At 69.9% G+C, this 54726-nt stretch carries 66 protein-coding genes and 3 pseudogenes (1 of these 69 only partly in view); 40 read left to right on the forward strand and 29 right to left on the reverse strand.

All coding sequences use genetic code 11. From position 1 onward, the window contains the following. Positions 1-752 precede the first annotated feature (752 nt). The 4 genes from ACXKR8_RS00005 to ACXKR8_RS00020 all read left to right on the forward strand — a co-directional run bounded on the left by ACXKR8_RS00005 (position 753) and on the right by ACXKR8_RS00020 (position 3971). Positions 753-1427: a helicase-related protein gene (locus ACXKR8_RS00005; RefSeq protein WP_462100744.1), complete on the forward strand. Its 675-nt coding sequence runs from the start codon at positions 753-755 to the stop codon at positions 1425-1427. A 108-nt stretch (positions 1428-1535) separates the two neighbouring features. Beyond that, positions 1536-2249 carry a helicase associated domain-containing protein gene (locus tag ACXKR8_RS00010; RefSeq protein ID WP_462100190.1) on the forward strand — a complete coding sequence of 238 codons (714 nt, stop codon included), beginning with the start codon at positions 1536-1538 and terminating at the stop codon, positions 2247-2249. Beyond that, entirely contained in the window at positions 2246-2509 is a 264-nt protein-coding gene (locus tag ACXKR8_RS00015; RefSeq protein ID WP_462100191.1) for a helicase associated domain-containing protein, read from the forward strand. Before ACXKR8_RS00010 ends, ACXKR8_RS00015 begins: the two co-directional genes overlap by 4 nt. An 817-nt stretch (positions 2510-3326) precedes the next feature. Next, positions 3327-3971: a hypothetical protein gene (locus tag ACXKR8_RS00020; protein ID WP_462100192.1), complete on the forward strand. Its 645-nt coding sequence runs from the start codon at positions 3327-3329 to the stop codon at positions 3969-3971. Between the two features lie 885 nt (positions 3972-4856). Here ACXKR8_RS00020 and ACXKR8_RS00025 read toward each other — a convergent pair. Then, positions 4857-5400, reverse strand: a pseudogene (locus ACXKR8_RS00025) (HAD domain-containing protein). A gap of 478 nt (positions 5401-5878) precedes the next feature. Between ACXKR8_RS00025 and ACXKR8_RS00030 the strand changes: the two are divergent. From ACXKR8_RS00030 to ACXKR8_RS00100, 15 genes are all read left to right on the forward strand, one after another. Beyond that, complete coding sequence (locus tag ACXKR8_RS00030; RefSeq protein WP_462100193.1) at positions 5879-6862, forward strand: hypothetical protein; 984 nt, start codon at positions 5879-5881, stop codon at positions 6860-6862. A gap of 17 nt (positions 6863-6879) precedes the next feature. After that, on the forward strand, positions 6880-7320 hold the full coding sequence (locus ACXKR8_RS00035) for a restriction endonuclease (protein WP_462100745.1): 441 nt from the start codon (positions 6880-6882) through the stop codon (positions 7318-7320). A 426-nt stretch (positions 7321-7746) separates the two neighbouring features. Then, positions 7747-8523 carry a hypothetical protein gene (locus ACXKR8_RS00040; protein WP_462100194.1) on the forward strand — a complete coding sequence of 259 codons (777 nt, stop codon included), beginning with the start codon at positions 7747-7749 and terminating at the stop codon, positions 8521-8523. Beyond that, on the forward strand, positions 8508-8681 hold the full coding sequence (locus tag ACXKR8_RS00045; protein WP_462100195.1) for a hypothetical protein: 174 nt from the start codon (positions 8508-8510) through the stop codon (positions 8679-8681). The genes ACXKR8_RS00040 and ACXKR8_RS00045 overlap by 16 nt, the downstream gene beginning before the upstream one ends. A gap of 161 nt (positions 8682-8842) precedes the next feature. Next, positions 8843-9469, forward strand: a complete 627-nt coding sequence (locus ACXKR8_RS00050) for a hypothetical protein (protein WP_458270869.1) — start codon at positions 8843-8845, stop codon at positions 9467-9469. Between the two features lie 160 nt (positions 9470-9629). Continuing rightward, positions 9630-10535, forward strand: a complete 906-nt coding sequence (locus ACXKR8_RS00055; RefSeq protein WP_458275264.1) for a TnsA-like heteromeric transposase endonuclease subunit — start codon at positions 9630-9632, stop codon at positions 10533-10535. Positions 10536-10599: 64 nt separating this feature from the next. After that, positions 10600-12246, forward strand: coding sequence for a transposase family protein (locus tag ACXKR8_RS00060; RefSeq protein WP_462100196.1), 1647 nt, complete (start codon positions 10600-10602; stop codon positions 12244-12246). A 62-nt stretch (positions 12247-12308) separates the two neighbouring features. After that, entirely contained in the window at positions 12309-12599 is a 291-nt protein-coding gene (locus ACXKR8_RS00065; RefSeq protein ID WP_458266877.1) for a transposase, read from the forward strand. Further along, positions 12575-13507: an IS3 family transposase gene (locus ACXKR8_RS00070; protein WP_458266876.1), complete on the forward strand. Its 933-nt coding sequence runs from the start codon at positions 12575-12577 to the stop codon at positions 13505-13507. The genes ACXKR8_RS00065 and ACXKR8_RS00070 overlap by 25 nt, the downstream gene beginning before the upstream one ends. A gap of 50 nt (positions 13508-13557) precedes the next feature. Further along, complete coding sequence (locus ACXKR8_RS00075; RefSeq protein WP_462100197.1) at positions 13558-14283, forward strand: hypothetical protein; 726 nt, start codon at positions 13558-13560, stop codon at positions 14281-14283. After that, entirely contained in the window at positions 14280-15191 is a 912-nt protein-coding gene (locus ACXKR8_RS00080; RefSeq protein ID WP_458270873.1) for a TniB family NTP-binding protein, read from the forward strand. Before ACXKR8_RS00075 ends, ACXKR8_RS00080 begins: the two co-directional genes overlap by 4 nt. 62 nt (positions 15192-15253) lie before the next feature. Continuing rightward, positions 15254-15544 (forward strand): transposase, encoded by a 291-nt coding sequence (locus tag ACXKR8_RS00085; protein ID WP_458266877.1) that lies wholly within the window; start codon positions 15254-15256, stop codon positions 15542-15544. Next, positions 15520-16452, forward strand: coding sequence for an IS3 family transposase (locus tag ACXKR8_RS00090; RefSeq protein WP_458266876.1), 933 nt, complete (start codon positions 15520-15522; stop codon positions 16450-16452). The genes ACXKR8_RS00085 and ACXKR8_RS00090 overlap by 25 nt, the downstream gene beginning before the upstream one ends. 241 nt (positions 16453-16693) lie before the next feature. After that, positions 16694-17236 carry a hypothetical protein gene (locus ACXKR8_RS00095; protein ID WP_458270874.1) on the forward strand — a complete coding sequence of 181 codons (543 nt, stop codon included), beginning with the start codon at positions 16694-16696 and terminating at the stop codon, positions 17234-17236. A 19-nt stretch (positions 17237-17255) separates the two neighbouring features. Further along, the gene (locus ACXKR8_RS00100) at positions 17256-17564 is read left to right on the forward strand and encodes a replication initiation protein, RepL2 (protein ID WP_458270875.1); all 309 of its coding nucleotides are present in this window, start codon (positions 17256-17258) and stop codon (positions 17562-17564) included. Positions 17565-18397: 833 nt separating this feature from the next. Here ACXKR8_RS00100 and ACXKR8_RS00105 read toward each other — a convergent pair. Then, entirely contained in the window at positions 18398-18682 is a 285-nt protein-coding gene (locus ACXKR8_RS00105) for a hypothetical protein (protein ID WP_458275265.1), read from the reverse strand. On the opposite strand from ACXKR8_RS00105, the gene ACXKR8_RS00110 reads away from it, so the two are divergent. The 4 genes from ACXKR8_RS00110 (at position 18638) to ACXKR8_RS00125 (ending at position 21087) form a co-directional block, all read left to right on the forward strand. After that, complete coding sequence (locus tag ACXKR8_RS00110) at positions 18638-18772, forward strand: hypothetical protein (protein ID WP_458275298.1); 135 nt, start codon at positions 18638-18640, stop codon at positions 18770-18772. The genes ACXKR8_RS00105 and ACXKR8_RS00110 overlap by 45 nt on opposite strands. Before the next feature lie 623 nt (positions 18773-19395). Next, a complete protein-coding gene (locus tag ACXKR8_RS00115) occupies positions 19396-20130 on the forward strand; it encodes a hypothetical protein (protein WP_458270876.1) in 735 nt (244 codons plus the stop codon). After that, on the forward strand, positions 20127-20633 hold the full coding sequence (locus ACXKR8_RS00120) for a MarR family transcriptional regulator (RefSeq protein WP_458270877.1): 507 nt from the start codon (positions 20127-20129) through the stop codon (positions 20631-20633). Before ACXKR8_RS00115 ends, ACXKR8_RS00120 begins: the two co-directional genes overlap by 4 nt. 229 nt (positions 20634-20862) lie before the next feature. Next, a complete protein-coding gene (locus ACXKR8_RS00125) occupies positions 20863-21087 on the forward strand; it encodes a hypothetical protein (protein ID WP_458270878.1) in 225 nt (74 codons plus the stop codon). A 146-nt stretch (positions 21088-21233) separates the two neighbouring features. Here ACXKR8_RS00125 and ACXKR8_RS00130 read toward each other — a convergent pair whose 3' ends face one another. Then, positions 21234-21395 carry a hypothetical protein gene (locus tag ACXKR8_RS00130; RefSeq protein WP_458270879.1) on the reverse strand — a complete coding sequence of 54 codons (162 nt, stop codon included), beginning with the start codon at positions 21393-21395 and terminating at the stop codon, positions 21234-21236. A gap of 212 nt (positions 21396-21607) precedes the next feature. On the opposite strand from ACXKR8_RS00130, the gene ACXKR8_RS00135 reads away from it, so the two are divergent. Continuing rightward, complete coding sequence (locus tag ACXKR8_RS00135) at positions 21608-21937, forward strand: hypothetical protein (protein ID WP_458270880.1); 330 nt, start codon at positions 21608-21610, stop codon at positions 21935-21937. 80 nt (positions 21938-22017) lie between these two features. Here the strand turns inward: ACXKR8_RS00135 and ACXKR8_RS00140 are convergent, their stop codons facing one another. Next, a complete protein-coding gene (locus ACXKR8_RS00140; RefSeq protein WP_458270881.1) occupies positions 22018-22185 on the reverse strand; it encodes a hypothetical protein in 168 nt (55 codons plus the stop codon). A 25-nt stretch (positions 22186-22210) separates the two neighbouring features. Continuing rightward, complete coding sequence (gene fdx / locus ACXKR8_RS00145; RefSeq protein ID WP_462100198.1) at positions 22211-22639, reverse strand: ISC system 2Fe-2S type ferredoxin; 429 nt, start codon at positions 22637-22639, stop codon at positions 22211-22213. A 168-nt stretch (positions 22640-22807) separates the two neighbouring features. Here fdx and ACXKR8_RS00150 point away from each other — a divergent pair, with 168 nt between their 5' ends. From ACXKR8_RS00150 to ACXKR8_RS00160, 3 genes are all read left to right on the forward strand, one after another. Beyond that, complete coding sequence (locus tag ACXKR8_RS00150) at positions 22808-23518, forward strand: hypothetical protein (protein ID WP_458270883.1); 711 nt, start codon at positions 22808-22810, stop codon at positions 23516-23518. After that, the gene (locus ACXKR8_RS00155) at positions 23515-24021 is read left to right on the forward strand and encodes a MarR family transcriptional regulator (protein WP_458270884.1); all 507 of its coding nucleotides are present in this window, start codon (positions 23515-23517) and stop codon (positions 24019-24021) included. The genes ACXKR8_RS00150 and ACXKR8_RS00155 overlap by 4 nt, the downstream gene beginning before the upstream one ends. Positions 24022-24188: 167 nt before the next feature. Further along, positions 24189-24665 (forward strand): hypothetical protein, encoded by a 477-nt coding sequence (locus tag ACXKR8_RS00160; RefSeq protein WP_458270885.1) that lies wholly within the window; start codon positions 24189-24191, stop codon positions 24663-24665. Between the two features lie 572 nt (positions 24666-25237). Here the strand turns inward: ACXKR8_RS00160 and ACXKR8_RS00165 are convergent. After that, on the reverse strand, positions 25238-25399 hold the full coding sequence (locus ACXKR8_RS00165; RefSeq protein WP_458270886.1) for a hypothetical protein: 162 nt from the start codon (positions 25397-25399) through the stop codon (positions 25238-25240). Positions 25400-25596: 197 nt separating this feature from the next. On the opposite strand from ACXKR8_RS00165, the gene ACXKR8_RS00170 reads away from it, so the two are divergent. Then, on the forward strand, positions 25597-25926 hold the full coding sequence (locus ACXKR8_RS00170; RefSeq protein ID WP_458270887.1) for a hypothetical protein: 330 nt from the start codon (positions 25597-25599) through the stop codon (positions 25924-25926). A gap of 53 nt (positions 25927-25979) precedes the next feature. Here ACXKR8_RS00170 and ACXKR8_RS00175 read toward each other — a convergent pair whose 3' ends face one another. The 3 genes from ACXKR8_RS00175 to ACXKR8_RS00185 all read right to left on the reverse strand — a co-directional run bounded on the left by ACXKR8_RS00175 (position 25980) and on the right by ACXKR8_RS00185 (position 29059). Next, entirely contained in the window at positions 25980-26477 is a 498-nt protein-coding gene (locus ACXKR8_RS00175) for a hypothetical protein (RefSeq protein WP_458270888.1), read from the reverse strand. A gap of 726 nt (positions 26478-27203) precedes the next feature. Next, positions 27204-28604, reverse strand: a complete 1401-nt coding sequence (locus tag ACXKR8_RS00180; protein WP_458266600.1) for an IS1380 family transposase — start codon at positions 28602-28604, stop codon at positions 27204-27206. Between the two features lie 104 nt (positions 28605-28708). Continuing rightward, positions 28709-29059, reverse strand: coding sequence for a hypothetical protein (locus ACXKR8_RS00185; protein WP_458270889.1), 351 nt, complete (start codon positions 29057-29059; stop codon positions 28709-28711). Between the two features lie 159 nt (positions 29060-29218). Here ACXKR8_RS00185 and ACXKR8_RS00190 point away from each other — a divergent pair, with 159 nt between their 5' ends. The 8 genes and pseudogenes from ACXKR8_RS00190 to ACXKR8_RS00225 all read left to right on the forward strand — a co-directional run bounded on the left by ACXKR8_RS00190 (position 29219) and on the right by ACXKR8_RS00225 (position 36913). Next, a complete protein-coding gene (locus tag ACXKR8_RS00190) occupies positions 29219-29617 on the forward strand; it encodes a transposase (protein ID WP_458266979.1) in 399 nt (132 codons plus the stop codon). Between the two features lie 377 nt (positions 29618-29994). Next, positions 29995-30729, forward strand: coding sequence for a transposase (locus tag ACXKR8_RS00195; RefSeq protein ID WP_462100199.1), 735 nt, complete (start codon positions 29995-29997; stop codon positions 30727-30729). A 397-nt stretch (positions 30730-31126) separates the two neighbouring features. Further along, positions 31127-31681, forward strand: a pseudogene (locus tag ACXKR8_RS00200) (TnsA-like heteromeric transposase endonuclease subunit); the annotation flags it as partial. Between the two features lie 59 nt (positions 31682-31740). Next, positions 31741-31878: a hypothetical protein gene (locus ACXKR8_RS00205; protein WP_462100772.1), complete on the forward strand. Its 138-nt coding sequence runs from the start codon at positions 31741-31743 to the stop codon at positions 31876-31878. Between the two features lie 68 nt (positions 31879-31946). After that, entirely contained in the window at positions 31947-33935 is a 1989-nt protein-coding gene (locus ACXKR8_RS00210; RefSeq protein ID WP_458275111.1) for a Mu transposase C-terminal domain-containing protein, read from the forward strand. After that, positions 33929-34960 carry an AAA family ATPase gene (locus tag ACXKR8_RS00215; protein ID WP_458267693.1) on the forward strand — a complete coding sequence of 344 codons (1032 nt, stop codon included), beginning with the start codon at positions 33929-33931 and terminating at the stop codon, positions 34958-34960. Before ACXKR8_RS00210 ends, ACXKR8_RS00215 begins: the two co-directional genes overlap by 7 nt. A gap of 9 nt (positions 34961-34969) precedes the next feature. Next, a complete protein-coding gene (locus tag ACXKR8_RS00220) occupies positions 34970-36199 on the forward strand; it encodes a hypothetical protein (protein WP_458267692.1) in 1230 nt (409 codons plus the stop codon). Between the two features lie 195 nt (positions 36200-36394). Further along, positions 36395-36913, forward strand: a complete 519-nt coding sequence (locus ACXKR8_RS00225) for a hypothetical protein (RefSeq protein WP_458267691.1) — start codon at positions 36395-36397, stop codon at positions 36911-36913. Between the two features lie 365 nt (positions 36914-37278). Here ACXKR8_RS00225 and ACXKR8_RS00230 read toward each other — a convergent pair whose 3' ends face one another. Further along, positions 37279-37941 carry a hypothetical protein gene (locus tag ACXKR8_RS00230; RefSeq protein WP_458270890.1) on the reverse strand — a complete coding sequence of 221 codons (663 nt, stop codon included), beginning with the start codon at positions 37939-37941 and terminating at the stop codon, positions 37279-37281. 76 nt (positions 37942-38017) lie between these two features. Then, positions 38018-38281, reverse strand: coding sequence for a hypothetical protein (locus ACXKR8_RS00235; protein ID WP_458270891.1), 264 nt, complete (start codon positions 38279-38281; stop codon positions 38018-38020). Between the two features lie 232 nt (positions 38282-38513). On the opposite strand from ACXKR8_RS00235, the gene ACXKR8_RS00240 reads away from it, so the two are divergent. Next, entirely contained in the window at positions 38514-38933 is a 420-nt protein-coding gene (locus ACXKR8_RS00240) for a hypothetical protein (protein ID WP_462100200.1), read from the forward strand. 5 nt (positions 38934-38938) lie between these two features. Here the strand turns inward: ACXKR8_RS00240 and tpg (ACXKR8_RS00245) are convergent, their stop codons facing one another. The 13 genes and pseudogenes from tpg (ACXKR8_RS00245) to ACXKR8_RS00305 form a co-directional block, all read right to left on the reverse strand. Continuing rightward, positions 38939-39517, reverse strand: coding sequence for a telomere-protecting terminal protein Tpg (gene tpg, locus ACXKR8_RS00245; RefSeq protein WP_458270893.1), 579 nt, complete (start codon positions 39515-39517; stop codon positions 38939-38941). A gap of 355 nt (positions 39518-39872) precedes the next feature. After that, entirely contained in the window at positions 39873-40085 is a 213-nt protein-coding gene (locus tag ACXKR8_RS00250) for a hypothetical protein (RefSeq protein WP_458270894.1), read from the reverse strand. 373 nt (positions 40086-40458) lie between these two features. Next, complete coding sequence (locus ACXKR8_RS00255) at positions 40459-40617, reverse strand: hypothetical protein (protein ID WP_458270895.1); 159 nt, start codon at positions 40615-40617, stop codon at positions 40459-40461. 39 nt (positions 40618-40656) lie between these two features. After that, positions 40657-40929, reverse strand: a complete 273-nt coding sequence (locus ACXKR8_RS00260) for a hypothetical protein (RefSeq protein WP_458270896.1) — start codon at positions 40927-40929, stop codon at positions 40657-40659. After that, positions 40929-41165 (reverse strand): hypothetical protein, encoded by a 237-nt coding sequence (locus ACXKR8_RS00265; protein WP_458270897.1) that lies wholly within the window; start codon positions 41163-41165, stop codon positions 40929-40931. The genes ACXKR8_RS00260 and ACXKR8_RS00265 overlap by 1 nt, the downstream gene beginning before the upstream one ends. Positions 41166-41234: 69 nt before the next feature. Continuing rightward, positions 41235-41531 (reverse strand): hypothetical protein, encoded by a 297-nt coding sequence (locus tag ACXKR8_RS00270; RefSeq protein ID WP_458270898.1) that lies wholly within the window; start codon positions 41529-41531, stop codon positions 41235-41237. 92 nt (positions 41532-41623) lie between these two features. Next, complete coding sequence (locus ACXKR8_RS00275) at positions 41624-41812, reverse strand: ClpX C4-type zinc finger protein (protein ID WP_458275266.1); 189 nt, start codon at positions 41810-41812, stop codon at positions 41624-41626. 123 nt (positions 41813-41935) lie between these two features. Further along, a complete protein-coding gene (locus tag ACXKR8_RS00280) occupies positions 41936-42259 on the reverse strand; it encodes an STAS domain-containing protein (protein WP_458270899.1) in 324 nt (107 codons plus the stop codon). After that, complete coding sequence (locus tag ACXKR8_RS00285; RefSeq protein ID WP_458270900.1) at positions 42256-43566, reverse strand: PP2C family protein-serine/threonine phosphatase; 1311 nt, start codon at positions 43564-43566, stop codon at positions 42256-42258. The genes ACXKR8_RS00280 and ACXKR8_RS00285 overlap by 4 nt, the downstream gene beginning before the upstream one ends. Next, the gene (locus tag ACXKR8_RS00290; RefSeq protein WP_458270901.1) at positions 43566-44375 is read right to left on the reverse strand and encodes an alpha/beta fold hydrolase; all 810 of its coding nucleotides are present in this window, start codon (positions 44373-44375) and stop codon (positions 43566-43568) included. Before ACXKR8_RS00290 ends, ACXKR8_RS00285 begins: the two co-directional genes overlap by 1 nt. A gap of 216 nt (positions 44376-44591) precedes the next feature. Next, on the reverse strand, positions 44592-44936 hold the full coding sequence (locus ACXKR8_RS00295; protein ID WP_458270902.1) for a hypothetical protein: 345 nt from the start codon (positions 44934-44936) through the stop codon (positions 44592-44594). A 228-nt stretch (positions 44937-45164) separates the two neighbouring features. Next, complete coding sequence (tpg, locus tag ACXKR8_RS00300) at positions 45165-45719, reverse strand: telomere-protecting terminal protein Tpg (RefSeq protein ID WP_458270904.1); 555 nt, start codon at positions 45717-45719, stop codon at positions 45165-45167. Positions 45720-45721: 2 nt separating this feature from the next. Beyond that, positions 45722-46611: pseudogene (locus tag ACXKR8_RS00305) on the reverse strand (hypothetical protein); the annotation flags it as partial. Between the two features lie 139 nt (positions 46612-46750). Here ACXKR8_RS00305 and ACXKR8_RS00310 point away from each other — a divergent pair. Further along, the gene (locus tag ACXKR8_RS00310) at positions 46751-47197 is read left to right on the forward strand and encodes a hypothetical protein (protein WP_462100773.1); all 447 of its coding nucleotides are present in this window, start codon (positions 46751-46753) and stop codon (positions 47195-47197) included. Between the two features lie 441 nt (positions 47198-47638). Here ACXKR8_RS00310 and ACXKR8_RS00315 read toward each other — a convergent pair whose 3' ends face one another. From ACXKR8_RS00315 to ACXKR8_RS00325, 3 genes are all read right to left on the reverse strand, one after another. After that, the gene (locus tag ACXKR8_RS00315; protein WP_462100774.1) at positions 47639-48016 is read right to left on the reverse strand and encodes a hypothetical protein; all 378 of its coding nucleotides are present in this window, start codon (positions 48014-48016) and stop codon (positions 47639-47641) included. 352 nt (positions 48017-48368) lie between these two features. Further along, complete coding sequence (locus tag ACXKR8_RS00320; protein WP_458270905.1) at positions 48369-49136, reverse strand: GAF and ANTAR domain-containing protein; 768 nt, start codon at positions 49134-49136, stop codon at positions 48369-48371. Between the two features lie 173 nt (positions 49137-49309). After that, positions 49310-49603, reverse strand: a complete 294-nt coding sequence (locus ACXKR8_RS00325; protein WP_458270906.1) for a hypothetical protein — start codon at positions 49601-49603, stop codon at positions 49310-49312. Positions 49604-50113: 510 nt separating this feature from the next. Between ACXKR8_RS00325 and ACXKR8_RS00330 the strand changes: the two genes are divergently transcribed. After that, positions 50114-51679: a chitinase gene (locus tag ACXKR8_RS00330; protein WP_458270907.1), complete on the forward strand. Its 1566-nt coding sequence runs from the start codon at positions 50114-50116 to the stop codon at positions 51677-51679. Positions 51680-52181: 502 nt separating this feature from the next. On the opposite strand, the gene ACXKR8_RS00335 is transcribed toward ACXKR8_RS00330, so the two are convergent. Beyond that, positions 52182-53582, reverse strand: a complete 1401-nt coding sequence (locus tag ACXKR8_RS00335) for an IS1380 family transposase (protein WP_458266600.1) — start codon at positions 53580-53582, stop codon at positions 52182-52184. Positions 53583-54105: 523 nt separating this feature from the next. Here ACXKR8_RS00335 and ACXKR8_RS00340 point away from each other — a divergent pair. Beyond that, on the forward strand, positions 54106-54489 hold the full coding sequence (locus tag ACXKR8_RS00340; protein WP_458275267.1) for a three-helix bundle dimerization domain-containing protein: 384 nt from the start codon (positions 54106-54108) through the stop codon (positions 54487-54489). Here the strand turns inward: ACXKR8_RS00340 and ACXKR8_RS00345 are convergent. Beyond that, on the reverse strand, positions 54459-54726 hold the final stretch of the coding sequence (locus ACXKR8_RS00345) for a GAF domain-containing protein (protein WP_458270908.1). 458 nt of this gene lie beyond the right edge of the window; only the last 268 of its 726 coding nucleotides appear in the window; its start codon lies off the right edge, out of view; the stop codon is at positions 54459-54461. The two genes, ACXKR8_RS00340 and ACXKR8_RS00345, sit on opposite strands and share 31 nt — an antisense overlap.

Consider the following 54726-nt stretch of genomic DNA (forward strand, 5'->3'; position numbering starts at 1 on the left):
CTCGGTGTCCAAGCTTCGCGATTTCCAGGTCGAACCGGTTGACGATGTCGTCAGGGCGCTGACGCTCCACCCTGGGCAGTCCATTCCTACGGATGGGTTGCGGGCTCAGCTTATCGCTGCCCCGGGTACGGGAAAGACGTTCATGTCGGCGCACGCGGGGATGAGGATCGCCCCGAAGGGGCCCATTCTCGTACTCGTTCCCACCCTCGACCTGCTGGGCCAGACGATCGAGACCTGGCGGGCCGCCGGGCGGGCGGGCCACATGTACGCGGTCTGCTCCATGGCAGACCACGAGCCTGCCGCCGGGGTGCTGTGCACCACCAGCTCGGAACGACTGGCGTTCTGGCTCTCGAAGGCCGGCGAAGGCGTTCCGGTGACCGTCTTCGGCACCTACGCGAGCCTTCCGACCGTCATCGGAGCACACAGCCGAGACTTCAACCAGTACGGCATCAGTCCTGTTCAACGCTGGTCCGCCATGATCATCGACGAAGCCCACAGAACCAGTGGCGCAGCATCGAAGCCATGGGCGGCCGTGCACGACAACCAGGCCCTGCCCGCCGCCGCGAGACTGTACATGACCGGCCACCCCCAGAGTGTGGAACGTCCCGGAGAGCTTGGACGCCAGCACCACCGAGGGAGCAGAGGCAGACGCAGGCCGGCCCCGCGTACCAGTCGCTGCCGAGGGAACTGGCGATGTCCATGGACGACGAGAACTGTATTCGGCACCGTCCGCCAATAACTCCTTGACGCTCATGCGCAGCCAGGACATCGGGGTGCTGGCAAGGTTTCAGCTCGTCGCCCTCGAAAATCGTTTGATCCAGTGCTCCACGCGATGCTGGAGACGAAGAGGGATCGGCCGCCGGGCGCGGCTTGCGGCGATCCAGGTCGCTGTTCTCAAAGCCATTGAGGATAAGGGTCTCAAGAAGGTCATCAGCTTCCACAACCGCATTGATGACGCCGAGGTATTCGCTTCAACTCTTCCACGCCGGATCGAGGCCGAAGACGATCTCCGTGCGGCGTTCCCCAACGGCGTCTGGGCACGCTGGCTCTCCGGCGAGCACACAGGGCGTCACCGCAAGCAGGTCCTGGCGGAGTTCGACGACGAGGAACCCGGCGGCCTGCAGCGGCCCGCCCTGCTGGCCAACAGCAAAGTGCTCGCCGAAGGGCTGGACACGAAAAGCGACGCCGTCCTGTTCACCAGTGCCAAGGGCAGCCTGGTGGACCTCATCCAGGCGATCGGCAGGGCCCTGCGCCAGCAACCCGGCGCGGGGAAGGTCGCCACCATCATGGTGCCCACCATCGTGGCCAAGGGCCGCCCACGACACGATCGAAGACGCCACCACCCAGCAGCGACCTCGTCGCCGACCCCGGCTTCGCCCCACTCTTCTCCATCCTCGAAGGCCTCCGCGCCTACGACAGCAACCTGATCGAAGGCCTCGCAGTCCCCCAGCGCCGCTCACGCACCGAACAACCCGCCCCACGGCTGCAGGACGACGAACAGGACCAGGAGCAGCCACCGGGATCCGGACAGGCCGGTGCGCAGGCGCTGCGGATGGTGCTGGAGTTCGCCGGCGGCCTCCACACCGCAGCCGAGATCGCAGCCGCCGTACGACTACGCGTACTCAGCCCCGAGGCACAGAACTGGCTGCGCGGCTTACGCCGCCGCCAGACGCTGGCACGAGACCCACTCCAACGTGGCGATCCCTGTCGATGCCACAGAACCCGGCTCGGACTTCCCCCTGGGCCGCTGGGCGGCCTCGCAGCGGGCCGCCTACGCGGCCGACGAGCTACTACCCTCACGCGTACAGCGCCTGGAAGAGCTCGGCATGGTCTGGAACGCCCACGAAGCCGCCTGGGACGCCAACCTCGCCATCGCCCGCACCTACGCCGCCACCCACGTCGAACGCCTCGCCTGCAGCGCCACCACAGTCGCCGGCTCGACCAAGATCGGCCGATGGCTCGTCGAACAGAGATCCGCCGCCAACGCCGGCAAACTGACCCAGGCCCGCATCGCCCAGCTGGCGGGCATCGACCTGTGGTGGAACCCCACCTGGCCACTCCCCTGGCAACGCTCCTACCGCATCGCCCTCGCCCACACCGACAACGGCGGGACGCTCACGGACCTGCTGGACCTGCCCAAAGGCATCCGCATGTCCGGCGAGGACATCAGCAAGTGGGCCAGGGCGCAGCAGGCCCGGTGGCACGAGCTCCAACCCGGCAGCAGGAACTGCTCGGACGGCTGGGCATGACCGCCCCCACGCAGTCTGCAGTCCCCGCGGCAGCACCCGCGCGCAGTCAGACCGACCGGTTCAACACCGGACTCGCCGCAGCAACAGCCTGGGCCGCGCAGCACGGCGGCACCATCACCGCGGTCAAGCGGAGCGATGTACAGCCCATGCCCGACGGGCCGTTCAAGTTGGGGCTGTGGGTGGGCAACGTCCGACAACGAGCCGTCAAACTCACCAAGGAGCAGCGCGCCGCACTCGACACCCTCGGCATGCGCTGGTGAGGCGGAGGCCGGCCTGGGAGGAGGTGACGCTGTGCTGCTGACGCAGGGGGTCTTCCGGATCGCGCCGATGGCCGAGGAGACGGTGTGGTCACTGCTGGACGCACCGCCGCCCGGTATGCCATGACGTCCACCGATCTGCGGGCCGCGTGGGAGTGGCGCAACAATCCGCCCCGCTCCCCTGGTGCCAGCGGTGTACGCGCTGACGCCGAGATCCTCCTCGACCCCGCCGGGCAAGCCCTTCTCGCTGCCCTGTGCCGCATCGACCTCCACACCCTCCAGCGCGCCCTGCCCGCCTGGGCCAAAGGACCCGCCGCGTTCACCAGCACCTCCTCCAAGGGACGACCGCAGGCCCGCTGGCAGTCCGGCGCAGCAGCCCACGGACCCGTCGCCTACGCCTGCCGGCCCTGCACCGCACAGCGCACCGGACAGGCAGTGACCGCCATGCGGTACCGCGACGGATGGCAACGTGTATGCCGCCGCCACCAGCGGTGGACCCTGGGCGCAGGCGACGGACACGACCTGGAATATCTCGACCTGCGGGCCTGCCCCGAGATCGCGGCGGCGCAGCAGCAGTGGCCGACCGTAGCCCGACGGGCCGAGGCGGCCGGGGTGACACCCGGGGCGGTGTTCGCGGTCGCCCGCGCCGTGGTGTGCCAATGGTGGGAACCTCGCACTCGAATGGAGCGAAGAGCGGATCTGGCCCACCCGCCTGCACGCCCTGGCCGGCGGCGACGCCAGCGCCAACCTGTGGTGGTGGCGCGCCGTCACTCGCGAAGCCACCACCTTCCCCGAGACCGTCGCCCTCGCCGGGGCACTTTTGGACCCCGCCGTCGCCGACAAGGTCCGGCACGACAGCGGCGGTCCCGGGACCTTCAGGATCTCCCCGCGCGACGGACAGTTCGAGCAGGAACTCGCGCGCAGGCTCGGGCGGCCCTGGCTCGCCCGGGTCGGCGCCACCACCGACAGTACCGCCCTGACCGCATGGCGCGGAGCAGTCGTGCGCAGGCGCCACGGCATCGGACAGCCCGGCGACTGGGGACAAGACCCCTGGTGGATCCCCCGCGACCACCAACCCGCCTCCGTCACCGCGCTCCTGCGGACCCTGACCCAGCGCACCGACGGCACCATCACCTGGCGCGCCACCATCCCCCGCCCCGAACGCGGCTGGATCAACGAAAAAGTCCGCGAGGCCACGGAGCTCCTGGCCGCCCTGGACCCCCATGACACCGCGCCCCTGTCCACCGCCACCCAACAGCTGATCGACACCCTCAACCAGGCCATCGCCACCCTCGACCAAGCCGTCACCGGCATCGCCAGCTCCGCCCACACCGCAGGCATCCCCCTCCACCACCTCGCCGAATGGACCCGCCTTCCTGCCGCCGACCTCCAGCAGGACATCGACGACCACCAAGCCCACATCGAAGACCACTACGGATACCGCCACCACCCACCACAGACATGAGGGAAGGAGCGGCGGCCAGCACAGCTGCGCGGCGGCCACGCTCAGGCTGGCGAACTGTCTGCTTCCGGGGTCACGGCTTTCGCCGGGGCCTCCGCAGCGGGGTCGACGAGGAGGGCCAGGTACCGGAACTCTCCCCCGGTTCCGGGCCGCTGCGAGTACGGCCGCCAGCGCAAGGGATAGGTGCCTCGCAGGACCCGGGTGTTGGGGGCGAAAGTCGCCCCCGCCCCACAGCAGCGTCCCGCTCAGCTCACCGCCCTCGTGCAGACGGAACTCGCGGTCGCGGGACTGCGTCCCCGACGGCTTCGGCTGCTGCCACAGCGCCGACTCGTTCGTGATCAGCAGCGCCAGGCCGTTCTGGTCGGGGCGGACGCAGAACTTCTCCAGCCGGGCGACGTCGAAGACGAAGTCCCGCCGGGCCAGATCAGGGGCGCCGTGCGACTTCAACGCGTACCGCTCCTCCAACGGGCCACTGCCCACCGTGCCGCTCCAGGCACGCTTGACGTACTTGAACTCCACCGCCGTGCGGCCCAGCGGACCAAGACACAGCAGGTCCAAGTGCTCGACACCCTCCGAGGCGGTCTGGCGCACCTCCAGGCGACACTCCACCTGCGGCGCCAGCCCCCACAGCACCCGCGCGAACGCATGCTGCAGATCCGCCTCCGAATGAAACACCGGCCGCACCCCAGCCAACACCGCCAACACCTCCGCCAACCCCACCTGACCAGCTATCAGGTCAGCGGCAGAACGGGATGGGCAGACGCCGACCGATTCCTCAGGAGTGTTCTCAGTAGCCATGGAAGCCTCCAGCACAGCGATAGGGGTTCAAGACCATAAGGCCACCGGGCCCAGCCGCGCTCCGGGACGGGGCACGGTACTACCGGGTCCTCATCGCGTCGGCGGCGCGGGACGGGCCGCACGTAGCCAGTGCTCGACAGCGGTGGAGTCCGCGCCGGTCAGGCCTGCGGCGGGGTCGACACGGTGCAGCATGGCCGGCCCCGGATGGTGCGCAGCCATCCAGCGCCGGTCAGTACCGGTGATCTCGTCGTCCAGCCAGACGAACGGGCGCCCGCCCGCCCAGGCGAGCAGGCCGCGCGTCTTCCAGTGCAGCCCGGAGCGCCCCTCCTCCTGGTCCTGCTCCGGCCACAGCACGACCGGCAGGCGCGGCAATCCCAGACGCGGCGCCACGCACTCGTTCGCCTCCTCCATCCAGGTCGTGGCCCACACCAGCTCGCACCCCAGCGCGGCCAACCGGGGCCCCAGGCTCGGATCAAGCCTGGACAGCAGAGGATTTCGCCCCGACCACCCGCAGCCCTGACGCATCCGGGAAAGTCGGGTAGCCGCCCGGCAGCTGACGGGGCGTCGCACCGAACGGGATCAACGGCCCGTCCACATCGAGGAAGAGCAGCGGGCGCCACACAGAACCAGTCACCGCCGCACCCTAGCCCAGAGCCGGCGGGCGTCCGACTCCGGCAACTGGCCTGTGGAAGGCCAGGCAGCCAGGCGCAGTGCCCTCCATCGAGTCACTCACCAACTGGCGAAGCGGGACGAACAGCAAGGGATTGTCGATCTTCGCGGTTGGGCATCGCTTCACAGCGGTAGTGCCGCTGACGGCCCACATGATGAAGGGGCGCTGTCGCGGGCAGGCAGGTTCGGCCAGGGGAGGGCCAGATGGCACGGCAGAAGTCGATAGCGCAGCAGTTACTCGACGCCCTACCAGGCGAAGCAGAAGGCGAAGGCCGCCGCTGTGAAGAAGGAGGCGGCGGAAACGAGATCGGCTGGCCAAGAAGGCCGAGCAGGACCGGCTCCAGCGCGAGCGCCAGGAAGCCGCCCGGCTGGACAAGGAGCAGGCCCGGCTGCTGTCGGTCGGAGAGCGGGAGCTGACCAAGCAGGAGCGTGAAGCCGCGCGGGTGGAGCGGGAGCTGGCGCAGCGGCTCGCGGCGCGCAAGCGCACAGCGGAGCAGCAGCAGCGTGAGCGGGCGCGGGCCGAGCAGGAGCAGGAACGCCAGCGGCAAGCGGCCGAGGTGCAGAGCTTGAAGGACGAGGCGGCCCAACGGTCTGAAGCCGTCCAGGCCCTCGTGCAGGAGTTGGAGTCTGTTCTCCTGGACCGGCCCGGCGACCTGGGCGACTACCGGCGCAAGGCCGAGCAGCGCTTACTGCAGGAGGGCCCGCAGGCCTTCGCCGATGCGGTCGGCAAGCTGCTGCTCCACTCGCCGCTCCCCCCGGGGTGCCGGCCCGCGGTGCGGGCCGCCTACGCGCCCGAGGCCAAGCAGCTCCTCCTGGAGGTCGACCTGCCCGGCCAGGGCATCATCCCGCAGGCGGCCGGATACCGGTTCATCGCCCAGCGCCGCGAGGTCGTACCCCAGCCCCGCAAGGACACCGAGGCCCGGGACCTCTACCGGCGCCTGGTCGCGCGCCTGGCGCTGCACGCCATCGAGGAGGGCTTCGCGGTCACCAGCCCCGACCTGGTGGACACCGTGCTCTTCAACGGGCACGCGGACGCCAAGGACCGCGCCACCGGACGCCCGGTGCGCCCGTGCCTGGCCAGCGTCGTGGCCGAACGCGAGGCCTTTTGCGAACTCGACCTCGGCGAAAGCGAACTGGACCCCGCCCTGTGCCTGCGCCACCTGAACGCCATCGTCTCCCCCCACCCCTACGACCTCCCAGGCCGTAGCCCCCGTCGCGGAATTCGACCTCAGCAAGTACCGCTTCGTGGAGGAGGTCGACATCGTCTCCGGCCTCGACAGCCGCCCCGACCTGCTGAAGATGGCCCCCACCGCGTTCGAGCACCTGGTCCGCCAACTCTTCGAAGCCATCGGACTGGAAGCCTGGACCACCCAGGCCAGCCGCGACGACGGCGTCCGACGCCGTCGCCATCAACCGCGACCCCCTGACCGGAGGCCTGTGCGTCATCCAGGCCAAACGCTACAAAGACACCGTGCCCCCCGACGCCGTCCGCGCCCTGGCCGGCGTCATGAACGACAAAGCCGCAGCCAAAGGCATCCTGGTCACCACCGCCTGGTACGGCAAATCCAGCCTCGACTTCGCCCCAACGCACCGGACGCATGCAACTCATCGACGGACGCGGCCTCAAAGCCCTCCTCCAAGAACACCTCGGCATCGACGCCCTCATCGGCCTCCCCAAACTCCCCCGCGGCTGGCACCCCCAAGACATCCAGTAACACCGACAGAAACCCCACTGGTCGACAACGGTCAGACCAGGATCGGAAAGGCACGGCCACGGCGAACAGTCCCGACCAGAACCCGGCACACCGCCCTCCCACATCCGGCCCGCCCGCAGAAAGCCTCTTCCGGCTCGTACCCCTGTCCGGTGAGACGACGTGGTCGCTGATGTCACGGCTGGCGGCCCGCTACAGCCTGGATACCCAGGCTCTGCTGGGGCACTGGCAGTGGCGCAACCAGCAGCCCCGCCACAACGACGGCAGGTACCGGGCCGACGTGGACGTGCTGCTCGACCAAACCGGGCGTGAGGTACTGGCTGCGCTGTGCGGGGTCGGCGAGGAGGTACTGGCACACGCGCTGCCGGCGTGGGGTCACGAGGATGATAGGCCGACCGCGAGCGTCGGCGCACCGGACCGGCCGCAGGGACAGTGGCGGGCTGGCGGCGCGGCGGTCGCCCCCGTGGCGTTCGGGTGCCGCTCCTGCACTGCCACACGCACCGGTGAGCCGGTGCGTGTGGTGCGGTACGCCGCACGGTGGGAGCGGGTCTGCGGGCGTCACCGCAGGTGGGCACTGGAACGCCGACGCCGACCAACCGATGGAGCACCTGGACCTGCGCGGCTGCCCGCAGGTCCTCGCGGCGCAGCGGCGGTGGGACGGTGTGGTGCGGCGCGCACGGCGGGCGGGGGTGAAGCCCTGGGAGGTGTTCGGGCTGGCGTCGGCAGTGGTGTGCCGGTGGTGGGAGGAGTCCCCGCACTGGGGGCATGAGCAGATCTGGCCGGCCCGGCTGCGCCAGGTCGCCGGTGCCGCTGCCCGTGCCGGAACGGGTACCGCTGCGGGGCTCGGGTGGTGGCGGGCGGTGGTGCGCGACGCGCTCGTCTTACCCGAAGTGGTCACGGTCGCCAGCGCTCTGCTGGATCCCGCGATGGCGCAGCTGGTGTGGCGCGACAGCGGAGGTGAGCGGGCGCGGCCGCTGCCGGCTGACGGGGCGTTCTGCCGCGAGCTGGGAGTACGGGTGCACCGGCCCTGGCTCGGACCGCTGGCCGCGGTCGACCACGGCGGGCCGCTGCTCTCCTGGATGGGCACCGTCATCCGCCACCGCCGCGGCACCGGCAGCGGCTCGGCCGTTGCCGCGGAGGACCTCTGGTGGGTAAGGCCCGAGCACCAGCCGCCCACCACCGCAGCACAATTGCGTGTCCTCGGCAAATTGAAGACCGCGTCCAGACCCGCCACCACGTGGCACTCCGCGGTGTCCAGTCCGCAACGGCACCTGATCCGCGGCCTGGTCGCCTCCGCCGAGGAGCAGCTGACCCAACTGCGCGGGCGCAGCGCGGCACCGTCGGCGAGGCCGCCCAGCGGTTGCTGCAGAACCTGAGCCACAGCGCCGGCCTGGTCGACCGGGCACTGTGGGAGAGCGCGACCGCCGCCTTGGAGGCGGGCGAGTCCCTGGAGGACCTGGCCCGCTGGGCCCGGCGGCCGGTGGAGGTCCTGGCGGCCGAGCTCGCCGCCTACCGGGACCGGGACGAGGACTGAGCGCGGGGCCTGGTTGCTGACGGGCTGTCCGCGAGCGGTCCGGTCGCCCTGTTCCATGCATCTGCAGCCGGGGTTCGGTTGCACGAGGCGCCGTCCACAATCGGTCGGGGCCTGGATATTGGCGCGCGCGTGCCGGAGAGGGGGCGGTAGCGTCGCACGCCATGGGCACGGAGATCTACGGGAGCATCGAGTTCCGCCACCCCGGTGTGGGCACCGACTACTACGAGGGCGAGCCGTGGGTGGCGGCCATGGACCTGTGGCCCCTGTACGACCAGACCGACTACACCGCCTTCGGGCTCCTGTTCGGGGTACGCAACGACGCCGGCTTCCACCCGCTGGCAGCAGACCGCGGGCTGCCCCACGACCTGTCGAACGCCGTGCGCGCGCAGTTGGAGGCCCCGGTCACCGTCGGCGAGATGAGCGGCGCGACATGGGTCAGCTGGGCGCAGCTCGCCGCCTTGGAGCTCACGGGCCTGCCCGGAGGGTTCGTCGGACGACTGACCTGGTCGAAGCCCACGCTGCCCGCGCTGAGGCACCGCCGGCTCGTCCCGGCCCAGTGGCCGCCCGACGTTCTCGCCACCACCGGGGCACCCCCACCCGGCTGGCACCCGGTCTGCGGGCCCCTGGACTGGACCGCGGGCAACGGCCTGCAGTGCCGGTACGAACCGCTGCGCGCCAGCACCGTCCTGGGACCTGGCACCGGCTGGTCGCACGTCTTCGCCGTGATGAAAGCCCTCGCCGACCGCTTCGGCGACGACGCCGTCCGCCTGGTCGTCGCCTTCGACTGAATCCCCCGGCGCAAGCGGACGGGTAGCGCATCGCGCGGTGCTGCGTCTGCGGAACACGGGAACCGGCCCGCGCCGGGCGGGCACCGGTTTGACTGAATGGGTGAGCGGCGAGGACGCAGCGGGCAGGTCCGGGGGCGGAGTAGGGGCCCGGCCGGAGCAGATGCTGGACGGGCGGTCGCTGGCCGGCGTCGAGGCGGTGTTCCGCGACGTGGTCGGGCAGATCGTGCAGCAGCGGTGGGCGGACGCGGCCCTGGCCGTTCCCTTTGAGGACCTGGCACCGGTCGCGGGGTTCCCCGTCGTGCCCGGACGGCGCTGGGGTCCGGGGCTGTGGTGGTCCGCCACCACCGGCCGCCACGTCCACAACGGGTCCGCCACGATGCGCGCCCAGCTGATGGTCCTGGACCGCGACCCGCGCGTGACCGGACTCGCCGGACGCCCCGTGCGGCTGCTGTGGCGCACCGGGCGCGGCGAAATCCGGGCCTGGGTACCGCAGCTGTTCGCCCGCTACACCGACGGCACCGCGCTCCTGGCCGACTGCCCCAGCCACCCCGACGCCGGCGGCCCGCGCGCGGTCGCGGCCGCGGCCGCGGTGTCCGCCGCGTGCGCCAACGTCGGCTGGACCTACCGGCGCCTTGAACCCCTGGACCCGGTCCTCGAGGCGAACCTGCGCTGGCTGGCCGGCTACCGCCACCCCCGCAACCAGGGAACCCCCGCCCTGAACGCAGCAGTCCTGGACGCCTTCGCCCGACCAAAGCCGATGATCGAAGGCGTCCAAGCCGCCGGCAACCCCCTCGCCGTCCTGCCCGCGATCTTCCACGCCCTGTGGCACGGACACCTCCACGCCCCACTCCACCGACCCCTGCACCAGAGCGTCCAGGTCTCCCCCGGCACCCCCACCACCGCCAACCAGCCAACCCCCCACCAGGACCACCACGACAGCGACGACGAGGACGACGTCGAAGGCCTCTGGGCGGACGACAGCCGCAGGAAGGGAGCGGCCCACGGCGGGCGCCCGGGCGCAGCAGGGGGCGCGTCCCGCGACCGGGGCGACAGGGGCCGGGTGTGAGCGGGGCGCGAAGCCGGCGGCCGGTACTGGAGGTCGGCGCCCAGATCCGCCACCAGGGCCGCCGGTGGCAGGTAGTCGCCATCGCCGGACAGCGCATCCACCTGACCGCCCCGACGACCAGGACCAGGACCAGCGACAGGAGTCGGACGGGCGGGGACACCAGGACCAGCGCAGCAGCGGCGGGGAGCCGCCGGACGGGTACGAGGGTCAGGGGTGGGAAGACCGGGTGGTGCTGGCCGGGTACCTGTTCGCCGACCCCGGCTTCACGGTCCTCGGAGCGCCCCCGCCGGAGCCGGTGCCCAAGTGGGGGCTGCTGGAAGGCGTCCCGGAGCAGGCCTTGGAGCGGGCACTGGCGTGGCAGCGGCACGTGCGCGAGGTCGAGACCGGGCTGCCCGGGCCACCGGGCAGCGCCGGCACCCCTCGCCCGCCCTACGAACCCGGCCGGTGGACCCTGGCGCAGCGCGAACAGGCCAAGGCGCAGGAACTGACCGCCTCGGGGTTCGGGCGGGTCTCGCGCACCACGGTGCAGCGCATGCGCCTGGACTACCGCGCCCACGGGCTGTGGGGCCTGGTCGACCACCGCTCCACCCGCACCTCGCGCCCCACCGGCCGCACCGACGAGCGCGTGCTCGCCGCCATCCGCGAAGCACTCGAGCGCCAGCGGGTGCGCTCGAAGGGAACCGTCAAGGGCCTGCGGCCGCTGGTGCGGCAGATCCTGGAGGACCAGCACGGGCACCAGGCGGTGGCCATGCCCGCGCAGGCCACGTTCTACCGCCTGGTCAACACCCTGGCCACCCCCGACCAGCACCCCCGCCAGCCCGTCCGGAGCCCCTCACCCGCGGGACCGTTCACCCCGACCACCGCGCTGCGGCCCGGCGAGCAGGTCCAGATCGACACCACCCGCCTGGACATCTTCGCGCTCCACCCCGACGGCACCACCAGCCGCCCCGAACTCACCATCGGCGTCGACATCGCGACCAGAGCGGTCCTGGCGGCGGTGCTGCGGCCCGGCGGCACCAAGGCCGTGGACGCCGCCCTGCTGCTGGCCGCCATGGCCGTCCCCCACCCCATGCGGCCGGGCTGGCCACCCGCCCTGCGCCTGGACCGCGCACCCCTGCCCCTACGCGACCTCCTGGACCTGGACGAACAGCTGCGCGACGCGGCAGCGCGCCCGGTCGTGGTGCCCGAGACCATCGTCGTAGACCGCGGGAAGGTCTACCTGTCCGGCGCCTTCACCGCCGCCTGCGAAACCCTGGGCATCAGCATCCAACCCACACCTCCCCGCGCACCAACCGCAAAAGGCATCGTCGAACGCACATTCGGGACCATCAACGACCTCTTCTGCCAGCACGTCGCCGGCCACACCGGCTCCGACCCCACCCGCCGCGGACCCCACGCCCAGACCGAGGCCCGCTGGAGCGTCGCGCAGCTGCAGGACCTCCTGGACCAGTGGCTCGTCCACTACCACCACCGCCCCCACGAAGGCCTGCGCCACCCCGCCGTCCCCGCAAGGGCCCTGACGCCCAACCAGATGTGGGCCGCCCTCGTCGCCGCCACCGGATACGTCCCGGTGCCCCTGACCGGCGCCGACTACCTCGAACTGCTTCCCGTGCGCTGGCACACCATCGGCCCCTACGGCATCCGCATCGACCACCGCACCTACGACCACCACACCCTCAACTCCCACCGCCGCCAGCCCTCACCCAACTGAACCCCGACCACTTTCGTGGACACTGGAAGTAGTTCACTCAAGTGTCAAGTGGGAAGTGCACGATGGTTTCAAAGCGGAAGAAGTACACCCAGGAGTACAAGGCAGAGGCCGTAGAGCTAGTGGTGAGCTCCGGCCGGCCCGTGGCTGAGATTGCCCGGGACCTCGGTCTGAACGAGGGAACCCTAGGAAACTGGGTAAATGCCGCGAAGAGGAGCGGAAGCATCAAAGACAAGCCGCTGACCATCGACGAGCGCGTCCATATGAAGGAACTCGAAGACGAAGTACGGAAGCTCCGCATGGAGCGGGACTTCCTAAAAAAAGCAGCGGCGTGGTTTGCGAGCCAGAACCAATAAAGTTCGCCTTCATCCTGCAAGTCCACGACGAGCAGGTCGGCAAGCCACGCCGCTTCATATATCCCATCAACTTCATGTGCAAGATGCTGGACGTATCGCGTACCGGATTCTACTCGTGGATCCGCCGTGAGGAGTCCGCACACGCACGACGCGATGTCGAACTTACCCGACTCATCATCGCTATCGACAAAGTCAACAGGGGTCGCTACGGGATCGACCGGATACACGCGCAGCTGGCCCGCCAGGGCGAGCGCGTGTCACCCAAGCGCGTCCGACGCCTGGCCAGGGCCGCTGGGCTGGCGTGCATCCATCCACGGCCCTACAAGGCCACCACCGTCCAGGATCCGGCGAACAGGCGCGGCCTGGTGGACCTCGTCGAGCGGAATTTCGTCCCGGAAAAGAAAGACCAGATATGGTACGGTGACATCACTTACATTCACACCGCAGAAGGCTGGGCCTATATGGCGACAGTCATCGACGGGTATTCGCGGAAGCTCATCGGCTGGTCGGTCGCTGACCACATGCGCGAAGACATGGTGATCCAGGCGCTAGACATGGCGATCCGAAATCGCCAGCCGGCACAGGGTGAAGTCGTCATGCATACAGACCGTGGCAGTCAGTACACCGGTAGTAAATTTCGCGACCAATGTCTTGACAGCGGAATCCTGCCTTCGGTAGGAAAGACGGGGATCTGCTTCGACAACGCCGCAGCAGAGTCGTTCAACGCAACCCTGAAAAAGGAATTGATCCACCTGCACGTGTGGACAACAATAAAGCAGGTCGGGAGTGCAATATTTGAATACACCGAGTCTTACTACAATCGACACAGGATTCAACGTGAGCTCGGCTACCTATCTCCCTATGAATACGAGAGTGGGTCCACACTAAGCGCAGCACTAGCAGCATAAAAGACTGTCTTCGAAATCGGTCGGCCTCCAAACCCCGCCAGGGGCGGCAAATGGGAAATCCACCACGACCCCCACGACGCCCGCCAGATCTGGATCCGCCTACCCGACGGCCACCTCACAGAGATCCCCTGGATCCACCGCGACCACGCCCACCGCCCTTCAACGACCACACCTGGCACCACATCAAAAACACCCTCACCCACCACAACCCCGACCGCCACCAACACGAAGCCGACCTCGCCGACGCCCTGGACCAACTCCAACGCCGCACCCGAAACGGCACCGCCACCCCCACCGAACACACCCTGGACAACCACACCGCCTCCACCCGCACACCCCCAGACACCGACCACGACCGGCCGGCCCACGGCGACGAGCGGGAACAGCAGCACGAACAGGCGCAGTCCGAGCCGCACCAGCGCGAGGAACGGCCGCAGGCAGTCGAGCAAGGACACGGCGAGCCCGAGCAGCACGGCTGCAAGGACACTCCCCGGCACGGGGACAGCACGGGACGAGCCGGAGCCGGCACCGCAAAAGGCCCCGGCGCGGATACGGGCCAGCACCTACAGCCGGCCGCGCACCAGGGCCTTGCCGCGCGGAAAGACGACGGCCGGTCCGCGGACCCGGCCGTGTTCGAGGACGAAGGCCAGCCGGTACGGGACCCGGACCAGGACGACCACCAAGACCGCGAAGACCTGGACGACGGCAACGGGGCGCAGGTCCCGTACACCGGCCTCGGACTCTACGACGCCGAGAAAGAAGCAGAACTGTGGTGAACCCTCACCCTCAACCTGACCCTTACCAAGGCCCTGCGGCAGCGGCCACCGAACGCGTACGGGCGCGCACCGCGGAGCAGCCGGACAGCGGACCCGCCGCCCCGAACCTCAGCGCCGACGACGCCGTGGCCAGCGCAGTCGGCCGGCCCTGGCCCGTGACCACCTGGAGCGGCTTCCAGCACTTCGCCACCACCACACCACCGGCCCCACCACCGCCGGGTGCGCCCCCGCGCAGCACCGAGGAACGCCTGGCGTACCACTCCGCGTTCGTCACCGTGCGCACCCAGGCCATCGACACCCTCGCCCACCAGGTCCGCACCCTGATGATCCTGGGCGCCCACCAGCACACCACCGCCCGCCCCGCCCTGATCCTGACCGGCCCCGCCGGCACCGGGAAGACCACCGCGCTCCTGCACGTCGCACGCACGTGCCACCTCGCCCACACCAAACGCCACGGCACCGCCGCCAGCCCCGCCCCCGTCGCCTACCTCCTGGTCCCGCCCGGCGCCACCGCGAAAACACTCGCGACCTGCTTCGCCCGCTACCTGGGCATCCCCGTCACCGCACGGATGACCACCGCCCAGATCACCCAATCCGTCATCCACACCTACAACCAGGCCGGCGTGCGCCTGGTCGTCATCGACGAGATCCACCGCCTCAACCCGCGCACCACCACCGGCGCGGAGACTGCCGACCTCATCAAAGACCTCACCGAACACCTCGGCGCGACGTTCCTCTACGCCGGCATCGACGTCGCTTCGACCGCACTGTTCACCGGCACACGCGGGGCTCAACTCGCCGCCCGCGCCTCACTCATCCACGCCGGCCCCGTCCCCGCCCGCCACGGCAACCGGCACCCCTTCACCGACCTGATCACCGACCTCGAAAACGCCCTCGACCTGCACTGAACCCCGACCACTTTCGTGGACACTGGAAGTAGTTCACTCAAGTGTCAAGTGGGAAGTGCACGATGGTTTCAAAGCGGAAGAAGTACACCCAGGAGTACAAGGCAGAGGCCGTAGAGCTAGTGGTGAGCTCCGGCCGGCCCGTGGCTGAGATTGCCCGGGACCTCGGTCTGAACGAGGGAACCCTAGGAAACTGGGTAAATGCCGCGAAGAGGAGCGGAAGCATCAAAGACAAGCCGCTGACCATCGACGAGCGCGTCCATATGAAGGAACTCGAAGACGAAGTACGGAAGCTCCGCATGGAGCGGGACTTCCTAAAAAAAGCAGCGGCGTGGTTTGCGAGCCAGAACCAATAAAGTTCGCCTTCATCCTGCAAGTCCACGACGAGCAGGTCGGCAAGCCACGCCGCTTCATATATCCCATCAACTTCATGTGCAAGATGCTGGACGTATCGCGTACCGGATTCTACTCGTGGATCCGCCGTGAGGAGTCCGCACACGCACGACGCGATGTCGAACTTACCCGACTCATCATCGCTATCGACAAAGTCAACAGGGGTCGCTACGGGATCGACCGGATACACGCGCAGCTGGCCCGCCAGGGCGAGCGCGTGTCACCCAAGCGCGTCCGACGCCTGGCCAGGGCCGCTGGGCTGGCGTGCATCCATCCACGGCCCTACAAGGCCACCACCGTCCAGGATCCGGCGAACAGGCGCGGCCTGGTGGACCTCGTCGAGCGGAATTTCGTCCCGGAAAAGAAAGACCAGATATGGTACGGTGACATCACTTACATTCACACCGCAGAAGGCTGGGCCTATATGGCGACAGTCATCGACGGGTATTCGCGGAAGCTCATCGGCTGGTCGGTCGCTGACCACATGCGCGAAGACATGGTGATCCAGGCGCTAGACATGGCGATCCGAAATCGCCAGCCGGCACAGGGTGAAGTCGTCATGCATACAGACCGTGGCAGTCAGTACACCGGTAGTAAATTTCGCGACCAATGTCTTGACAGCGGAATCCTGCCTTCGGTAGGAAAGACGGGGATCTGCTTCGACAACGCCGCAGCAGAGTCGTTCAACGCAACCCTGAAAAAGGAATTGATCCACCTGCACGTGTGGACAACAATAAAGCAGGTCGGGAGTGCAATATTTGAATACACCGAGTCTTACTACAATCGACACAGGATTCAACGTGAGCTCGGCTACCTATCTCCCTATGAATACGAGAGTGGGTCCACACTAAGCGCAGCACTAGCAGCATAAAAGACTGTCTTCGAAATCGGTCGGCCTCCACCCCCACCCAGGCCACCCAAGCACCCCCCGACCGCCCAACCCACATGGCCGCCACAACACCAACACCCCAGGTCACAACCCCACCAGCACACCAACTACAAATCCCTCAGAGACAGCCTACGAGTACATGTATGGTCAGCACACGCGACCCGATCCTGGGATCGGATCGCGTGTACCGAGCGTCAATCTGCACGGGGAACGGGGCACAGCAATGGCAGACCGCCGGATCATCAGGGTCTACGAGGACAACGGCCAGCCCGCTCCCGTGGCCTCCTTCGGCTACGGCGGTCCCTGGGGCACCTTCAGCCTGGTGCGGTACGTGGCCCTCCACAAGAGCGACTCGGGGCGCACCCACGCTGAGCTGCGGGTGATCGGCTGGTACTGCGGCGCCACGCTGCTGGACTCCAAGCTCGTCAACCGCACGGTGGCCGACATCGGCCGGGACCTGGGCCTGGCGCCGGACTCCCTCACCCGCATGATCCGCAAGCTCACCAAGGACAGGCTGCTGCGCAAGAGCGGCAGCATCGGGCGCAGCCCCTTCTACGAGATCACGCCCTACCTGGTCTTCAACGGCAGCGGCTACGAGCACCGCGAGGCGCTCAAGGGCTGGAACCCCCCGCACATCAAGGGCCTGACCGAGGAGCCCGAGGGGTACATGCTCATCACCGACGCGGCCCAGGACGCCGCCGCGGTGAAGCCGGAGAACTTCCTCTCCCACATCCACTCCGCAGCCCTGGCTACCCGCAGCGCCTGACCCGGAGGAGAATGGCACCGTGAGCGACACTCTGCAGGACGTGCGGGCCCTGATGGGCCGAGCCAAGGACCTGCCACCGAACCAGCGCCTACTGCTCGCCTTCTACGCCACCCTGCCCTCGGGCAAGGAAGGCACCGAGCAGACCGGGGCAGCCCTGGCCAAGGAGATGGGCTGGCAGCCCACCGTCTTCTCCCGCGTCCGCACCGAGCTGGTCGAGGCCGGCTGGCTGGACGAGTACGGACGCTTCAACAACGTCCGCTACTACCAGCCCAGCGACATGGCCATGGGCCGCCGCTCCAAGGTCGTCCAGATGCGCCGCGCCGGCTGACCCCCTACCTGATACGCGAAGGCCCGCACCCCGGACGGGATGCGGGCCTTCGCGTTAGACAGCTGTGGCAGCCAGTCAGCCGGGCCCCGGCAGGAATCGCCGACGCCCGGTCAGCTTCTGACCGGGCCACCCACGGTGCCTGACCAATGGGGTCCGGTCAGACCGCGGTGCTGCCCCAGACCTCGGGTTCGGCCGGGATGATCCGCCCGGCAGCCGAACCGGACCGCGTGTCCTACCTGACCGCTGTCCGGATCATCCAACGCACCGTCCTCGCCCAGGCCGCCACCACCCTCGCTGGCCTGGAATGCGCCTTCGGTGAGGCCTGCGCCGAACTGAGCCACCGACTCCTCCCCGCCCGGCGGCGACGCCCGCAGCCAGGCATGGTCAAAAAGCCGCCCAGCCGCTTGCCCCAGACACGCAGCCGCTCGGGCATGGACAAGGCCGCCGTCGGCCGCTGGCCCGTCCCCAACAAGAACCCGGGCGACGAGGTAGGTCGTTGCGTGCGAGGAAGGACCTGTCGTTGGATAAGGCATGGACGTTCCCCCCTACGACCCGTTCACCACCGCCACAGCTCAGCTCGGGGCCTACTGGCTGGACTCAGCGGTCCACAGCCGGGCCTCCTGCACATGGTGCCGACCCGGCTGGGCTGCTGCCCAACCCAGCGCACCCGAGCCTGAGAACGCAGTCCCGCCCGGCGCCCTGGCGCTCGGCTGGAGTCCGGCCTCGCGCAGCGATGTGCCCGCAGACATCCGACCGCCGGCCCGCCTCGATCACCCAGAGGACCCGTTCGGGTGGTCCGGCTGAGGCAGCCCTCGTCGACAACTCACCCTGGATCACAGAGACCAGTGCTCGCGCCACCCGGGCTGGAACTCCCAGCGCTGGGCCAGCATCCGCAAAGCAGGTCCAGCGAACACCGGGTCCAACGGCCAGCACGGATCAGCGCTGGCCTCGCCACTGATCAGGGCCTCGCAGTGGTGAAGGATCCGGCGCAGGGACCGGGCAGTGATGATCAGATCCGCCGGCACCCGACAACGGCAGCGCCACCGGCGCCCGCACCGCCCACACCCGTCCTGATGAAGCAGCCGATCAGGAACAGTGCAGCTCAGCTCGTGGAACAGGTGAGCCTGCCGCTCGTCCTGGTCCAGGCGGCCACGGATAAAAGCGATCAGCTCCGCGGTATCGCTCCCGCGATCGGGGCGGAAGCCTGAATGTCGGGTCACCTCACTGCACCCCCTAGCGCTCAACAGCGCCTTCAATCCTGACACCGACCTCCTTCCCCTGGAGCCAGAACCCACCTACGAACCACACCATCGAGCTAAAGCAACGGCATTGCGCGGCAAGCGGCCCTGGTACCCGGGGGATTGGCCGGAACGGGGAACCACGCAGGTGGTGGGCCTTCGGCCCGGGATGCGGGAGCGGTTGGTGCAGGCCTGTCCAGCGCCCTGTCGGCGGGTGCCGGCGTCGTGTCGGCGCAGCACCGTCCGTAGTCGGTACGTGGGCCCCCGTCTGACGACACCGCCCCCTTAAGATAGGGAGAGGCCCCGTTTGTGCTGGTCAGAGGCTTGCGGCGATCGAGTTATGTCCCCCTACGACGGACATATCTCCGGAGATGTGTCCGTCCTGGCTAGACACATCCGGTCGCAAATGTCCAAAATCCTTGACATTTTGGTGCGGCCGTTTTTGGGCTCCCGAGGGGGCGGAGGGGGTGAGATCTGTCCCCCCTGGGGGGACACAACTCGCGAAAAGTTCTAAGTTCCTTGACATCCGTGTCCAGAGACGTTGACATTAGGTTGATCCACTCCGCAGTCACCCTGGCAAGGAGCACCGGCCCGTGGCAGCAGTACCCGAACGGCAGCAGCCCGGCCCCGCTGTTCCCAGGCGTCGGCGCCGCGCGCTGCCCGAGCAGCCCCCGCTGCCGCTGCCGGACCCCGGCACAGCGTTCGAGAAGCCCAAGAAGCTGCGGCCGGTCCGCCCGGCGGAGAGCCTGGACGAGCTCGCCCGCCGCTTCCCGGACCGTGGGATCGCGCTGAGCCCCGAGCGCGGCACGCTGGTGTTCTTCGCCAGCGATGAGCAGCCCGGCGCGTTCTCGATGGACAGCCTGGAGTTCTTCTTCGTCATCGCGCAGTACTTCCGCGAGGCGCTGCCGCTGCGGCTGATCCTGCTGATGATCTCCTGCCAGAAGGCCGGCGGGACGATCGAGCTGACCCAGGAGGAGATGGGACGGGTCCTGGACGTGCCCAGGGTCGGGATCAACGAGATCCTGGCCGAGGTGATGAGCCACGGCATCGTCTTCAAGGTCGGCCGCGGCCGCTACCAGTTCAACCCGCCCTACAGCTACCGCGCCGGAGAGTTCATCCCCGGCACGGAGACCACCAAGGCCGAGTACCGGCGTGTGGAGCAGAGCGACACCCTCCGTAAGATCCGTGACGACCTGACCCTGCCGGAGCTGGTCAGGTACCCGAACCTCAACGCGATGCGAACCGAGATCGAGCGGGTACGAGAAGAGCGAGCAGCAACGCGTGCCGCCCGCCGGCGCAGCCGTGAGTCGAAGGAGACCGAGTCGTGAGCACCAAGCCCGCACCCAGGCGCTACTCCTGTGTCAACGCCGAAAGCGCCCTGGCCGACCTGGACCTGGTCCCCGTGGCCTACCGCGTGCTGCTCAAGGTCCGCGCCTTCAGTGAGCCCGGCGGGCTGCTGCACCTGGACCAGGCCGCCATCGCCACGATGTGCGGCCTCAGCCGCGCCACCGTCAACGGCGCACTACGGGACCTGGACCTGGCCCAGATCCTGACCAGGGTCCGCAACGGCACCTACCAGCTCAACCCCATGCTCGCCTCCTACCTCACCGCCGAGGACTGCGACGCCGCCATCGAGGCGATGCCGGAAGAGCTGCAGGTGACCCACAAGGACTTCATCAAGCAGTACCGCAGCAACACCGCGAAGTACGAGGACCAGCTCGCCGAGCAGCGCCGCAAGCGCCAGCTCAAGGCCGAGATGGAGGTGGCCGCGATCAACGAGCGGCGTAACACCATGCGGGCCCGCAACACCCAGCACGCCGCCGGCAGCTGACACAGCCGATCCACCAGGGCCGCCCCCCGGAGACCGCGTCCGGGGGGCGGCCCTGTCCGTTGGACCGCCGTGAACAGCTTCCCCACGGCGAGGCCTGGGACCGGACCCCGGCGTGGGGCCCGCGGCCGCCCCCGGCACCGAGCGCCCCGCCCCCGGCCGCCCTGTCGCTGAGACAGCGGGCCGCTCCAGGATTACCGTCCGAAAATCCTTTCGTGGCAACATCCTTGGCATGACTGAGAACGCCGCCCTCGAGGCTGCAACCACCGAGTACGTGGCCGCAAACAAGGCGTGGATGACCCACGTCAATGCCGCCACCGCCGTCCCTTACGTGGAGCCCATCGGACTCAGCGACGCGGAAGAACTGCTCAAGCGCGAGCGCACCGCCCGTGAGAACTACGCGAAGGAGCTGACGGCCGCCGGACACGCCGTGCCAGCCGGGCTGCTCGCCTACTGACACCCCACCGACCGGACCGGCCCGCAGCCTCGCCCACGGTGGCCGACACAGGCATGGCGGCGTCGGCCACCGTGGGCGCGTGAGTGCCAGCGGCGGCAGCGAACTGCAGGGAACGGCTTCTGCCGAGGTGTCAGCGCTGCAGGACCCTATGCGGCGGGGCCGACCAGCGCGCGGTGGACCAGGGCGCGGGCCTGGGCGACGTAGGCGTCGGTGACCTCGGGATCATCCTCAAGGTCGGCCAGCCAGTCCTGGAGCTCCCGAGGATCCATGGAAGCGGCTTCGCTGTCACTGAGCATGGAGAGCGGCATGGAACGAGCGTAAGGGCCGCCTGGGCGGCCCGGGGCGCTACGGGGGATCGGCCACCCCGGCGAGGGGCCGTACGCGGGGCGCAGGGGGCGTGAGGGGGCCCGTACGCGCTTCCGTCGGGGCCGTCCGGTGCTGGTGATTTCCCTGGTCCTGCGGCTGCTGATGGGCCATCATCGACGGTCCCACCGCGCGCCGCTCCAAGGGGCCCACTTCGTTGACCGTTCCACCGCTCCGCCACACCCGGCAGCTGGCCCGGGTCGTCCGCGTCCAGAACACCCACGCCTTCATCACGCTCGATACCTGGTGCCGCGCCCAGGTCCTGGTCCCGGTCCCGGTGACCGTGCTGCGGCGCAGCACCGGACTCCACGACCGGGCGCTGCAAGGGGCGCTGCTCAGCGTCGAAGTGCGCCTGGACGCGTTGCTCGACACCGACCTGAAGCCTCGGAACTGGCAACTGGTGCGCCGGGCCGGACAGGCCGACCCGGCCCGGCCGGGGATGCCGACCGCCGCGCAGCTGCTGACCTCGCTGCCCCGGGGCGCCTGACCCGTACCGGCGCGGAACGGCGGCAGCGACCCGCGGGTCCGCGCCGGGAGTCCGGCCCGCCGGCCTGCGCGGCGGTGGGGCTACGCGGCGGCCAGGTCGGCCATGACGGCCATGACGGCCACCGTGTCGGCGATGGACAGCGACAGCACGGCCTCGCGGCGGTGCTCCCCGCCCTCGCAGGCCCGGCAGCCGTCGCGCTCATGGACCGAGCCCGTGCACTCCTTCGGGCACTTGAAGCGCCGGGGCACGTCTGGCTGAACGCTCGCGCCGGCGTCAGGAGTTCTCGGAGGCGTGGTTGATGGTGTACTTCGGGATCTCGACGACGAGGTCCTCTTCGCGGATGAGCGCCTGGCAGGACAGGCGGGAGGTCGCCTCAAGTCCCCAGGCCATGCCCAACAGGTCCTCTTCCTTGTCGTCGAGCTCACCGAGCGAGGCGAATCCCTCGCGCACGACGACGTGACACGTCGTGCACGCGAACGACATCTCACACGCATGCTCAATCTCGATGTCGTGCTGCAACAGCGCGGCACATACGGACTGCCCGCGGGTGGCCTCGATCACGGCACCGTCAGGGCAGCGGGTCGGGTGGGGAGAACGACGATCTGCGGCATGACAGGAAACCTTCCGGAAGGAGACAGTGGCCCGAAGATGAGAGCTCGGCGCCGCGCAGAGAGCCTCTAAGCCCCGCGTACAAAGGATCATCCCGGACGGACCCCGTCGTCGGGGTCAGTTCCCCCTGATTCGCCCGGCATCCCTTCGGCGCGACAGGGCAGCGGCGACAGCCGACGTGGCCGGGCGACAGACACCGCGTTGTGCCGGGACACGGTAGGTGTCACAGGCACTGCCGCTGGATCTGGTGCGATCCGCCTGTTGGGACGCAGTTGTTGTCACCGGCGTCGACGCCGCGCCATCCCGGAGCAGCCCCCGCTGCTGCTGCCGGACCCCGGTACGGCATTCGAGACGCCCAAGAAGCTGCGGACGCTGAAGCCGGCGGAGAACCTGGACGAGGTCGCCCGCCGCTTCCCGGACCGCGCTCTCTCGCTGGGCCCCGAGCGCGGCAACCTCGTGTTCTTCGCGAGTGAGGAGCGGCCGGGCGCGTTCTGCATGGACAGCCAGGAGTTCTTCTTCGTCATCGCGCAGTACTTCCGCGAGGCCCTGCCGCTGCGGCTGATCCTGCTGATGATCTCCTGCCAGCGGGCGGGCGGGACGATCGAGCTGACGCAGGAGGAGATGGGGCGGGTCCTGGACGTGCCCAGGGTGGGGGTGAACGAGATCCTGGCCGAGGTGATGAGCCACGGCATCGTCTTCAAGGTCGGCCGCGGGCTCTACCAGTTCAACCCGCCCTACAGCTACCGTGCCGGGGAGTTCATCCCGGGCACCGAGACGGTCAAGGCCGAGTACCGGCGTGTGGAGCAGGCCGACACGATCCGTAGGATCCGTGACGACCTGACCCTGCCGGAACTGGTCAGGTACCCGAACCTGAACGCGATGCGTGCCGAGATCCAGCGGGTACGAGAGAAGCGAGTAGAAGCTCGTGCCGCCCGCCGGCGCAGCCGTGAGTCGAAGGAGAGCCAGTCGTGAGCACCACTCCAGCGCCCCGGCGCTACGCCTGTGTCAATGCCGAGGGTGTCCTGGCCGACCTGGACCTGGTGCCCGTGGCCTACCGCGTGCTGTTGAAGATCCGCGCGTTCAGCAGCGACGGCGGGCTGCTGCACCTGGACCAGGCCGCCATCGCGAAGATGTGCGGACTCAGCCGGGCCACCGTCAACGGCGCGCTGCGGGACCTGGACCTGGCGCAGATCCTGACCCGGGTCCGCAACGGCAGCTACCAGCTGAACCCGATGCTCGCCTCCTACCGCACGGTGGAGGAGTGCGAGGCCGCCATCGAGGCGATGCCGGCGACGCAGAAGCTGACCCACAAGGACTTCGTCCAGCAGTACCGCCTCAACCTGGAGCGCTACCAGGACCAGCTGGCCGAGCAGCGCCTCAAGCGCCAGCTCAAGGCCGAACGCGAAGCGGCCGCGATCTCAGAGCGCCGCAACACCATGCGGACCATGAACACCCAGCGCGCCGCGGGCAGCTGACGGGCGGTCGATACGTGCCGCCCTCGCCAGCACAGACACCTGCCCCAGGGCGGCCACGGGCACCGCACAGCCACTGGGAGCAGCCCGGCCGGCTGGTCGAGTCGATGTGATCCACCAGGCTGCCACCGGGAACCGTGTCCGGGGGCAGCCTCACGCGTTGGACCGCCGTGAGCAGCACTTCCCCACGGCAAGGACTGGGACCGGGCCCCGGTGCTCCACCTGCCTCCCGCCGCCCTCCCCCATGGGCCGCACCCGCCCACGCGCCCGCCCCGGGCCCCGTTCCCGGCTCCGGCACCCTCGGCGGCGACGGCAGTGCCGAGCGGGCCCGTGAGGCGGTGGGCAGGCTCCGGGTCGTGCCGGTCCAGGCCGCCGTCGTGGAAACCGCTCTGGCCCTGGCCAGGGCAGTTCTGGCGGGTCAGACCGGCCACCCGGACGTCCAGGAGTCCGCACGGGCCCTGGCGGTCATCCTGGACCGCGCCCTGAACCAGGCAGCCGCCCCCGTACGGTCGCCGGTTCCCGCGCAGCAGTCGACCGCGCCCACCGGCACCGGCACCGGCAACGCGGCGCAGCGCCCGTCCGGCGGGGTGCCGGCGGGCGCTGCGGACGTACAGGGTGTCGCGGCTGGTGCGGGGACTCGGGACTGAAATCAAAATGAGGACTCCAGCCGACGCCACTGGAAGTTGCCGGAGGTGTCGGAACTCGCTCGCTGCCTACCTCGTCGGCGTGCCTGTGGTCTTCAAGGGGTGCGAACGGATTGGGTCTGATCAGGCCGCTGGGACGTGCACCGCGATGCTCCGGTGAAGACAGCGAGAGCGACTGTCGCTCCCACCGCTGTCGCCAACGGGTCCGCAGCGACACCGCCCAGATGCGGCCGCATCAGGTCCACCAGGACACCCACCACAACGAAGCCGACACAGGTCGCCAACGCTCCTGCGCCCCAGTACCGGTGCCGGTGGTAGAACCAATTCCCCAGTACCGGTGACACGGCGGCCGCGACAACTACTGGCTCAATGTCGAGGAGACTGAAAGCGGCGTACGCCATCGCGCAGAGGACCCAGCACAGGGCCGCCATCCGGACCGCCTCCCGCCAAGGGACACCTCGCACTCCGCCCATCGCTCCCCGCCTCCCACTCCCTTGGTTCCATGGAGTGGAGCACGTGGCACCGGGGCCCTGTCAAACTCCTCACCCTCGGCTGCGCAATTCTGATTCCAGTCCTTAGGCGTCGGTCCCGACCAGCGTGCGGTGGACCAGGGCGCGGACCGCGTAGACGTCGGCGTCGGTCACCGAGGTGTCGCCTTCCAGGTCCGTCAGCCAGTCCTGGAACTCGGTGGGGTGCATTGCAGCGGCATCGCTGTCGCTGAGGAGGGAGAACATCATGAGGAGCAGCGTAGAACCCGCCCAGGCGGCCCGTGGTGCCGTCAGGCGAAGGGGGTCGCAGCGGCCCCCAGGGGGCGTGCGCGGCCTTCGCGCGCTTCCGCACGGGCCGCCCCGGGCTGGTGAATTCCCTGGTCCGGCACCCTGCTGATGGGCCATCATCGACGGTCCCACCCGCCGTTCCAAGGGGGCCCACTGCCTTGACCGCACCACCGCTCCCCCACACCCGCCAGCTGGCCCGGGTGGTCCGCGTCCAGTCGACCACCGCGTTCGTCACCCTCGATACGTGGCGCCGCGCCCAAGTCCTGGTCCCGGTGTCGCTGACCGTGCTGCGGCGCAGCACCGGACTGCCGGACCGGGCGCTGCAAGGGGCGCTGCTCAGTGTCGAGGTGCGCCTGGGCGCCCTGCTCGACACGGAGCTGGAAGCCAGGGACTGGCAGCTGGTGCGCCCGGCCGGACAGGCCGACCCGGCCCGGCCGGGGATGCCGACCGCCGCGCAGCTGCTGACCGGGCTGGCCCGGGGTGCCTGACCGGTACCGGGCCGGAGCAGGCACCCCGGCGCGGGCCGCCCTGCAGCCGTCCCTCAGGCCCGCGGGATGTGCACGCCTGTGGCATCGCGCTCCAGCACGACCCGCATGGTGATGCCGTCCACGAGCTCCGCGATCCGACGGCGGAAGTCTTCACCCTCGCCGCCGGCCTCCGTGCCGACGGGGTCGGCGGCGGTGACCGGGCTGCGGCGGGCAAGCGCGGACCGCCTGCGGATGGCCGGGTCGGCGTACGGGCCGGTCCCGGCCGTGTAGGGGTCCAGGAGCCAGGCCTCGATCGCACGGCGCTGGCGCTCGAACGGTCCGAACGCGAGGAAGTCGAGCACCACCTCGTCCCGGGCCAGGCGCTCCACGCTCTCGTCCAGGCCGCCGTGGAACTCCAGGTGGTGGACCAGGAACCGGGCGCGCCTCTGCCCGTCCCCGCCGCGGCGGTTCGGGCGGAAGCTGTGGACCTTGCGGCACCCGCGGGGCCGGCTGCCCGGCTCCAGGGGGCGGGTGGATACGTCTGCTGCTTCGAAACCGCTGGTGTCGTTCATGGGCTCCACCCTGCTGGCGCGCCCCTGTGGACAGTGGTTGCGCGTTCGCGGCGGTAGACGGGCAGACCAGGGCCCGGGTCCGGGCCCGACAACACCGGCCTGGCACTGATCGCGGACGCCAGGGCGTCACCGTGGATGACCTGTCTCAGCGAAGGTGAGCTGATTCTCGGCGAAGATGGGCAAACAGCCGTTAGTCTCACCGGAGTTGGACCAGTTGCTGTCTGATCCGGTGTGGGGGCGTCGTGGTGGCACTGCTCCGTGAGCTGGTTGAACCTAGCCCGATGGGCTTTGAATCCGATCCACGCTATGAGACACGCCCCGGCCCGGCGTTCCCTGCAGGCGATCTATCCGTCCATCGCCTACGGGCCCTGCGCACCACTGTCAGCGCGCCCGCGACAGTGACAGCCGACCCCACGACGGTGAACCCCAGACCCGGCAAGACCCTTCCCCACCCCAGCTGGCTGGGGAAGATCGCATCCCCAGGACGAGCAGGGTCGAACAACACGGTCACACGGTCACCAGTTGAGCCCGAATCCACCGGCTGATCATTTCGGGGTTGCTCTCCTGCCCGTGGACGGTCGGCCGCTGGGGGCAACAGGTTGAGGGTGTGCGGTAGCCGCCGTGCGCGGGTCGCGGCCTGTCCGAGGGGTTGTGCGGGGTCGGGAGCGGTTGGTGGCGCTGTCGCCGGTGGCCGTCGGGCCGTCGCGGTGCGGGATCTTGTGGCGGTCAGGCCGCCGGGCGCGGCGGTGGGGAGTGGACGGCCTCGAACAGGGCGGTGAAGGCGTCGCGCCAGGGCCAGTGCTCGGGCAGATGCACCGTCAATTTGGTGCGCGCGGTGCGCGCGAGCCGGGCCGGGACGTGGACCAGGTGGGCGCGCAGGGTCGCTGTGGTGGCCTTGGCGTGGAAGACCGAGGTCAGCGCACCGGCGGCCCGCAGCAGGTTGTGCGACATCGCCCACAGGGTCAGCCACGCGGCGTTGGCCTGGAAGTTCCCGGACGGCAGGTGGGCCAGAGGCCCGGACTTCCCGTCCGCGATCACCTGCTCCACCACGGCGTGCTGCCGGTGGTGCAGTTCCGCCTGCAGCACCGCGAAGGAGCTGTCGGTGAAGACGGGGTGGTAACGCCAGGCGGTGAACAACTCGCCCTGACCCTGGGCCACTTCGGCGTTCAATCGGCGGACCCGGCGCACGATCAGCCGGGCGGTGACGTGCTCGGACTTCCTTCGGCCGGTGAAGGCGGTGTAGGGGATCTCGGCGACCTCGGCGTCGGAGACCATCTCGCCGGTGTCGGGGTCGACGAAGGCGTCCGGGTAGCGGATCGCCGTCCAGGACTCCTGCGGGATGCGGGAGATCGCGCCCGCGATGGAGGGGTTCATGCCGGTGGTCAGGGAGAATCGGGCGCCGGCCCGGCGGCAGGCGGCGACCACGTCGGCGGTGTAGAACTTGCTGTCCGCGCGGACCAGGCGGATCCCGGTGCCGCCGGTCTCCTTCGCTATGGCCAGGGCCTCGCTCACGAAGCTCTCGGCTCCGCGGACGTCGGCGGCCTTGCCGCGGCGCAGGCGGACCGCGCCGATCACGGGCCGGGCGATCGGGGTGGACAGGGTGGCCAGGATCGGGTGCAGGGTGCGCTGGCCCTTGAGGCGGCCGACCTGCGCGCCCTGCTTGGCGTGGCCGTACACGCGGCGGTGGGTGGGGTCGATGTCGATGAACATCAGTGTGTCGGCGCCGGGCAGCAGTGGGGTGCTGCGGGCCAGTCGGGCCAGGAAGTCGCGGTGAACGCGGTGGAGCTGGCGGTTGTGGCCGTGGGTGAAGGAGCGCAGGAAGGTGCCCAGGGTGGAGGGCGCGCGGACCGAGGTGAAGGCGCGGTCCATCGCGCCGTGCCGCAGCCGCGCCGCGTCGTCGATGCTGTCCGCGCCCGCGCACATCGCGCTGATCAGCGACATCACTTTGGCGGCCGGGTTGGCTCCGCCGCTGTTGTCGGCGCCCTCGATGCGGAGCGCGGACGCGGCCAGTTGCCGCAGGCCGGCCCGCTCGGCCAGCCGGACCAGCGACAGCAGCCCGGCATCGGCGATCAGGTTCGGCTCGTCGAAGACGGCGGAAACCGCTGTGGCGGCATGGCAGGATTGCATCTCGCGGATGTTCTCTCGTTCTGGCGACTTGGTTCTGTAGGAAGTCCCATCGTCCCAGGTCAGAGGGCATCCGCGTCGTTATGTCCAGGCCTCGGACAGGTCATTCATCGGTGGATTCGGGTTGAGAGCCCGTCCGGCGCATTCACCGGATGGTCGATAGCAACGGACGCCAGACCCGACGCCGTCCGGACGTCCACCACGATCGCCGAGGCGTCTTCCTTGAGCGTCGGCTTCACATACTCAGCGCTGACCACGACAGCCGCAGCCCGAGGCGCACCGTCGAAATGGATCCGGACCGCTATGTCGCCCCAGGCGAACCAAACGCCCACCGCCACGAAGAACGGGCCGAGCAACAGCCCGAGAACCAGCCGGACCTCGTCGAGCGAGAAGCCGGCCGGGTGCGGACTACCTACCTCGGTCCAGCCCTCAGCGACCTCGACATCATCTGGTCCCACCACTACCCCCCCAATTCAACTGGTGCCCACAAGCCAGGCCCAGGGCACTCGCCAGCGACCGTACTGCTGCCCCGCGACCTGTTCCCTCTCTGACAGTCTCGACTGAGACGTCCGGTTCGTCCGGGTTAGTCTGGATGGGCGAGACAGGAGATTCCCGGCATGGCTTCCAATACCACCACCTCACGCACAGCCCCCGAGCCCGACCCGGCCCCGCGGCCGAAGCGGCGCACGTTCACGGCGGAATACAAGCTGCGGATCGTCGCTGAGTACGATGCCGCCCCCAGCGGGGAGAAGGGCGCGGTCCTGCGCCGCGAGCGGTTGTACCACTCGCACATCATCGAGTGGCGGGCCGCGCGAGACGCCGGAGCGATGGCCACGCTCGCCGACCGGCGGACCTCGCCCGCACGCCCCAAGAGGCCCGCCGAAGCAGCCGAGGCCGAGCGGCTGCGCAAGAGGCTGGCCGTCGTGGAACGGGAGCTGGCGCAGAAGGACGCCGCCCTGGAGCTGCTGGGAAAAGCTTCCGCACTCTTGGAACTGCTCTCCAAGAGTGCGGGCTGAAAGCCGAGGCCGAGCAGGTCGCCGACGAGCTCTTCCAGTCGCTGGAGCGGGAGTTGAACACCACTGCGGCCTGCCGGCTGACCGGTCGCTCACGGGCCACGCACTACCGTCGGCTCAAACCCGCCCCCGCCGCGCGAGCGCGCTCCGCGCCCCTCGCCGCCCTCAGCTCTGGCTCCGGCGGAGCGCGCGCGGATCCTGGCACTGATGAACAGCCCGGCCTATGCCGAACTGGCACCTGCCCAGATCTGGGCGCGCGAACTGGACGAGGGCCGCTACTACTGCTCAGTGCGCACGATGTACCGGATCCTGGAGGCCCAGGGCCAGACCGGCGAGCGCCGCCGCCAGGCCACCCACGCCGCCAAGTCCATCCCGAACTCGTGGCCACCGCCCCCTCGCAGGTCTTCAGTTGGGACATCACCAAACTGGCCGGACCAGACAAGGGCATCTGGTACCACGCCTACGTCATCATCGACATCTTCAGCCGCTACGTCGTCGGCTACACCGTGGAGATGGCCGAATCGGCCGAGCGCGCCGAGGAGTTGATCAGCGAGACCGTCGAACGCAACGGCATCGCCCCCGAGCACCTGCACGCGGACCGCGGCACCTCGATGACCAGCAAGAAAGTCTCGCAGTTGCTCATCGATCTGGGCGTGACGCGCTCGCACTCGCGCCCCAAGGTCTCGAATGACAACCCGTACAGCGAAAGCCAGTTCAAAACCACGAAGTACATGGCCGACTACCCGGCGCGGTTCGACTCCCTGAACCACGCACGCGAGTGGTTCGACTCATTCATTGCCTATTACAACCATGAGCATCGCCATTCGGGCATCGGGCTGCACACGCCTGCGTCCGTGCACTTCGGCACCGCCGGCCAAGTCCAGGACCAGCGCGCCGTCACGCTCAACGAGGCATACGCCCGCCACCCCGAACGCTTCGCCCACCGCCCCGCCCGCCCAAGATCCCCGATCAGGCGTGGATCAACGACCCCGCCAAACGCAGAGAACCCGAATCAGCACAACAGAGCGCATAACCGTACGAACGTCTCATTTGACTTGACACGTTCCGTCGAGGGCTGCCTCACCGAGACCGGACTGATCATCGAACCCCGGTGACACCAGCGCAGGCCACCACACTTTCAACCTCAGCAGTTGGCCTCGGGTCAAATCCCCCGGCGGAGCGAGTGGAACGGCGTACTCTCGCACTAGCGCGAACGGTACTTCTCAATAGGACAGTTGATGACTTTTCACTTGCCCGTAGCCCGGCCGGACGGAATGCCAAGCCCCTCTGGACCCCGAGGATTCCGCCTGCTCAACGCCATCTGGTCGTGGTTCACGAAGAACAACGCTTGGCCAACTTTCGATGAGATTGATCGGGAGCTTTACAGGAGCGAGGGAGATGGGTCCTTCGTTGATGTCCTGTCCCTCTTGAAGTGCCCCGGTTCCACTCGTTCTGCCCCTACTGACTGTTCTGTCTCACTACAGTTGCCCCTGGGGAGATCCGGAGGGGCCGATGAGCGCGGTGCTTGCCGTTGCGGACGCCGAGGGGTTTGAGCTGGGGTTTTTCGACGCCGAGGGTGTTGAGCGGCGTGAGGGGCTGTCGCGTTGCTGGAGTGTGGCGTTCGAGGACGTTGGGCCGGTGCGAGCGTTCTTCTCGCGCAAGGGGCAGCGGCACTTCCCCGGGTGGTATTACGCGGTGACGACGGGGCGTCATGTGGGCTTCGAGTCGTGGCTTGAGCGTGATCACGCGATGCTTCTCGACTTCGATCCGCAGGTGGTGGGGTTGGCCTCGCAGCCGTTTTGGCTGCACTGGACGGTGGAGGCCGAGCGCCGACGCCATGCCCCTGACTACTTCGTCCGCAAGGCGGACGGTACCGGGGTGGTGCTCGACGTGCGGGCGGACGATCGCATCGAGCCCCGCGATGCGCAGGCGTTCGAGGCGACACGGCGGGCGTGCGGGCTGGTCGGCTGGGAGTTTCGTCGGTTGGGGACGATGACACCGGTATTCGTGCGCAATCTGCGCTGGATCTCACGCTACCGGCATCCGCGATGCCGGGGCCCGGCGGGCGTCGCCGAGCGGCTGCTTGAGGTCTTTGCGCAGGCCCAGCCCCTGTTCGAGGGGCGGGGATGGTCGGGGAACGGCTGCTGGTCCTCCCGGTGCTCTATCACCTGCTGTGGTGCGGGCATCTGTCCGCGGACCTGCACGCGCGGGTCCTCGACGCATCGACGCCGGTGGGCGTCGGGGCCCGGGGGCAGGCGCGGTGAGCGCGCCGCGCAGGCCGGGGGTGTTGCACCGCGGCGACCGGATCAGCTACCGGGGTGCTTCCTATACGGTGCTGGGTTTGTCGGGCACGCTGGTGCGGTTGGCCGAGGAGTTCCGGCGCGGTCCCGACCTGGCCGTGCACCTGAGCGACCTGCAGGCCGACGCCAGCTTCTCGATCGTCGGGGCGCGCGGGCGCGCGAAGCTTCCGGCGTCGGGGCTGCTGGATGAGCTGCCGACGCACCTGGTCGAGGAGGCGCTGTGGTGGGAGCGTCACGTCCTGGAGGTCATCTACGGGGTGGGCCCCGACGCGCTGCCGGGGGCGTCGGCGCGACCCGGCTACGATCCGCTTGGCACCACGCTGACCCAGCGTGAGGCAGCCAAGGCCCGTGAGCTGGCGGACGCCGGACACCAGGTGAGCGTCAGCCGGGTCAAGCGTCAGCGGCAGCGCTACGAGGCCGGCGGGGTGCGCGCGCTGGTGGACCGCCGTTTGACCAAGCCGGCGTCGCCGGCCGGTCGGGTCGATGAGCGGGTGGTGGCGGCGATGCGCGAGGCGATCGCGGAGACTGCCGAGGCGTCCTCGCGCACCGCCGGTCACGCGTTGTGGCGCACTGAGCAGATCCTCGCGTCCTGGCACGGGCCCGGTGCGGTGGCGATGCCCTCGCGCACGACGTCCTACCGCCTGTTCGCCAGGTTGTCCGACACGCACACCACCGGCTCGGCGCGCACCCGGCGCTCTTTGGCTGGCCGTCCCGAAGCCCCGTTCGGGGCACTTGCGGTGGACGCGCCGGGGGAGATCGTGCAGATCGACTCCACGCCGCTGGACGTGCTGGTGCTGCTGGACAGCGGGGTGATCGGTCGTCTGGAACTGACCGGCATGATCGACGTCGCGACGCGGACGGTGACCGCGGCGGTGCTCTCCCCGACCACCAAGTCGGTGGACGCCTCGGTGCTGCTGGCCCGCACCGTGACTCCCGAGCCGATGCGCCCGGGCTGGATCGAGGCGCTGTCGATGGCGCACTCGGTACTGCCGCACCGGCGGCTGATGGCCATCGACGAGCGTTTGGAGCACGCGGCGGCCAAACCGGTGATCGTCCCGGACACGATCGTCTGCGACCTGGGCAAGGTGTTCATCTCCCACAACTTCCGGGCGTCTTGCCGGTTCCTGGGGATCACTTTCCAACCCGTGCACCCCGCTTCGGGCGCGGAGAAGCCCCATATCGAGCGGATGTTCTCCTCCGTGGGCACGCTGTTCAGCCAGTTCGTCGCCGGCTACACCGGCTCCAGCGTCGAGCGCCGCGGCTACCAGGTGGAGGACCAGCCCTTGTGGTCGCAGCTGGAACTGCAGGCGCTGCTGGACGAGTGGCTGATCCTGTGGCAGAACCGGCCCCACGACGGGCTGCGCGATCCGCTGGCACCAGGGCGCGCGTTCACCCCCAACGAGAAGTACGCCGCGCTGGTGGAGGCCGCCGGCTACGTGCCGATCGCGCTGGGTCCCGAGGACTACATCGAGCTACTGCCCGCGACCTGGCGGGCGATCAACGCCTACGGAGTACGTATCGGACGGCGGACCTACGACGCGGCAGCGCTCAACCCCTGGCGCGGGCAGCCCTCGGGCGTGACACACAAGAGGAACCTGTGGGAGGTCCACCACGACCCCTACGACGTCTCGCGCGTCTGGGTGCGCGAGCCGCGCGGCGGCTGGATCAACGTGCCCTGGCGCCACCTGCAGCGAGCCCCGATCCCGTTCGGCGACCTGGCCTGGGACCACGCGCGCGCCAACACGCCGCCCGGTGCCACCGAGGAGCAGATCGCCGACGCGGTGCAAGACCTGCTGCGGCGCGCCGCCGCCGGCCCCGGTCAGACCCCGCAGGAGGGACCGGCTGCCTCCAAGCGCGAGCGGCGCGTCGCGGCCCGCACCAAGGCCACCGCCCGCCCCCAGGCATCTCCCGATCCGTCCCCGGACCGCGCGGACCAGGACGAACAGGATCCGCAGCCCCTCGCCGAGGTCATCCCGATGCCGATCTTCGATCCGTTCGCCGAAGCGGACAAACGATGGTGACCGGCCGCGCCCCGCAGCGACCGGGAACCGGTGGCCCCGGCGAGTTCGAACATCTGCAGCTGACCACGCTGGCCGGATGGCGCGGGTTCATGGACGAGACGCTGTCAGCGCCGGACCTGCTGCCCGAGGTGTTGTGGCTGGGCTTGGAGGACGACAAGCGCACTGGCTACGACGACGACCGTATCGATCACCACTCCCGCCTGCTGGTGGTCCAGACCCCGACCGTCCACCAGGTCGTCACCAGCGGCCGCCGCCTGATCCAGATGAACAAGAACGCCCACTACGGGCGGTGCGGACTCATCGTCTCCGGACCACCCAGAACCGGGAAGACCACCGCGCTGACCCAGTTGGGAAAGACAGTCGAGCTGATCCACCGCCGTCGCCACCCGCGCTCCACCGGTGACGCCCCGGTGGTCTACATCACCGTCCCCCCGGCGGCCACGCCGAAGATGATGGCCATGGAGTTCGCGCGGTTCTTCGACCTGCCGATCTCGGGCCGGTCCAACATCACCGACATCGCCGACGTGGTCCTCGCAGTGAGCCTGGACACCCGTGTCACCCTCGTGGCCATCGACGAACTCCACAATCTGGACACCCGCACCCGGGCCGGCGCCGAAGCCTCCGACACGCTGAAATACTTCTCCGAGCGGATCCCGGCGACCTTCGCCTACGCCGGAATCAGCCTGGAGCGCACCGGACTGCTCTCGGGAACCCGCGGCGAACAGATCGCTGGCCGGTTCGGCATGGTCCGCACCGGCCCGTTCGCCCCAGACCAGCAGTGGACAGCCCTGATCGCCGCCCTGGAGGACAGCCTGCGCCTGCACTACCACCAGCCCGGGACCCTGCCCGGCCTGGACCGCTACCTCCATCAACGCACCCACGGCATGATCGGAAGCCTGCTCTGGCTGATCCGCGGCGCCGCGATCAACGCCGTCCTCGACGGCACCGAGCGCATCACCAAGAAGGCCCTGGCCGCCATCGACGCCGACATCGCCTCCCAATCCCCGCGCCCTCCGGCCACCTGAGCGCGGCCCATGCTGCCCCAAGAACGCGTCGAGCAGATCCTCGCCCTGGACCGGGCCGGCTGGTCGGCTCGCGCCATCGCCGACCAGCTCGGCCACGCCCCGCAGACCATCCGCGACTACCTGAGCGGACGCACGACACCCGGAGTCCGAGCCCCGCGGCCCAGCCTGCTCACCGGCCCTCTCGCCCGCTACTGCCGGCAGCGCTTCGCCGCGGACGCGCACCTGCCCGCCAACACCCTGTTCGCCGAAGTCGTCGGCCTTGGCTTCGAGGGCAGCCGGGCGACTTTCTACCGCGCGCTGACCCGCCACCGGATCACCCCCGGCCGCCAGGAGCCGGTGCCGCCGCGACTCTCAGAGCCGAGCCCCTCAGGCCCGCCCCCTCCGGCCCGGAACACACCGGTCCTGCCGCGGCCCATCGCCCCCATCGCCGGCGAGACCCTCGACTCCTACCTGACCCGCACCGCTGACGCCAGCCACCTCACCCTCGCCGAAGTCCTCGCCGTCCTGCCCCCCTGGTTCACCACAAAGATCAGCAATCCTGACGACCGCTCCCAGCACCACATGCTCGCCCCCGCGAGCGCCCGGGCACTGAACGCTCTCGCCCGGCTCACCAGCACGACCCCGGCCGCCCTCAGTCGAGCGCTGCCCGCCTTCAGGGCCGCCGACGCGCACCTCCTGATCCGAGCCACCACCGCCTGCCGCCGATGCACCGCCCGCCGCGGCATCGCGCAGCGCGTCCACGTCCACCTGCCCGCGCACCACGCGATCTGCACCCGGCACGGCATCTGGCTCAGCGACGGCGACCAGCCGCAGATCGACCTCGCCATCTGCCCGGAGATCATCAGAGCCCAGTACCGGGCCCGCCGGCTCCTACGCCGGTGCTCGCCGCAACAGCTGATGCTCGCCCAACAGGCCTCAGCCGAAGTGATTCCTGCCTGGCCGTCCTCGCCGAGAGCCATCGCGGAGCATTGGAAGTACCGACTCCTCGCGCTGCAGACCGCCAGCAACCACCACGGCGTCCCCACCGACCACGACGCCTACGCTGACGCGGCGAAATACCCCGACGTCATCGCACTCGCCGCGGCCATCCTCACGCGCAGCGCCCAAGGCGGATCCGAGCAAGATCCGAATGCGCCCGGGGCTCCGCAGATAGCCGCAGGTGACACGGTAGTTGGCCACCGTGTCGAGGAACTGCTGATTCAGAGTCCCTGGATGGCTTCGCCCAGGTCAGAGCAGTAGGAGGCCCAGCAGATCACGGAACCGTGGGTATCAAACTGTCCCACCTGCCAGCCCTCGTCGCCCTCGACTTTGACCAGGCACAGGTCGTGGAAGCCGAGGACGAACGACCTTGACCCACGACGAAGGACGGCCACAATCACGGCACCGAGGAAGGTACTGCGCATTCACCCGATCAAGTTGAGTAGTCTCCCGGATGTGACCCTGGATGACGGCCGCCCGCAGATGCCAGAAGCCTTGCTCGCTCTGGCAAACGTGCCGCTTGACCTCGACGGAGTTGGCCTGCGGTTTCTCCCGGACTTCCTGCCGACCAAGCAGATGGAGACGTGGTTCCGTGACTTGGCCGTCCCAGGCGGGGCCCCCGCGAACGACTTCCTGATCTTCGCCGTGGATCGCGAGGAGGGCCTCGATTCCATGGCATTCTGGCTCGCCCGACCCGGGGCCGCTCTCGAGGAACAGCCCGTCGTAGCCATCGGGCCATACACACGGCCGCAACTCATCGCTCGCGATCTGGCCAGCTGCCTCTGGTTCCTGGCAGACGCATTCACCGTGATGGGCATCGATGCGTCCCCAGAGGGTTCGCTCAACTACGGGTTGGTGGAAGTCGCGGAACGATTTGCCCCAGGGAGCCGCCAGACAGTAGCTGGGGCAGAGACTCGGGCCGCTGAGGAGTTCCCCGACTTCCAAGCTCTCCTCGTTGACCCAACCGATCCCTGAAGCAGACTGGTCGCCGCAGGTCGCAGGCATGCTCGCAGACCAGATCGCTGCCGGAGTACAGCCGCGCCAGAACACCTCCGATCCGGGACAGATCGAGTGGGACTGCAGGCCCTCGACGCACATCGGGGGCAGATTGAGTGGGACAACGGGCCATCAACCATCCCACTCAATCTGCCCCGCGCAGGTCAGCGATGTGATCGCGGAGCGCTTCAACTGGGACAGGACACGTGCGCACCGTCCCAGGCGGGTGACATGCTGCGGTGATATCGAATATGTCGCTGTTCGCGCAGGTCAGGGCTGGTATTGGTCTCCATGTCACCCGGTCATGTCACCGACCATGTCACTGGGCCATGTCGGTCTTCCGGTCAGTCCAGGTCAGCGCTGGCCAGGGTGACCGCGAGCGCGATGTGAGAGACGGCGCTCAGGCAGTGCTCCGCTGCCATGGTCGGATCGGAGGTGGCGCGCACCTCCTGCAGCGCCAGCAGACCGATCAGCACCGCGGCGTTGACCGCCTGGTCGAGGACCTCGTCCGCGGCGAGCTCGCCGCTGGCCACCATCTCGACCACCAGGGCGACGGCGTCCTGCGGATCGTGCCGCCACCGGGCGACGACTTCGTCCCCAGCACCCACCAGGTCCATCGCGGCGGACTGCTCCACCGTCGGCAGCGGCACGCCGTACTTACCGGGCGGCCCGTCCTGGTCCGCGAGCTCCTGGGCCCGCGCTACGGCGCACCGGGCGGCGTAGGTACGCCGGGCCTCCCGCTGTTCCCTTGCCATGGCGGTCGGCCACCGGGCGTCGTCCTCGGCGCGGGCCCGGTCCAGCAGAGGGGCAGCGGCGAGGCTGACCTGGATACACGGCAACAGGGCCACCTCCACGGCCTCCTGGCCGGGCGGAGCTGCGGCGAGCGGCTCGTACACCGCGGCCGCCGCATCGGCACAGGCCCCGATCAGTGCGGTCAGGGCAGCGATCAGCCGTGCGTGGCGGCGTCGGCGGGCGGGCAGTTCCAGGCGGTCCGGTGTCACAGTCACCCTCGGCACTATGCCGCGCGGCACCCGCCCGCCGGGCCTGTTTCGGCCCTGCGGCCCGCCCCGCGCCGTCCTTGCGTCACCGCCAGAAAGGCCGTCGCTTCCACCAGTGCTTGGCCGGCTCTGGGGTGACCTCCAATTTGGGCTCCGGCTCGGCGGCCGGAAGCACCTCGGTCAGCCGCTGCTGCGCGTCGAGCTCCCACGGCACCCCGTCGTCGTCGGTGAACGTCACCCGGAAGCGGTACTCGTCCGCTTTGACTGGCAGCCGCTCGAACACGAAATCCAGTGGCTGATCATCCCGGCGCAGCATTGGCCGGGGCATCGCGCCGAGCACCCCGATCATGGGCCCAGTCATGTTCGCATCGTAGGGCAGCGGGAGCGTACGGACCCTGCGCACACCGGTTCCCGGGCCCGGATCAGCATTCGCTGGACCGCGGCGCCGACGCTCGCCACAGTGGTCCCATGAGGAGTTCCAGGCGCACCGCCGCCTACGAGCCGGGTCCGCTGGTGCCGACCCGCTTCGGGCCCGTGCCGACGATGCCCGCCGTCGCCAATCGCACCCCCGTGAGCAGCGCGTGCTCCAGGCCGCTTCCCAGCGCGGGGTGGAGGCGGCCGGCTGGCTCATGGACCTCGCGCAGTTCCAGCCGGACCCGGAGCACGCCCGCGCGCTGATGGGCATGTCCGAGGCCGTCGCGGTCGCGCTGATGGCGTTCAACACCACCGTCTTCGAGCTGACGCAGGAGCAGCGCAGGGAGCTGCTGGAGCTGCTGGACCTCCACACCAGCCCGGACGGCTCGCTGGTGACCACGGACCGGGGCAGCCGGTTCGATGTGGGCGACCTGCTGCTGGTCGCCTCGCTGACCGCGGCCGTGCGCACGGTGGTGGAGCTGGCGCCGATGGACTGGGCCCGCGACCTGCCTACAGTGCTGGAGCTGATCGACCACATCCTCGCCGCCGCCTCGGCCAGCCGCGCCGACCCGCCCTTCGCCGGCTGACGCGGTCAGTGGAAGTTGAAGTCGAGTTCTTCGACGTCGACCAGCTCGCACGTGACCACGTTGTTGAAGTAGGCGCTGGTGAGGATGTCCGCGACGATCTCCAGCAGGTCGTCCTCGTCCGCCCCGGCGTCCTGGGCGTCGATGAGCTCCCGGGCCTCCATCGGGGAGACGTTGACGCTGATGTCGCGCAGCCGGCCGTCGTCGGTGCTGCCGGTGCCGGTGAAGCCGATGAAGCCGCGGACGTGGATCCTCATCCCGCCCACGCTGACCGCGTGCTCCCTGGCCTGGGCACGGACCCGGGGCTGCCACTGGCTCTTGACCTCCTTCTCCATCCGCTCCCGCACGTCGCTGCGCGGGGCCTTCACGGTGCCGGCGCGGTAGCGCTGGACGGTGCGCTGCGAGACGCTCAGGCGCTCGGCAACGGCCCGGGTGGAGCCCTTGGCGCGGCCCAGCAGGAACGAGATCCTGGCGCCGACGCCCTTGGGCACGGGCTTGGTGAACGCCTTCTCCTCCGCCTGCTCCAGGCCCAGGGCGACGTGCTGCTTGCCCGCGGCTGCTGCGCGCTGGCGCTTTCGGTTGCTCATCACAGCAGCGTGCCGCCGCAGGCCTGTGGACAGGCTCCGCCGCCGTGCAGCAACGGGGTATCCGAGCGGTGCAGCAGCGGAGTAACCGCGCAGCAGCACCGGCGCAGCAGCAACGGGGTAACCGCGCAGCAGGAGCGGGGTAACCAGGAGCTGCTACGTGCAGCATCGCAGGTCAGAGCGTGCAGCAGCAGCAGCAGCAGCGGTTGCGCGGGCGGTGCAGCAGGCGGGGTAACCGGTGCGGCACCACAGCGCAGCGCGGACTCCAGCCGCAGGGCAACCGCTGCTAGCAGCACCGCAGGCAGGCCGTGCAGCAGCAGCGGTTACCCCGTTACCCGGTTGCCTCCGGGCAGGCTCTTCACAGCAGCCGGTAGGACGCGAACCCTCCGAACCACAGGGTCAGGGCCGCGGGGAACACGCCGCCACCGAAGACGGCGACCGTGACTCCGGTCGCGTGCAGCGCCAGGAGCGCCAGGGCGGTAGTGAGCGCTGCGACCAGCGAGGACAGAGCGGCCACCGCGATCCACAGCACTTTGACGATGGCGGGCTGCGGCGGCGTCGGGGTGCTCAACGTTCGATCTCCTTTACGGGAAAGGGTGATCGAACCGAAGCCGGGGCAGCTTCAACCCGACCACCCGGGCGGTGGTCAAGGATTGAAGTGCGCCTGACGAGGGCGGACAAATCAATCGAACTACACGACACTGTGCGGGCACTGGTCTCCGGCGAGAAGACCGTGGGAGGCCGTCATAGTGGCGCTCTCCCAGAACCCAGACGGGGGGCAACGTCAAAAGCCCCAACTGACCGTCGGCCAGGACAGTAGCGCGGTGGCTCGGCAGTCCGCCACTCGGTCAAGATGGGTCGGATTCCGCGCATCGGATGACCGCAAAAGTAACCCGGCGGATATGGGCACCGGGGCCGGCTCCGCGAGGGGCGGCGGCTCGCCGCTACATCCCGTAGGACGATTCGACGTGGCTGACGATCGTGGTGGCGAGGTCTTCGACGTCCTCGCGGATGCCCTCGAACTCGCCCTTCTCGATCAGGCCGGCCTGCTCCAGGTACACCTGGATCATGTCGGTGACTTCGTCCGTCGTCGTGTCGTCCACGGGTTCCTCTGCGGTGATGCCGACCTTGGTGAGGGGCGGTCAGGTGGTCAGGTAGGCGACGATCAACAGGGACCGCATCGCCGTGGTCTGGTAGAGCACGCGGACGCCTTCGACGTCGTCCTGGTAGTCGCGCAGCAGGTCCACCCCGAGGTCGACGCCGCGCTCCGGGTCGGCGGACAGGACCGCGAGGGCGCGGTCCAGGCGGTGGACGGCGTCTTCATCGCCGACGGCGACCAGGTCCGCGATCGGCTGCTCGGCGAGCGCGGTGAAGAAGACCTCGGCGCGGCGGCCGGGCTGCTGGTGCCGGGCCATCAGGCGGCGTGGCCCTCGCGGGCGGCGTGCAGCTGCCGCAGGGCCTCTTCGCGGATCTCGGACCAGGGCTGGCAGGCCTCCACCGCGGGGAGCCCGTGTTCGGCGATGTCCTCGAGCGCCGCGGCGAACCGGTCGGCCCGGGCCCGTTCGTCGGCGGCCTTGGCGCGCAGCATGCCGGCGGCGGCGGGCGCCATCGGGGTACGGCCGGTGGGCTGGGGGTCGGGCTGCTCGGACATCGGGTACTCCAGTCGCGGTGGTTCATCCACGGTAGCGGGACCGCACGGGGCGGCGGGAGGTGTTCGGCGTCATCCCGCGCCGTCCGGGCCCGGCTCCCGGGCGCAGCGCCAGGCCACCAGCAGGACGTCGCGGTCGGTCAGGGCAGTCGTGTCGATGACGGCGCTGACGTGTGCCCCGAGCAGTTGCTCGCCTGGGCCCAGCACCATCACCAGGTCCGTACGGCGGGCGGTCACGGTCGCGGCCCCGCAGCACCGGGCCGCGAACGCGATCCGGACTTCGTCGGTGGTGACGCGTACGATCTGGCCCCGGCAGCGCTCGCGGACCGGGACCGGCTGCTGCTGGTCGGGGACGGACGGTTGGTGCATGGTGCCTCCCTGCGGTCCCACGACGCTGTGGGGCCTGGCATCATCGCGCCCCGCACCGACAACCCGCACGCGAAATCCGGTTCCCGGCGGTCCTACCCGCCGTTCGCGATGACGGTGACCGGCTCGATGCAGTCCGAGCAGATCGCCGTCCCCGGGCCCTGGACCAAAGCGCGGACGTGCGCGGCCTTCTTGCCGCACCAGGTGCAGTACGGCTCCGCGGACCGCGCCCAGGCGGCGCGGGTGTCCAGGGCACGGGTGCAGTGCAGGGCGTGCTCGCGCAGCGGGACCTCCTGCTGTGCTCCTCAAGCCGTCGCCGGGCGCGATTGCCGAGCTCACCGGCTTGCTTGTCCCCGATGACGCCAGAGGGGTGACCGCAGGGGCCAGTTGTGGGTCATCGTCGGGTGTCAGGCGGGCTCGACCTGGGGTTGGACGTGGAGGATCTGGTCCAGGCCCAGAACGCGCAGGATGCGCACGGTGGTGGGCGGCACGTGGGACAGGGTGATGTCCGCGGCGCGGGCGTGGTTGCGGGCGGCGATGATGACGGTGATCCCGGTCGAGTCGCAGAAGGCCAGGCCGGTCAGGTCGAAGGTCAGGGTCTGCCCGGCCTCCAGGGCGAGGGCGTCTACGGCGGTGCGCAGCTGTCCGGCACTCGCGTGGTCGAGTTCCCCGGTCAGGGCAAGGACGGGTCCGGTGGTGCTGTGCGTGGTGTTGATGTCCAGTTCGGTCATCGAGCGGTGGCCGTGCCGGTGGTGGGGGCCGGGACGCCCAGGGCGAGGAGGGCGGTGTCGTCGTCCAGGCCTTCGCCGAAGCTCTCCAGCAGGCCCGTGACGGCATTGATGGTGGTCTGGGTGTCGGCGGGGGCCAGGGCGGTGGCGAAGGTGTGCAGGGCTTCCTCGCTGTAGCGGGGGCCGGCTGGGGTGCGGGCCTCGGTCAGTCCGTCGGTGTAGAGCAGCATGGTGTCGCCGGCCTGCAGGGTGGTGGTGGCGGTGGTGAAGTGGGGCTCGGGCAGGACGCCGACCAGGGTGCCGCCGGGGGTGGGCAGGTAGTGGGCGGTGCCGTCGGCGCGCAGGACCAGGGCCGGGGGGTGTCCGCCGCCGGCCACCGTGACGGTGACGCCGTCCTCGTGCGGGGCCAGGGTGCCGGTGATCGCGGTGCAGTAGCGCGGGTCCTGGTCGGCGTAGTACCCGTGCAGGGCGGTGTGCAGGACGGCCAGGGCGTGCACGGGGTCGGCGTCGGTGAGGAAGGCGGCGCGCAGGGTGTACCGGATCAGGGAGGTCACGGCGGCGGCTTCCGGGCCCTTGCCGCAGACGTCGCCGAGAAAGAAGCCCCAGCGTCCCTGGCCCAGGGCGAACAGGTCGTAGAAGTCCCCGCCGACCTCGTCGACGGAGGCCGGGTGGTAGTACGCGGCTGCTTCCAGACCCGGGACCTGGGGCAGCACCGTCGGCACCAGGCTCTTTCGCAGGATGGCCACGACCTGCTGCAGGCGGGCGCGTTCGGCCTCGGCTGCCCGGTGCGCGGCCTGGACCTCGATGCTGGCCTGCTCGGCCTGCTTGCGCGCGCGCAGCAGTTCCTGCTCGTAGGCGCGCCGGTCGCGGGCGTCGAAGAGTGTGGTGCGGATCAGCAGCGGCTGCCCGTCGGTGCCGGTCTTGACCGTGGAGGTGACCAGGACCGGCAGCCGGCTCCCGTCGGCGGCCTTGAGGTCCAGCGCGATCCCGGACAGGTGGCCCTGCATGGCCAGCAGCGGCGCGAAGTGCGTCTCGTGGTAGAGCTTGCCGCCCACCGTCAGCAGGTCCGCGAAGCGCCTGCGGCCCACGAGCTGGTCGCGGGTGTAGCCCAGCCACTGCAGCAGCGTGGCGTTGACCTTGGCGATCTGCCCGTCCAGCAGCGTGGACAGGTAGCCGCACGGCGCGTGCTCGTACAGGTCCTCCGCGCTGTCCTCCAGCAGCGCCGAGAACTGCGCCTGCTCGGCCTGGTCCACACTGTCCTCGCCGGTCCCGGTGTGCTGCTCGGGGTCGCCGTCGGCGGTCTGGCACATCACCGGGCGGCTCCGGCGAACTCCACGATGGCCTGTCCCGTGGCCTCGGGGGCACTGAGCTGGGGGCAGTGCCCGGTGGCGTCCAGGGTCACCAGGCGGCTGCCGGGGATGGCGGCGTGCACGTAGGCGCCCACCTCCCGCGGCGCGATGGCGTCCTGGGCACACTCCAGCACCAGCGTGGGCACGGTGACCGTCGCCAGGTCGGGGCGCGAGTCGGACAGGAACGTGGTGTGGGCGAACACCGAGGCCATGGCCGGGTCGGTGGCGCAGAAGCTGTTGGTCAGCTCCTGCCCGAGCTCGGGGCGCTGCGGGTTGCCCATGATCACCGGGGCCATCGCCGCGGACCAGCCCAGGTAGTTCGAGTCCAGCGACTCCAGCAGCTCCTCGATGTCCTCGGCCGAGAAGCCGCCGGTGTAGCCAGTGGCCGGGTCGTCCAGGTAACACGGGGAGGGCGCGACCATGACCAGCTTGGCGAAGCGCTGCGGCTGGCGGGCTGCGGCCAGCACCCCGACCATCGCACTGACCGAGTGCCCCACGAACACCACGTCGGACAGGTCAAGCTCGGCGCAGATCTCCAGAACGTCGCCCGCGTACCCCTCCAGCGAGGAGTAGCGCTGGGCGTCCCAGGCGGAGGGGTCCGCGCGCCCGGAGCCGACATAGTCGAACAACACCACCTGGAAGCGCTCGACCAGCTGCGGCACCACCAGGCGCCACATGTTCTGGTCACAGCCGAAACCGTGCGCCAGCATCACCACCGGCGCACCGGCCCGGCCGGTCACCCTCACGTTGTTCCTGACCACCGCCTGCATGGCGGACATCATCCCACGGCCTGCAGCGCAGCCGCAGAGTGCCCCGCGAGCGAGCCACCGAAGCCGCCAGGGCACGGCTCAGCAGCGGCCGGATCGCGCAAGGACCACGGCACGCCGGGAACGTCGGGGCAGCTGGAAGGAGTAGCGGCACAGGCTGGCATGGCCACGAACCGGGAGAGCCTGCCCGGCCGTGCCTCTCGCCAACGGCGGGGAGGCTCAGACGCGGTGGTCGCTGTGGGCCAGCAGCGGGTCCAGGCCCAGTTCGAGCAGGCGGCCCCGGGTCCGTGGATCAGCACGGTGGACCGTCAGCGCAACGGGAGGGTCGCCGGCGCGCAGCGCCTGCAGCAGCGGGAAGAACAGGACTGCGGCGGCAGCCGCGCTGAGTGGGTTGGCCTGGTCCACGTCCAGGTGGACCTCGCGGGTACCAGGCGCCGCCAGCTGCGCGAGCCGGTCCGCGACCCGCTGCGCCGCGTCCGCGTCGACCACGCCGTGCACGCTCGCCACCAGCTGCCCCGCAGGGCTCGGGTGCAGGTGCAGCAGACGCCGGTCCCGGTAGCTCATCTGCTCCCCTGTCGAGATCGTGGCTTGGAGTGCGGAACCGGTCCCGCCGTACTGGGCGCCGGGGCCGGGGTGGTGGTCAGCCGCGCCGTGGTCGATGACCTCGTCCTGCGCGTGCAGCCCTCCAGGATCTCCGCGACCGCGTCGCGCGGCTGCTGCACGATCTGGTCGGCGACGTCGGGGTGGCAGAGGATGTCTGCCCCACCGAGCGGAACGCGGGGTCGTCGGCCATCAGAAGTCCGCCTCCAGGTAGTCCACGCCGGTCAGGCGTACGTCCAGGCCGTGGGCGCGGCGGCCCCCGTCGCGGAAGTAGTGCTCCGCGAAGCCGTTAGCGATGATCTGCGCGAGCTGGTCGTCGGTGGCCCCGTTCTCCTGGGCCTGGAACAGCCTCGCGGCGTAGGTGGCGGGCAGGTGCTGGGTGATCCGGCGCAGCCGTCCTTCGTCGGTGGTGCCGGCCGGGGCGTCGTAGCCGAACGTGCCCCGGGTCTCGATGGTGATGCCGCCGCTGGTGGTCGCGTGCTGGATCGCGCGTTTGCGCACCAGCGGCTGGAACCGCGCCTTCACCTCCCGCTCCAGGGCCGCGGCGACGGCCTTCGAGGGGTTCAGGCGGGTGCCCTTGAGGTACCGCTCGACGCTGCGCTGGGTGACCCCGAGCAGGTCGGCTACCGCCTTGGTCGACTTCAGGCGGTCCATCAGGAACTTCACCCGCTTCTGGGCGGAGACGGGGGGCTTGCGGGTGAACTGCGCCTCGATGGAGGCGGTCAGCCCGTCGCTGATCTTGCCCATGGTCATTCACCGTCCCAGGAGTCGGTCGTGGCCTTGATGATCGCGGCCACGTTGTGGCCCATGTCCAACTCGGTCGCAGCCCAGAGGTATTCGCGGCTGCCCTCGGGCTTCACGTGGCCCGGGGAGACTCCGAGGGCGAAGCCGCCGGGCAGGTGCTTGCCCTGGTCGTCGTAGGGCAGGACGTCCAGCACCGAGGGCCCGGCGGAGGGGTAGACGACGCAGTCGACGTTGACCGCCAGGGGCCAGCGGTCGGCCTTGAGCGCCATGCTGACCATCTTGCGGTGCAGGTTGACCCGGCTGGTGGAGATCACCGCCGCCCGGATGTCGGGACGCCAGTGCTTGCGGCGCAGCGCCACCCACGGCTCGCCGGTCTTCACGCCCGCGCCCTGGTTGCGCTCGCGCAGCTTCCCGACACCGCCCTTCGCGGTGGCCTTGATCGCCGACAGGACGGCGGCCATGGCCGGGTCGACCGCCTTGTGGTGCTCCATCGCGGCGATGAAGTCGGGGATCGGCATCCCGAGGGTGACCCCGAGGTCGGCCATGGTGTCCAGGTAGGCGGCCCGCAGGTGCTTGTGCCACGGGTCCAGGTAGGAGCCGTTGGCGAACCTCGGCACGGTCTCCAGGAACTCCGGCTTGAAGGACTCCAGCCCGAGCCGCTCCACCGCGCCCAGGTCGCCGCCGCCGTGCCACGGGGCCGGGGGGATCCGCAGCCCGTAGGAGGAGACCAGGTCCCGCAGCTGGGCCTGGTTCGGACGCACCCATGCCTCGACCGGGGTCGTGGCCAGGTGCTGGCCCAACAGTGCGGCCAGTTCGTAGGCGTAGGCCACGGTCGGGGTCGCGTACCAGGCCGGCCCCGTCGGGGTGGTCCCGGTGGGGTGAACGGGGAGGGCAGACGCGGGTCCAGGACCAGGCCGGACAGGTCGATCAGCCACGCCCCGGGCAGCTTCTTGTCGAACACCGGGGCCATGACGTGCACGGCCTCGCCCAGCCCGACCAGCAGGCGGTTCGACGCGGCGAGGTAGGCGGTGTTGATGTCGATGCCGACCGCGTGGGAGCAGGCGTCCTCCGCGTCGGTCAGCAGCTCCGGGTCGCGGGCCCAGATCAGCGACTCCTCCTCGATGGCGCCCAGCGGGCCCTGCGGCCGGCCCTGGGCCAGGGGGTGCTCGTCCGGGGGCTCGGGCGGGGCCGGGTCGACCGGGATCGGCAGCGACCCGGGGGTCGCGCTGGAACGCCAGATCCCGTCCGCGCCGCGCTGGCCGTGGGTGGGCGGGCGCACCGCGGCCATCAGCTCGATACCGCAGGTCGCGCCGCCGCCGACCGGGGTGATCACGCGGGCGGCGTACGTGCCGAGCATCAGCGCGATCTCGGGGGCGGGCAGGGTGGCGGCGGCCTCGCCCCAGTCCCGGGGGTCCAGCGCGCCCCAGGGCAGCACGGCGAGCTGCACGCACAGGCGGCGCTTGTTCTCCGCCGGGCGGTAGATCCGCGGCCAGGGGCCGAAGCCCCGCTTGGTCAGCTGCCACTTACTGCGGGCCAGGCTCCAGAAGTACTGCCGCATGTGCGCGGCCAGGGCCGGCGGCAGCATGGGGTCGTAGTCGGCCATCTTCCGCACGTCGACCGGGAGCTCCACCGCGCCCAGCGACAACTGCATCAGGTCCGCGTTCGCGCGCTCCTTGGCCCGGCGCCGCGTACGGCGGGCCTTAAGGTATCGACGCAGGGGGCCGCTCTTCGCCGGGCCCGCCTTGCGGATACTGGCCCAACGCTGGGAAAACCACCCCGGCTGGCGTGCACACTGGTCCCTCTGACCGCTCGCCGTCAGGCCCGGCCGGGGGTGCTCGCCGCAGGGGGTGGGAGGAGCAAGCTGGTGGTGGCGTTCCGGACCCAGATGTCCGCAGGCCCGATCCCGGCCAAGGCCGGCGTTCTTACGGAGGAGTGGTGTCCGGTTTCGAGATCGCGGTGCTGATCCAAGTGCTGGCGGCCAGTGACGAGCGCGGGTTGCCGGTGTGGTGGGCGGGGCGGTGCGCGGCGGTACTGGGGGTGGACGGCCTCGCGGTCTCCCTGGCCCCGGGCGGCGGCCCAGCGGCGGAGTTGCTGCTGTTCAGCGACGAGCGCGCGGCCTGGTTGGAGAACCTGCAGTTCACCCTCGGCCAGGGCCCCACCGAGGAGGCCGCCCGGCTGGGTACTGCGTGTCTGGAGCCGGACCTGCTGGCCTCGCAGCAGCCGTGGCCGGTGTTCACCCCGTCCGCGCTGGAGGCCAGGGCGCGGGCGCTGTTCGCGTTCCCGGTCCGCCTGGGCGGCATCCGGCTGGGCGTGCTGACCTTGCACCGGCGCGTGAACGGGGCTCTGGGCGAACCGGCGTTCAGCGACGCGCTGGCACTGGCCGACGCTCTGGCGCTGTTCGTGCTCACCATGCGGCTGGATCCGGACCGGGCCTCCGGGTGGGGGCGGGCCGGATGGCTGGACCTGCACCGGGCCCAGGTCCACCAGGCCGCCGGGATGCTGTCGGTCCAGCTGGGGGTGCCGGTCGGAGAGGCCCTGCTGCGGCTGCGGGCCCACGCCTTCGCCCACGATCTGCCCGTGCTCCAGGTCGCCCGGGACGTGCTGGAGCGCAGGCTGCGGCTGGCGGGCGACTCCCGGCCCCCTGAGCCGGTGTCAGGTCGGGGGCGGGTCCTTGCCGAGCAGGGCGGTGTCGGCGATGCCCTCGATGACCTCCCCTGCCAGGTCGGTCAGCAACTGCTGGTGGGCCCGGGCGTGTTGGCGCATCAGGTCGAAGGCCGCATCCACGCCGATGTCGCGGTGTGCGGCCAGGGCGCCCTTGGCCTGCTCAATGACCAGCCGGGACTGCATGGCGTGTTGGAGCTGGGTGGTCAGCAGGGTCTGATCGGCCACGGTGCGCTGCTGCAGGATGCCGATGGTCGCGGTGTCCGCCAGGGCCTGGCCGATCCGCAGCTGGGAGGCGGTGAGCGGGTCCGGGCGGTGGTGGAACAGGTTGAGCGCCCCGACGGTCTGGGTACGCAGCCGCAACGGGAGCGCGGCGACCCGGGTGAAACCCAGGTCAAGGGCGGCGGAGGCGAAGTGCGGCCAGCGCGTACCGCTGCCGGGGACGCCCAGCGCGGTGTCCGGGACCGCGGTCCCGGCGATGAAGCAGTCGCGGCACGGGCTCTCGTCCCAGGCGATGCCGGACAGTTCCAGCTGGCGGGTGGCCTCGTTGGACGCGGCGGCGTCGATCAGCTGCCCCTGCGGGTCGGCCAGGATCACCCCGGCGGCGTCCAGGTCCAGCAGGGCGACCGTGTGGTCGGCCAGGGTGTGCAGGAAGTCGATGATGTCGAAGGTGTCCACAAGGGTGTCGGCGAGCTCGACGAACGCGGTCGCGAGCCGATCCTGGGGCAGGGGCGTTGGCTGGGGGGTGACAGACGGCATGGCGCCTCGGTCCTTTACTCCGGGGCCCTCCCACAGGGAGGGCGTCCTCCGGTCCGTGGGGAAGAAATTCCCCACACCCACAGCATCCCGCGTCCAGACCCACCAGCAATCCCCATCGGGCAGACAACCAGGCCCGCGACGAGAACCCGGACCAGCCAGGCGCCCCGGACAGCTCACGGCAGTGAGGAAGGGCCGGGACCGAGCCCCCGCAGCCGCCAGTTCTCCCGGAGCAGCCGCCGCTCCGCCCTCAGCACCATCAACTGCTCCGACAGCTCACGGTTCGTGCGGCGCAACTCCGCGAGCACCGCAACCAGATCGCCACCGCGGCCCACCAAGCTCCGATCAAGGTCCCGGAGAAAGACGCGGCCGCCATGACCGTGTTCAGTACCAAGGAGGCCCTTGACCTGCTGACCCAACTGCAAGCCCAGTACGCCAGCAAGTAGCAGCACAGCAGCGGGGACGCCCACGGCTGTGGGCGCCCTCTGCTGCTGTGCGTTCAACCCAGGCACAGCGGGCAGTGCGGGCCCATTCGCCGGAGGTCACCGACGATGGCCGGACAACGCTTCGCCATCACGCCCGTGCAGCGGCTCTTCGGGGCCAGACACGGACGCCCCCGCGACGGCTTCGAACTGCCCCTGGCCGGCAACACCAAGTGGGGCGCATTGGACTCCTTGGTGGCCTCGGTGAGTCCGTGCATCAGACGGGCCTCGTCCGTCCCCCGGGGCGGCCCGCCGCCAGCGCGCCGGGGCCAACCACAGGATGTGCACTCCTTGCGGATTCCTTACGTGTCCTTGCGGAAGGAGCATCCGGCTGCCCGCGTATGGGCAAGCCAGCCGACGAACAGCCTGTTCAGAGCCGGATCTGCGGATTCCGACGTCCTCGAACGGCACCCCTTGACAGGCGCATTGGTCTAGTCCAACTTGTGGGTCAAGCATTATCCGCTGTCTTCCCCTCCCCCACATTGAGGACAGAAATCCATGGCATCCCCTCGCCGCGCCATCGGCGCAGTCACCGCCTGCGCGACCGTCATCGGCCTCGGCCTGACCGGACTGGCCGCCTTCACCGGCTCTGCCAGCGCGGACACCACCAACCTGGTGGCGAACCCCGGCTTCGAGACCGGTTCGCTCGCCAACTGGAGCTGTAGCGCCGGGACGGCGTCCGTCGTCTCCAGCCCGGTCCACTCCGGCACCCACGCCCTCTCCGCGGCCCCCACCAGCGGCGACACGGCGCAGTGCACCCAGACCATCAGCGTGCAGCCCAACTCCTCGTACTCGCTCAGCGCCTGGGTCCAGGGCCCGTACGTCTACCTGGGCACCAGCGGGGACGGCACCACGGATGTCAGCACCTGGTCCAACAGCAGCTCCTGGAACCAGCTCAGCACCACCTTCAAGACCGGTGCCTCGACCACCAGCGTGACCATCTACCTGCACGGCTGGTACGGCCAGGGCGCCTACCAGGCCGACGACGTGACGCTGAGCGGCGCGGCCGGTGCGACCACCGCGCCGCCCACCACCGCCCCGCCGACGACCACCCCGCCCACCACCGCGCCTCCCACCACGGCGCCGCCCACCACCAAGCCGCCGACCACGGCGCCCCCCACCACCGCCCCGCCGACCACCGCGCCGCCCACCACCGCGCCGCCGCTGACCGGGAAGCACCTGGTCACCGGCTACTGGCAGGACTTCGACAACGGCGCCACCGACCAGAAGATCAGTGACGTCAACTCGGCGTACGACATCATCGCGGTCTCCTTCGCCACCGCCGACCCCAGCAGCACCGGCGGCATCACCTTCTCGCTCGACCCGACCCTGCAGAGCAAGCTGGGCGGCTACACCGACGCCCAGTTCAAGGCCGACATCGCCGCCAAGCACGCCGCGGGCAAGAAGGTGGTCATCTCGGTCGGCGGCCAGAACGGCACCATCACCGTCGCCAGCTCCGCCGCCGCGACCAACTTCGCCAACAGCGCCTACGCGCTGATGCAGACCTACGGCTTCGACGGCGTCGACATCGACCTGGAGAACGGCCTCAACCCGACCTACATGTCGCAGGCCCTGCACTCCCTGGCGAGCAAGGCCGGTTCCGGCTTCGTGCTCACCATGGCCCCGCAGACCATCGACATGCTGTCCGCCAGCTCCGACTACCTGGCCACCGCCGTCCAGATCAAGGACATCCTGACGATCGTCAACACCCAGTACTACAACTCGGGTTCGATGAACGGCTGCGACGGCGGCGTCTACAACGAAGGCACCGTCGACTTCATCACCTCGATGGTCTGCACCGCGATCCAGGCCGGGCTCAAGCCCGCCCAGGTCGGCATCGGCGTCCCGGCCTCGTCCAGCGCCGCCAGCAGCGGCTACGTCACCCCCAGCGTGGTCGAGAACGCCCTCAACTGCCTCACCAAGGGCACCAACTGCGGCACCTACAAGCCGACCACCCTGTGGCCGACGATCGGCGGCGTGATGACCTGGTCGACTGCCTGGGACGCCAAGAACGGCAACCAGTTCGCCCTCAACGAAGCCGCCTTCACCCACACCCTGCCATAAAGCACCACAGGAGCTGTCACTCCCGGAGGCCGGACCCGACCACCAGGAGCGACAGCAGCAACAGACGCACACGCCACCCGAGCGGCGAGCCTCCCCACCTCAGCGCCAACCACTGCCCACCGGCAACAAGACCGATCAGCAGGGCCGCCCGGCGTCACCGGCCCTCGACTGGATCGGTCCGGGTTTTGGCGGGAGGGCCGGGTTTTTGAGTCCGGTTCGGTGGCTGGACCTGTGGGCTGGTCAGCGAAGAGGACCGCTGCGGGTTCGCGGCGGTCCTCTTCACACCTGTGACCAGACTCTGAACCCGAATCCACCGGCTGATCATTTCGGGGTTGCTCTCCTGCCCGTGGACGGTCGGCCGCTGGGGGCAACAGGTTGAGGGTGTGCGGTAGCCGCCGTGCGCGGGTCGCGGCCTGTCCGAGGGGTTGTGCGGGGTCGGGAGCGGTTGGTGGCGCTGTCGCCGGTGGCCGTCGGGCCGTCGCGGTGCGGGATCTTGTGGCGGTCAGGCCGCCGGGCGCGGCGGTGGGGAGTGGACGGCCTCGAACAGGGCGGTGAAGGCGTCGCGCCAGGGCCAGTGCTCGGGCAGATGCACCGTCAATTTGGTGCGCGCGGTGCGCGCGAGCCGGGCCGGGACGTGGACCAGGTGGGCGCGCAGGGTCGCTGTGGTGGCCTTGGCGTGGAAGACCGAGGTCAGCGCACCGGCGGCCCGCAGCAGGTTGTGCGACATCGCCCACAGGGTCAGCCACGCGGCGTTGGCCTGGAAGTTCCCGGACGGCAGGTGGGCCAGAGGCCCGGACTTCCCGTCCGCGATCACCTGCTCCACCACGGCGTGCTGCCGGTGGTGCAGTTCCGCCTGCAGCACCGCGAAGGAGCTGTCGGTGAAGACGGGGTGGTAACGCCAGGCGGTGAACAACTCGCCCTGACCCTGGGCCACTTCGGCGTTCAATCGGCGGACCCGGCGCACGATCAGCCGGGCGGTGACGTGCTCGGACTTCCTTCGGCCGGTGAAGGCGGTGTAGGGGATCTCGGCGACCTCGGCGTCGGAGACCATCTCGCCGGTGTCGGGGTCGACGAAGGCGTCCGGGTAGCGGATCGCCGTCCAGGACTCCTGCGGGATGCGGGAGATCGCGCCCGCGATGGAGGGGTTCATGCCGGTGGTCAGGGAGAATCGGGCGCCGGCCCGGCGGCAGGCGGCGACCACGTCGGCGGTGTAGAACTTGCTGTCCGCGCGGACCAGGCGGATCCCGGTGCCGCCGGTCTCCTTCGCTATGGCCAGGGCCTCGCTCACGAAGCTCTCGGCTCCGCGGACGTCGGCGGCCTTGCCGCGGCGCAGGCGGACCGCGCCGATCACGGGCCGGGCGATCGGGGTGGACAGGGTGGCCAGGATCGGGTGCAGGGTGCGCTGGCCCTTGAGGCGGCCGACCTGCGCGCCCTGCTTGGCGTGGCCGTACACGCGGCGGTGGGTGGGGTCGATGTCGATGAACATCAGTGTGTCGGCGCCGGGCAGCAGTGGGGTGCTGCGGGCCAGTCGGGCCAGGAAGTCGCGGTGAACGCGGTGGAGCTGGCGGTTGTGGCCGTGGGTGAAGGAGCGCAGGAAGGTGCCCAGGGTGGAGGGCGCGCGGACCGAGGTGAAGGCGCGGTCCATCGCGCCGTGCCGCAGCCGCGCCGCGTCGTCGATGCTGTCCGCGCCCGCGCACATCGCGCTGATCAGCGACATCACTTTGGCGGCCGGGTTGGCTCCGCCGCTGTTGTCGGCGCCCTCGATGCGGAGCGCGGACGCGGCCAGTTGCCGCAGGCCGGCCCGCTCGGCCAGCCGGACCAGCGACAGCAGCCCGGCATCGGCGATCAGGTTCGGCTCGTCGAAGACGGCGGAAACCGCTGTGGCGGCATGGCAGGATTGCATCTCGCGGATGTTCTCTCGTTCTGGCGACTTGGTTCTGTAGGAAGTCCCATCGTCCCAGGTCAGAGGGCATCCGCGTCGTTATGTCCAGGCCTCGGACAGGTCATTCATCGGTGGATTCGGGCTGAAGGACCGGCCGACCCACGGGGCGAAGCTGCAGCCCTTGGGGCGACTGATTTAGAGCGCAATGAGGACCCGGCCCAGGAACGCCGCTCATGCGTCAGAGCAATGCGTGGCGCCCTCTTGGTCATCGTGCCCAGCCCTTCAGTGGATCGGGACGGGCAGGGCTCTGATCTGCATCATTGTCCAAAACGCATGGTAGGACGTTCTGAAGAATGCCGCTCATGCGCGTCAGAGCAAAGAGCTACGTCCCCTAGCCGTTCGCTGAGGCCGCCGGAGCACCGCCCCTCGCACACGGGGCCGGCCACAGTCCGCGAGCGGCGCGCACGCACGACGCAAGGGCAATCCCGAACCCGAGTTCGACGACTGGCTCACCGTGGAACGGCCCTTCGCCGGGTTTCTGTTCATGTCTGCGACGGTGCGCGCTGCAGGTCTCGGGGCAGGGGACTCCAGGTACGGAAAGCAACGTAGGGCCCCGGTCCGATCCCAGGAGGCGGCGCATGCTGGCAGAGCTGCAGAAGGAAACGGCGAGCGAGCGTGTCCGGGAGCGGATGCACCGACGCCACGACCAGGCGGTGCTGCCGGGCGAGGTCGACCGGGTCCTGGCCGGCGCCCACCACACTTCGACGGGAGCCCGGTGCGCACGTTCGTGCCGATCCTGGTGGAACGCCGGGTGCGCACAGAACTGGACCGCCGGCCGGGACGGCACGCCAGGAAGCAGCCCAAGGACTGGGCCGCGCGGTCGCGGGCGGCCCGGGGTCAGTGGGGGATCTGGTCGGTGTCGAACTGATCGTCGGCGATCTGGCGGGCCAGGCGGGCGAGTTGGTGGTGGTGGGAGCGGGCGTAGGTGCGGAAGGCGGTGAACGCCTCATCGACGCTCAGGTGCCAGCGTTCGGCGAGTTGGCCCTTGACTTGCTCCAGGACGACGCGGCTGCTGAGGGCGTACTGGAGTTGGCCGCGTTCCAGTTCGCTGGCGGCCAGGGTGCGCTGCTGCAGGATGGCGATGGTCGCCAGGTCCGCCAGTGCC

This window comes from Streptacidiphilus sp. PAMC 29251, assembly GCF_054208735.2.

Coding starts and splice junctions, on each gene's coding strand:
- ACXKR8_RS00005 (WP_462100744.1), top strand. CDS start 753: ATGCGCAGCCAGGACATCGGGGTGCTGGCAAGGTTTCAGCTCGTCGCC.
- ACXKR8_RS00015 (WP_462100191.1), top strand. CDS start 2,246: ATGACCGCCCCCACGCAGTCTGCAGTCCCCGCGGCAGCACCCGCGCGC.
- ACXKR8_RS00040 (WP_462100194.1), top strand. CDS start 7,747: ATGGAGCACCTGGACCTGCGCGGCTGCCCGCAGGTCCTCGCGGCGCAG.
- ACXKR8_RS00050 (WP_458270869.1), top strand. CDS start 8,843: ATGGGCACGGAGATCTACGGGAGCATCGAGTTCCGCCACCCCGGTGTG.
- ACXKR8_RS00055 (WP_458275264.1), top strand. CDS start 9,630: ATGCTGGACGGGCGGTCGCTGGCCGGCGTCGAGGCGGTGTTCCGCGAC.
- ACXKR8_RS00065 (WP_458266877.1), top strand. CDS start 12,309: ATGGTTTCAAAGCGGAAGAAGTACACCCAGGAGTACAAGGCAGAGGCC.
- ACXKR8_RS00075 (WP_462100197.1), top strand. CDS start 13,558: ATGGGAAATCCACCACGACCCCCACGACGCCCGCCAGATCTGGATCCG.
- ACXKR8_RS00085 (WP_458266877.1), top strand. CDS start 15,254: ATGGTTTCAAAGCGGAAGAAGTACACCCAGGAGTACAAGGCAGAGGCC.
- ACXKR8_RS00095 (WP_458270874.1), top strand. CDS start 16,694: ATGGCAGACCGCCGGATCATCAGGGTCTACGAGGACAACGGCCAGCCC.
- ACXKR8_RS00110 (WP_458275298.1), top strand. CDS start 18,638: ATGAAGCAGCCGATCAGGAACAGTGCAGCTCAGCTCGTGGAACAGGTG.
- ACXKR8_RS00125 (WP_458270878.1), top strand. CDS start 20,863: ATGACTGAGAACGCCGCCCTCGAGGCTGCAACCACCGAGTACGTGGCC.
- ACXKR8_RS00130 (WP_458270879.1), bottom strand. CDS start 21,395: ATGCCGCTCTCCATGCTCAGTGACAGCGAAGCCGCTTCCATGGATCCT.
- fdx (WP_462100198.1), bottom strand. CDS start 22,639: ATGATCCTTTGTACGCGGGGCTTAGAGGCTCTCTGCGCGGCGCCGAGC.
- ACXKR8_RS00165 (WP_458270886.1), bottom strand. CDS start 25,399: ATGATGTTCTCCCTCCTCAGCGACAGCGATGCCGCTGCAATGCACCCC.
- ACXKR8_RS00175 (WP_458270888.1), bottom strand. CDS start 26,477: ATGAACGACACCAGCGGTTTCGAAGCAGCAGACGTATCCACCCGCCCC.
- ACXKR8_RS00180 (WP_458266600.1), bottom strand. CDS start 28,604: ATGCAATCCTGCCATGCCGCCACAGCGGTTTCCGCCGTCTTCGACGAG.
- ACXKR8_RS00190 (WP_458266979.1), top strand. CDS start 29,219: ATGGCTTCCAATACCACCACCTCACGCACAGCCCCCGAGCCCGACCCG.
- ACXKR8_RS00205 (WP_462100772.1), top strand. CDS start 31,741: ATGGTCGGGGAACGGCTGCTGGTCCTCCCGGTGCTCTATCACCTGCTG.
- ACXKR8_RS00215 (WP_458267693.1), top strand. CDS start 33,929: ATGGTGACCGGCCGCGCCCCGCAGCGACCGGGAACCGGTGGCCCCGGC.
- ACXKR8_RS00220 (WP_458267692.1), top strand. CDS start 34,970: ATGCTGCCCCAAGAACGCGTCGAGCAGATCCTCGCCCTGGACCGGGCC.
- ACXKR8_RS00235 (WP_458270891.1), bottom strand. CDS start 38,281: ATGATCGGGGTGCTCGGCGCGATGCCCCGGCCAATGCTGCGCCGGGAT.
- tpg (WP_458270893.1), bottom strand. CDS start 39,517: ATGAGCAACCGAAAGCGCCAGCGCGCAGCAGCCGCGGGCAAGCAGCAC.
- ACXKR8_RS00260 (WP_458270896.1), bottom strand. CDS start 40,929: ATGGCCCGGCACCAGCAGCCCGGCCGCCGCGCCGAGGTCTTCTTCACC.
- ACXKR8_RS00265 (WP_458270897.1), bottom strand. CDS start 41,165: ATGTCCGAGCAGCCCGACCCCCAGCCCACCGGCCGTACCCCGATGGCG.
- ACXKR8_RS00270 (WP_458270898.1), bottom strand. CDS start 41,531: ATGCACCAACCGTCCGTCCCCGACCAGCAGCAGCCGGTCCCGGTCCGC.
- ACXKR8_RS00280 (WP_458270899.1), bottom strand. CDS start 42,259: ATGACCGAACTGGACATCAACACCACGCACAGCACCACCGGACCCGTC.
- ACXKR8_RS00285 (WP_458270900.1), bottom strand. CDS start 43,566: ATGTGCCAGACCGCCGACGGCGACCCCGAGCAGCACACCGGGACCGGC.
- ACXKR8_RS00290 (WP_458270901.1), bottom strand. CDS start 44,375: ATGCAGGCGGTGGTCAGGAACAACGTGAGGGTGACCGGCCGGGCCGGT.
- ACXKR8_RS00295 (WP_458270902.1), bottom strand. CDS start 44,936: ATGAGCTACCGGGACCGGCGTCTGCTGCACCTGCACCCGAGCCCTGCG.
- tpg (WP_458270904.1), bottom strand. CDS start 45,719: ATGGGCAAGATCAGCGACGGGCTGACCGCCTCCATCGAGGCGCAGTTC.
- ACXKR8_RS00310 (WP_462100773.1), top strand. CDS start 46,751: ATGTCGATGCCGACCGCGTGGGAGCAGGCGTCCTCCGCGTCGGTCAGC.
- ACXKR8_RS00315 (WP_462100774.1), bottom strand. CDS start 48,016: ATGCCGCCCAGGCGGACCGGGAACGCGAACAGCGCCCGCGCCCTGGCC.
- ACXKR8_RS00320 (WP_458270905.1), bottom strand. CDS start 49,136: ATGCCGTCTGTCACCCCCCAGCCAACGCCCCTGCCCCAGGATCGGCTC.
- ACXKR8_RS00330 (WP_458270907.1), top strand. CDS start 50,114: ATGGCATCCCCTCGCCGCGCCATCGGCGCAGTCACCGCCTGCGCGACC.
- ACXKR8_RS00335 (WP_458266600.1), bottom strand. CDS start 53,582: ATGCAATCCTGCCATGCCGCCACAGCGGTTTCCGCCGTCTTCGACGAG.
- ACXKR8_RS00340 (WP_458275267.1), top strand. CDS start 54,106: ATGTCTGCGACGGTGCGCGCTGCAGGTCTCGGGGCAGGGGACTCCAGG.